We start from the raw sequence: 43996 nt of genomic DNA, 5'->3' as shown, positions 1-43996 counted from the left end.
GCGGCGCCCGCGTCGGTTTGTGACTCCAGGTGGGCCGCACTGGCGCTGGCGGGCGCAGCACCGGCCCGCTCCGGCCCGTCCCATACCGGGCCCCGGGGCCGGCATGGGCCGGCCCGGGGCAGCGGGTCGAGGAGAGGGGCAGCGGGGATTAGCCCATCTCCTCCAGCGCCTTGCCCTTGGTCTCCTTCACGAACTTGAGCACGAAGGGGATCGAGAGCACGGCGAAGCAGGTGTAGATGATGTAGGTGCCCGAGAGGTTCCAGTCGGCGAGGCTCGGGAAGCTCGCGGTGATCGCCCAGTTGGCGATCCACTGCGCGGAGGCGGCGACGCCGAGAGCGGCGGCACGGATCCGGTTCGGGAACATCTCGCCGAGGAAGACCCAGACCACCACACCCCACGAGAGTGCGAAGAAGAGCACGAAGACGTGGGCGGCGATCAGGGCGACGGTGCCCTGGGTGGTCGGCAGCTTGCCGTCGACCAGATCCGCGGAGAAGGCCCATGCCTCGAAGGCCAGGGCGACTGCCATACCGACGGACCCGACGAGCGCGAGCGGCCTGCGGCCCACGCGGTCCACCAGGATCATGGCGATCACGGTGCCGATGATGTTGATGATCGACGTGGTGAACGAGTAGAAGAACGAGTCGGTCGGGTCGATGCCGACGGACTGCCAGAGCGTCGCCGAGTAGTAGAAGGCGACGTTGATGCCGACGAGCTGCTGGAAGACCGACAGGCCGATACCGACCCAGACGATCGGCAGGAAGCCGAAGCGGCTGCCGAGCAGGTCGCTGAACTTGGACTTGTGCTCACGGCGCATGGCCGTCTCGATCTCGTCGACGCGGGCGTCGAGGTCGACGCTCTTGCCCTCCACCTCTTCGAGGATCTTCCGGGCGCGGTCCCTCTTGCCGACGGAGATCAGGAAGCGCGGGGACTCGGGGATCACGAAGGACAGGAGCCCGTACAGGATGGCGGGCAGAACCATCACGCCGAGCATCCACTGCCAGGCCTCGAAGCCGGCGATCTCGCCCCGCTGGTCGCCGTCGGCGATCTGCAGGATGCCGTAGTTGACCAGCTGCGAGATGGCGATGCCGACGACGATGGCGGCCTGCTGGAAGGACCCGAGGCGGCCTCGGTAGGCGGGCGGCGAGACCTCGGCGATGTACGCCGGGCCGATGACCGAGGCCATACCGATCGCGAAGCCGCCGATGATCCGCCACATGGCGAGGTCCCAGAGGGCGAACGGCAGCGCGGATCCGACGGCGCTGATGGTGAAGAGCACCGAGGCGATCTGCATACAGCGGATGCGGCCGATCCGGTCGGCGATACGTCCCGCCGTAGCCGCGCCGATGGCACAGCCGATCAGGGCGATGGCGATGACCTGCGCCAGCGTCCCTGACCCGATGTCATAGCGGTCACGGATGGCCTCGACCGCACCGTTGATCACGGAGCTGTCGTAGCCGAAGAGGAAGCCGCCCATCGCTGCGGCAGCCGTGATGAAGATGACATGGCCGAGATGGTCCGGGTGGGCCCCTCGGGCTCCGGACTCGGGTCCGTGCGCTGTGCTGGTCACATGAACTCCTGGTACCTGGCCGCGACGTCAGGTGTGGGGGGTGAGCCCTCCCAGTGGCGCACAACTTCCAGTCGACCACCACTTGAAGGTAAAAACAACATTGCCGAGGTTATGTGTTCAAGTTTCGAAGTCAAGACTTGGGCGAGGGTGAAGCAGCTCCTCACAAGTACCCAGGAACACCCAAAAGGTGCGTTGAAGTGTTGAAGATTCGGTAAAGACGGTGTGACTACCCGTCAGCCGATGTCCGGGGGCCTCGGCTGAGCCGCTGGCTGATCACCTTGGAGACACCGTCGCCCTGCATCGAGACGCCGTACAGTGCGTCGGCGACCTCCATCGTCCGCTTCTGGTGCGTGATCACGATGAGCTGGGAGCTTTCCTGGAGCTCCACCATGATCCGGATCAGACGCTGGAGATTGGTGTCGTCGAGCGCCGCCTCGACCTCGTCCATCACGTAGAACGGGCTCGGCCTGGCCTTGAAGATGGAGACCAGCAGGGCAACGGCCGTAAGGGATCGCTCGCCGCCCGACAGCAGCGAGAGCCGCTTGACCTTCTTGCCCGGCGGCCTCGCCTCGACGTCGAGACCGGTCGTCAGCATGTTGTCCGGGTCGGTGAGGACGAGACGGCCCTCACCGCCCGGGAACAGCCGGGAGAACACGCCCTCGAACTCGCGGGCGGTGTCGCGGAACGCCTCGGTGAAGACCTGCTCGACCCGTTCGTCGACCTCCTTGATCACCTGCATCAGGTCGGCCCGGGTCTTCTTCAGGTCCTCGAGCTGCTCGGAGAGGAACTTGTGCCGTTCCTCCAGGGCCGAGAACTCCTCGAGGGCGAGCGGATTCACCTTCCCGAGTTGCTGATACGCCCGTTCGGCCGCCTTCAGCCTCTTCTCCTGCTCGGCCCTGACGAACGGCTTCGGCTGGTTGCGAGGATGCTCCGGGTCCGCCGGGAGTTCCTCGCCCTCCGCGGCGGGGGACGGCTGCACCAGCTGTTCCGGCCCGTACTCGGCGGCCAGACCGGCCGGCTCGACGCCGAACTCCTCCAGCGCCCTGGCCTCCACCTGCTCCATGCGCAGCCGCTTCTCGGCCCCGAGCACCTCGCCTCGGTGCACCGAGTCGGTGAGCCGGTCGAGTTCGCCCTTGAGGTCACGGCCCCGGCCGCGTTCGGCCGCCAGGTCCCGCTCGCGCTCGGCCTTCGCCGCCTCGGCCCGGGTCCGCTCCTCCTCCGCCCGGACGACCGAGACCTCGACATGGGCGAGCAGTTGCCGGGCTCCCGAGGCCACGGCGGTGGCCACGGCGGCCTCGTGGCGCAGCCGGGCGCGGCGCTGCTCGGCGCGGGTGCGTGCCTCCCGCTCGGCACGGGCCCCGCGGTCGAGGGCGTCGGCCCGCCCGGCCAGCGCCTTGACCCTTTCCTCGTGGGTACGGGCCTGGAGACGGGCCTCCATCTCGGTCTGGCGCGCGTTGGCGCCGTCGGCGGCCAGCCTGTCCCGTACGGAACTGTCGGGCTCCTCCTCCACGGGGGTCTCCTCCGCGACCAGCAGGCGCTCCGCCAGCTCCTCGGCCTCCGCGGTGGCCCGCTCCAGCGCCTCCTGCGCCCGGGAGGCGGAAGCCGTCATCCGCTCGGCCTCTCCGGCCGCGCCACGGGCCTGCCCGGCCAGCCGCCCGAGCTGCTGCGCCACCCCGGACTTCTCCCGCTCGGCGGCCCGGCGCCTCTCCCCCAGTTCCTCCACCATGGCCGCGCTCCCGCCGCGGCGTCCGGCGGCCGCGCCCTGGGCCGAGGCGAGTTGCTCACAGCGCACGGCGAGCTCGGCCAGCTCACCGGCCGCCTCGTCGACGGAGGCCTGGACCTCCAGCAGACTGGGTGCCCCGGCGGATCCGCCGTGCGCGAAGTGCGCGCCCAGCACATCGCCCTCCGTGGTGACGGCGGTCAGCCCCGGATGGGCGGCGACCAGTTCCTCGGCGTCCTCCAGGGTGCCGACGACGACCATGTCCCGCACCAGTCTCCGCACGGCGGCCGTCAGTTCGGCAGGGCCCTGGAGCAGTCCGGCGACGGTGGGCGCGGCGCACTCCGCGGTGGCGGCGTCGGCGACGAACCGGCCCGCGGAGGTGCCGTGGACCGCGCCGGCGGCCCCGGCACCGTGCTCGGCGGCGGGTGCCCCGGCTCCGTGCTCCGCGCTGCGGGCGCCCGGGGCGGATGAGCTGACGGCCGTGGGGCCGTGATCCGCCCCGGATGCCTGCCCGGGTACCTGGGCAGCAGGGGAACCGACGGTCCCGGCCGGTTGTTCCGTGCCCTGCGCGGGTACCTGACCGGACCCCGCGCCGCCCGGCACCAGCGCCGCGCGTCCCGCGTCCTGTTTGCGCAGCAGACGGATCGCGTCCGCCGCCGTGGCCGGATCCCTCACCGCGACGGCGTCTGCTGCCGCTCCGAGCGCCGCGGCCACCGCGACCTCGTACCCCGGAGCCACCGTGACCAGCTCCGCGACCGGCCCGAGCAACCCGGAGAGCCGGTCGCCCGCGCCGAGCAGGACGCCGGTGCCGTCCTTGCGCCGCAGCCCCAGCGACAGCGCCTCGTGCCGGGCGGAGACCGCGGCTCGGCTGCGTTCTGCCGCGGTGACCGCATCGCGGGCCGCGGTCAGGGCGGTCTCCGCCGCGACGAGCTCCAGCTTGGCGGCCTCGTGCTGCTCGGCCAGCTCGGCGTCGCCCGCGTCCAGACCTTCGACCTCCGCCTTGAGCTGCTCGTACTCCTCGTGCGCCGCGACCGCCCGCTCCTGCGCCTCGTCCCGCGAAGCGGCCAGTCGGTCGATCTCGGCCTGCGCCGAAGCGGCACGGCCGCGAGCCGCGTTGACCTGCCCCCTGAGCCGGGCGAGCCCTTCGCGCCGGTCGGCGATGGCGCGGGCCGCGTCCCTGAGCCTGCGCTCCTCGGCGGCCAACTCCCGCTCCAGTTCGGCCCGGTGCGCGGTGGTGTCCTCCAGGGCGTGCTCCGCCGCCTCGAGTGCCGCCTCCAGCTCCGCCTCCTGCTCGCGGATCCGGGCGGCCTCACGCTCCATGTCCTCCGGGTCCCGCCCGCGCCGCTCCTCCTCCGGCGCGGCCGTGGCGCTCTTCACCCGGGCCTCGGCCAGTGAGATCGAGCCCCGCACCCGTTCGGCCAGCTGGGAGAGTTCGTACCAGGTCTGCTGGGCCCGCTGCAGCCGCGGGGCCAGCCGGCGCACCTCGTCCTCCAGGTCCGCCTCGCGGGCAAGCGCCGCCCTGAGCTCGGCCTCCGCGGCTTCCCTGCGCTGCTTGAGGGCGGCCTCGTCGGCGATCTCGCCGCGCAGCGCCTCCCGGAGCCGCACGAGGTCGTCGGCCAGGAGCCGCAGCCGGGCGTCCCGCAGGTCGGCCTGGATGACGGCGGCGCGGCGGGCCACCGCGGCCTGCCGGCCCAGCGGTTTGAGCTGGCGCCGGAGTTCGTCGGTGAGGTCCTGGACGCGGGCGAGGTTGGCACCCATCGCCTCCAGCTTCCTGAGCGCCTTCTCCTTGCGCTTGCGGTGCTTGAGGACACCCGCGGCCTCTTCGATGAAGGCGCGGCGCCCCGTCGGATCGGCGTGCAGGACCGAGTCGAGCCGGCCCTGGCCCACGATGACGTGCATCTCCCGTCCGATACCGGAGTCCGAGAGGAGTTCCTGGATATCGAGCAGACGGCAGGTGTCCCCGTTGATCTGGTATTCGCTGCCGCCATTGCGGAACATGATCCGGGTAATGGTCACTTCGGCGTACTCGATGGGCAGCGCGCCATCGGAATTGTCGATGGTCAGCGACACCTCCGCGCGGCCCAGCGGCGGCCTTCCCGTGGTGCCGGCGAAGATCACGTCTTCCATCTTGCCGCCGCGCAGGGATTTGGCCCCCTGCTCGCCCATGACCCAGGAGAGCGCGTCCACCACATTGGATTTGCCCGAACCGTTGGGACCGACGACACAGGTGATCCCCGGTTCGAACCGCAGGGTGGTGGCGGAGGCGAACGATTTGAAACCACGGAGGGTCAGGGCCTTGAGGTGCACGCCGCCGGACTCTACCTTTCACTCTCGGTTTCACCGCTGAAGGTGCAGGGCACATCAGACGGTAAGCCAAGAGCGAAAGGCCGGCGACGGCCCCAGGGGGGAAAGAAAAAAGGGACGCCGGAGCGTCCCTTGTCATTCCTGCACGGTGCTGCTGTGCAGTCCCACGAGCACAGCCTTGCGTGACGGATCGCGAGCGGACCGGATCACGTGCAATTCCAGGTGTCCAGGACGACGATCCGTGACGAAGACTTCGATGGTTGATCCCGAGCGGCTGGCGTGTGGCCCGACCGGCCCCGGCAGGGCCTTGGGGTCAGGTCAGCGCGGGCTCCGCCTGGGGTACGTCGATGTCGATGCTGTCGAGCAGCGACTCCTGGTGCTGGGCGGCGGCGTTGAGCGCGTCGTTCTCGTCCTGGATCCGTGTGAGCTCGGATTCCAGGTCCTGGACACGCTTCTGAAGCCGTCGCATCTCGGCGAGGAGTCGCGGGTCGGAACCGCCGACGTAACCGAGAAGCGCCTTTGCCATGATGAATGGTCCTCCACACTGAGTGACCGACCGATGCGGTGTGGGTCGTGGTCGTGAGGGAATCGCACCCGCGGTGCTCGGCAGTGCTCTCTTTCCACTGCTGTTCTGCTGTTTCCAGCCCTGCCGAACAGCTACGGTGCGCGGGGTTTTCAGCGTCTCACCAAAAAGTTTGACGGTCAACACGATCACACGCCTACGGGCCGGGTGACCCGGGGGTGCGCGGCCCGACGATCATGCGGCGCGACTCTCCTGCGGGTTCCCGAAGGACGTGGAGATCTTCGTCAATCCCGCAGCCTGGCACGGTGCGCGTCTCTTGGCAACCACGTACTCGGCCTGCCTGTTTCGCAGGTCATTTCGGGTGCGCGGCCCTCGGCCACCCGGTGGGTCACCGCTCGCCGTCCTCGCGCACACAGCGGTTTCGGACCGTGTTTCCCGGCCGCGGTCAGCGGATCGCGAATCCTTCATATCCCCCGCGGGGCGTGTCCCAGATCTCAGTGACGCCTTCCACGCGTCCGGGTGTGTCGTCGGAGCCGAGCCAGTCGAGCAGGCGGTGGCAATTGTCACGCGGCCCCTCGGCCACCACCTGCACCCGGCCGTCGTCGAGATTGAGTGCGAAGCCGGTGAGTTTTCCGATCTCCAAAGCGTTTTCCCTGGTGAACCAGCGGAACCCTACTTGCTGTACTCGGCCGCGTACCCATACGACAAGTCGTGCATCTTCGTTCATGCCCGAACGCTAACCGGCCAATTACTCAAGCAGCACGCCGCCCCAATCAGCCATGGCGTATGGTCCCCTCGCAATAGCTTCACTCGTACGGGTGAGTTTGATCTTGAATACGGTGACGTCGCAACGACGCCCGGAGCACGAGGAAGGCACAGCGCATGGGACGGCATCGACGCGCAGGCGCGGCCCCCGCCGCTGAGCAGCACGCGGCGGACCCGGAGGGCGTGCACCACGGTGCACGCCGGAAGAAGCGGGCCGGCATGCCCGTGCGCGCCGGGCTCCTCGGAGTGTCCGCGGCCGTGGCCGTCGGAGCCGTCGCCGTCGCCTCCGGTCTTCTTCCGGGCGGTGGTGGCTACGACGTGAGCGGCGGCGGGGCCACGGGCCAGGTCCACGCCGGTGGTGCTCCCGACCTGCTGACCCAGGGCGAGTCGTCCGCAAAGCCCACCGGACGCACCTCGGCCTCCGCGTCGGCCGAGGCCGACCGGGGCGCCGGCCGTTCCGCCGCACCGTCGAAGTCCCCCTCGGCCTCCCCGACCGAGAAGCCGAGCGCCGAGCCGTCGGCCACGGCCTCGAAGAAGGCGACGAAGACGCCGGAGCGGACGAAGGCACCGGGCGCGGAGCCGAGGAGGACCAAGTCGGCCGGGCCCGCGTCGAAGACCCCTGCCGCGCCGAAGCCGTCGTCGGCTTCGCCGAGCAGCAAGGCCCCCGCCCCGGCGAGCCCCTCCACGCAGACCGCCGTGCTCAGCCTGGTCAACCAGGAGCGTGCGAAGGTCGGCTGCAGCCCGGTCACCACTAGCGCCTCGCTGACCGCTCTCGCCCAGGACTTCAGTGAGGACATGGCCGCCCGGGACTTCTTCGGCCACACCGACCCGGACGGGGCGACCCCCTGGGACCGTGCCGCCGAGGCCGGCGTGCAGGGTCTGGGCGGCGAGAACATCGCCCGCGGCCAGGCCGATGCCCAGGCCGTGATGGACGCCTGGATGAACAGCGACGGGCACCGCGCGAACATCCTCAACTGCGACTACAAGACGCTCGGTGTCGGAGTTCACCTCGGTTCCGGCGGCCCCTGGTGGACCCAGGACTTCGGCTTCTGACGCATCCGGCGGCCGGCCGCCGGACGTACCGAGGGCTAGGCCGAGCCAACCGAGCACGGTCCACCACCGCATCTCCGCCTGTGCAGCGCTCACCAGGAGTGAGCGCTGCACAGGCGTAAGCTGGCGGTCATGGCTGAGGCAGCGGCGGAATCCGTACCCGACGGCGGCGATCCGCCGTTCGACGTCTTCTCACGGCAGTGCTTGTCGCGCGGGACGCTGGAGCACGTCACGGGCCGCTGGGGCGGCCTGACCCTGGGCGCGCTGCACGAGAGCGGCGCGCGCTTCAACGAGCTGCGCCGCCGGGTCGACGGCGTCAGCGAGAAGATGCTCTCCCGGACACTGCACGCGCTGGAGCGGGACGGGCTCGTCCACCGCGAGGCCCGCCTGACCAATCCGCCGCGCGTCGACTACGACCTGACGCCCCTCGGCCGCGAGGTCGCAGGACGGCTGGTGGACCTCATCCAGCTCGTCGAAGGCCGGATGCCCGAGGTCGTCGAGGCCCGGAGCCGGTACGACGCGGCACACCGGCCCTGAGCGGGAAGCGTCAGGAGATCCGCGGCGGGCGCTGGCACCGCGGGCAGAAGTAGCTGGAGCGGTTCATCCACGGGCGCCGGCGCATGGGCGTACCGCAGCGGCGGCAGGGCTCGTCCTCGCGTCCGTACGCGTCCAGCGACCGGTCGAAGTAGCCGGACTCCCCGTTCACGTTGACGTACAGGCTGTCGAAGCTGGTTCCGCCCTGGTCGAGGGCCTCCCGCATCACGTCCCGGATGTGGCCGAGCAGCTCCGCCGTCCTCGGGCGGGTCAGCGTGGCGGTCGGCCGCTCGAAGTGCAGTCTGCTGCGCCACAGCGCCTCGTCCGCGTAGATGTTGCCGACGCCGCTGATCAGGGACTGGTCGAGCAGGGCACGTTTGACCGTCGTACGGCGCAGGCGCAGCGCCAGGTGGAAGGCGCTGTCGTCGAAGGCCGGGTCCAGAGGGTCACGCGCGATGTGCGCGATGACGTCGGGCAGCCCCTCGGGGGTGTTGTCGTGCAGCGAGAGCCCGCCGAAGGTGCGCTGGTCGACGAAGCGCAGCTCGGTGCGGAGGGCGTCGCCGAAGCGGATCCTGATCCGCAGATGCTTCTCGTCGGCCGCCTCCTCGGGCTGGACGAGCAGCTGCCCGCTCATGCCGAGGTGCCCGAGGAGCGAGGACTCCGCATCGTCGAGCGGCACCCAGAGGTACTTGCCACGGCGCATCGCCGTGCCGAAACGCACGCCGCGGAGCCGGGCCGCGAAATCCGCGCCACCCGCGAGGTGCCGGCGCACCGCTCGCGGATGCAGGACCTCGACGGCCTCCACGGTGCGCCCGGCGGTCCAGCGCTCCAGACCGCGCCGCACGACTTCGACCTCGGGCAGTTCGGGCACGGCGGGCACTCCTTCGAGGGGAACGGGACAGCGGAAACCCCCCGGTGCGCGGAGGCACCGAGGGGTTTCCGGATCACTCAGGCCGGAGCGGCGTCCGAGTGCGGCGACGGTTCGGCAGGGGTGTCGGCGGCCCCTCCGTCGGCGGCGGCCTCGGCCACCGCCTCCCGTGCTTCCGCGGCGGCGCTGATCTCGCGCCAGGCGGACTCCGCCGCCTGCTGCTCCGCTTCCTTCTTGCTACGGCCGGTGCCGGTGCCGTACGAGACACCACCGACGCGAGCAGCAGCAGTAAAGGTCTTCTCGTGATCGGGGCCGGTCTCCGTGACGAGGTACTCGGGAACTCCGAGGCTCTCGCTCGCGGTGAGCTCCTGGAGACTGGTCTTCCAGTCCAGGCCGGCTCCGAGGTTGGAGGACCTGTCGATCAGCGGGTCGAAGAGCCGGTGAACCAGCTCCGAGGCCGCGCTGAGGCCCTGGTCGAGATAGACGGCGCCGAGCACCGCTTCAAGGGTGTCGGCGAGGATGGAAGCCTTGTCCCGGCCACCCGTGCCCTCTTCACCGCGGCCGAGCCGGATGAAGGAGCCGAGTTCGAGGCCGCGGCCCACTTCCGCAAGTGCACGCGAGTTGACCACCGCGGCCCGCAACTTGGCCAGCTGGCCTTCGGGCAGGTCGGGGTGGGTGCGGTACAGCGTGTCCGTGACCACCAGTCCGAGCACGGAATCCCCGAGGAATTCCAGCCGCTCGTTGGTGGGCAGACCGCCGTTCTCGTACGCGTACGAACGGTGGGTCAGCGCACGCACCAGAAGGGCGGACTCGAGGTGATACCCGAGCCGCCCTTCCAGAAGCGTGTGGGACGAGGCTGTGTTGATGTTGTCTGCCTGCTTCTTGGCGCTGGACAACTCAGACATCGGGCCTCTCACCAGCCGCTCAGACCTCGAGGACCTGGCGCTTGTTGTAGGTGCCGCAGCTCGGGCACGCAATGTGCTGGAGCTTCGGCTCCTGGCAACGCTCGCACGAAACCAGGGTGGGGACCGCAGCCTTCCACTGCGACCGGCGGTGGCGCGTGTTGCTGCGCGACATCTTCCGCTTCGGAACAGCCACGGCTACTTCTCCTGCTTCTCGTCGACGCCAGGTTCGGCGCCGCCCATGTTGTCCTTCTCGCCGTCCTGAACGGTCTCGGCGAGTCCTTGCAGTGCCGCCCAACGTATGTCGGCGACGTCGTGGTGGTGGTCCGGATTCTCGTCCAGCCTGATTCCGCACTCGGAACACAGACCGGCACAGGTCTCCTTGCACACCGGCTGCAGCGGCAGTGCGAGCACCACCGCGTCACGCAGCACAGGCTCGAGGTCGAACGAGTCGTCCTCGAGAAAGAACCTGTCCTCGTCGTCCTCGGCGTCGTCGACCGGGTCCGCGGTCCTGCTGCGGTTCCGGTCGTCGGCGTCAGGGTACGAGAACATCTCCTGGAAGTCCGCTTCGACCTCGATGGCCAGCGGCTCCAGACACCTTACGCACTCCCCCTCGGCCGTCGCACGGGCGGTGCCTGTGACGAGCACCCCTTCCATGACCGATTCGAGGCGGACGTCCAGCGCCAGGGGCGCGTTCTCCGGCACACCGACGACACCGTCGATGCCGAGGTCCTTCGGTGCTTCCGCCGTGCGGGTCAGCCGCTTCATGGCACCAGGACGCCGACCCAGCTCGCGCGTATCGAACACGAGAGGGCTGCGGTGGTCGAGGTGGCCGTTCAGGGCTTTTCCTGCTTTCGAAATCATGTGCGTGGTGCGGCTTCGGGTGGGCCGTCCCCGGTCCTGGTGGAGAGAGGGCAGCCGGGATCGCGGACATACACGCGACCGAAGAGTAAGGATACTGGACGTACCGCCCAGCTCCCAATCCGGTACGGACCGCTCCGGTCAGCGGCCCTGTTCGTAGCGGCGCAGCTGTTCCAGGTCGATCATGCTGGTGTCGAAGAGGCTGGTCTCGTCGAGCGCGCTCTCACCCTGCTGTGCCGGGACCTGGCCCGGCTGCGGCCAGCCGTACTCCTGCTGGTTCTGCTGCTGGTTCTGCTGCTGGTTCGGGTCGTACGCCTGCTGCTGGTAGGCATACGGATCGGGCTGCTGCTGGTAGGCGGCGTAGGAACCGTCCTGGAGCTGCTGGTCCTGGTAGCCGTACGTCTGCGCGTACTGCGGCTCGGCCTGGGCCGGGAAGCCGGGCTGCGCGGGGTCCGGGTAGCCGGCCGCCGGTGCGTAGTCCGGCTGTGCGGGCTCGGTGTACGCGTGCTGCTGGGCAGCCTGCCGAGGCTCGGGGGTGGCGAGCTCGGCCAGACCGGCCCAGTGGTCCTCGTCGCTGGTGTGCTGACCGCCGCCCGCGGCGTCCTGGGCCGCCATGTGCGCGCCGAGGTCGTCGGTGGCGACCCGGCCGTGCAGCTTCTGGCGGCCCCGGCCGACGGCCTCCAGGGTCTTGGCCAGCACGGCCTCGAAGGCGCCGAGCTTGGTGTCCACGTAGTCGTCGGCGCGCCTGCGGAGCGTCTCCGGGTCGGCGCTGCGCTCGGGTGCCTCGGCGAAGTCGGGGTCCTGGTAGCCCTGCTCGTCGATGCCCTCGCCGCGGCCCAGGAGCTTCTCGCGGCCCCGGTCCACGGAGCCGATGGTCTTGGTGAGGACGACCTCGAAGTTGGCGAGCTTGCTGTCGACGTACTCGTCCGCCTCGCCGCGGACCTCGTCGGCCTCCCTGCGGGCGTCGGACAGGATCCGGTCCGCCTCGGCCTGGGAGCGCTGGGCGACCTCGGTGCCGGAGATGAGGGAGCCGCGCTCCGCGCGTGCCGACTCGACGATCCGCTCCGCCTCCTGCCGGGCCTGCTCGACGAGCTGCTCACGGCCGCCGATCAGCTCCTCGGCGTGGGCGAGCGAGCCGGGCAGGGCCTCGCGCACCTCTTCGAGCATCGCGAGCAGTTCGGCCCGGTTGACCACACAGGACGCCGACATGGGCATGGACCGGGCGTTCCCGACCGTTTCGACGATCTCGTCGAGCTTCTTCTGCACGTCCACCGTGTGCTCGCCACTCTCTGCTGCTGTTGGAGACGGACGGGACGACTGTAAGGCCAGTCGGCTCCCGTCCGACACCTGGTGACGGACGGTCAGCGCCTCACTTCTGGCCGAGACGCTCCACGAGGGCGTCGTGGACCGTCGGCGGCAGCAGGTGCGCCACGTCACCGCCCCAGGTCGCGACCTCCTTGACCAGGGAGGACGACAGGAAGCTGTAGGTCGGGTTCGTCGGCACGAAGAGCGTCTCGACCCCGGAGAGGCCGTTGTTCATCTGGGCCATCTGCAGCTCGTAGTCGAAGTCGCTGACGGCTCGCAGGCCCTTCACGATCGCCGGGATGTCGCGCTGCTTGCAGAAGTCGACGAGCAGGCCGTGGAAGGACTCGACCTCGACGTTGCCGAAGTCGGCGGTGACCTCACGGATCATCCCGATCCGCTCGTCGACCGTGAAAAGACCCTTCTTGGACTGGTTGATCATCACGGCGACGTGCACGACGTCGTACAGCTTCGAAGCTCGTCCGATGATGTCGAGATGTCCGTTGGTGATGGGGTCGAACGACCCCGGACAGACGGCGCGGCGCAACGTGATTCCCTCGCTCTCCGGTGCGGTCATCGTGCGTCTTGGCACGTAGAGGCGGCGCGACCGTACCAGAACGTGGCCTCGCCGTAGCGGCGCGCCCGCTGTGGTTCGAATCCGTCCGGCCAGCTGAATTCGCCGCCCCTGGTGCTCCGCTCCACCGTGACGAGAGCATCGCCCGTGAGCCACCCCTGAGCACGGAGTGTGAGGAGTATCTCCCCAAGATCGCCGTCGGTCACGGCGTACGGCGGGTCGAGGAAAACCACGTCGTACGGGTCGGAGGGTGCCGGTCCCGTCACGATCTGTTCGGCTTTGCCCACGCGGAATTCGGCGCCGGGCAGACCGAGGGTCCGGATGTTGTCGCGGACGGTACGGGCGGCCTTGGCGTCGGCCTCCACGAGCAGGGCGTGGGCCGCTCCGCGGGAGAGTGCCTCCAGACCCACCGCGCCGGAGCCCGCGTACAGGTCGGCGACACGGATGCCGTCGAGCGTGCCCAGGAGCGCTTCCCAGGTGGAGAACAGGGCCTCGCGCGCACGGTCGGAGGTGGGGCGGGTGCCGGTGCCGGGCGGGACGGCCAGGCGGCGTCCGCCGGCCGAGCCGGCGATCACGCGGGTCATGGGCTTTTCGTTCCTCGGGTCGCGGGCGGCACACCGGGCGGAACGTGTGCCGTGCTCCCCACGATATGGCGTCACCGGTGATCCGCCCGGTCACCCCTTGTCGAGGTACTCCTCCCGGTCCTTGTCGAGCAGGGCGTCCAGCGCGGTGCGCAGCTCCGGCAGCCGCTCGAGCCCGGGGTCGTCGGCGACGACGCGCACGGCCTCCTCGCGGGCCGCCGCGATGACCTCCTCGTCGTCGATGACGCTGAGCACGCGCAGGGAGGAGCGGACACCGGACTGGGCCTGGCCGAGGACATCGCCCTCCCGACGCTGTTCGAGGTCGATGCGGGACAGCTCGAAGCCGTCGAGGGTGGCCGCGACGGCGGAGAGTCTGGCCCGGGCGGGGCTCGCCTCGTGGGCCTCGCTGACGAGCAGGCAGAGGCCGGGGGCGCTGCCGCGGCCGACCCTGCCGCGGAGCTGGTGCAGCTGAGACACCCCGAAGCGGTCGGCGTCCATGATCACCATCGCGGTGGCGTTGGGGACGTTCACCCCGACCTCGATGACGGTGGTGGCGACCAGGACGTCGGCCTGACCGGCGGCGAACCGGCGCATGACGTCGTCCTTGTCGTCGGGGTGCATCCGCCCGTGCAGCACCTCGATGCGGAGGCCGGTGAGCGCGCCCTTGCGGAGCTGATCGGCGATCTCCAGCACGGCGAGCGGCGGGCGCTTCTCCGCGTCGTCCTCGGGGGCGGCCTGCTTCTTCGCCGCCTTCCCCTTCTTCTCGCCCTCCTCGTCGGCGTCGTCCCCGATGCGGGGGCAGACCACGTAGGCCTGGTGGCCGTTCTCCACCTCCTCGCGTACGCGTTCCCAGGCACGGCTGAGGAAGTGGGGCTTGTCCTTGGCGGGTACGACATGGCTGGCGATGGGCGACCGGCCGGCCGGGAGCTGGTCCAGGACGGAGGTCTCCAGGTCCCCGAAGACGGTCATCGCGACCGTACGGGGAATGGGTGTGGCCGTCATGACCAGCAGGTGCGGCGGCTGCTTCCCCTTGGAACGCAGGGCGTCGCGCTGTTCCACGCCGAAGCGGTGCTGTTCGTCGACGACGACCAGGCCGAGATCGTGGAACTGCACCTTGTCCTCGATCAGCGCGTGGGTGCCGATGACGATCCCGGCCTCCCCCGTGACGAGGTCGAGCAGCGCCTTCCGGCGGGCCGCGACGCCCATGGAGCCGGTGAGCAGGACGACCTTCGTGCCCAGGTCGGAGCCTCCGAGCATTCCTCCCTCGGCGAGCTCGCCCATCATCTCGGTGATCGACCGGTGGTGCTGCTGGGCCAGCACCTCGGTGGGCGCGAGCATCGCCGCCTGGCCACCCGCGTCGACGACCCTGAGCATGGCCCGCAGCGCGACGAGCGTCTTGCCGGACCCGACCTCGCCCTGGAGCAGCCGGTGCATGGGGTGTTCCGTCGCGAGGGCGCCGAAGATCTCCTCGGTGACCTTCTGCTGGCCCTCGGTGAGGGTGAAGGGAAGTGTGGCGTCGAAGGCGTCGAGCAGCCCCTCGGGGACGGGCCCTCGTGCGGCTGCGGGGAGTTGGGTGTCGGCGTACCGGCGGCGGGCGAGCGCGACCTGGAGGACGAAGGCCTCGTCCCAGCGCAGTCTGTCCCGGGCGGAGGCGATGTCCGCCTTGGTCTGCGGACGGTGGATCCGGAGCAGCGCCTCGGGCAGGGGGACGAAGCCACGCCCTTCGCGCAGCGCGGGAGGCAGCGGGTCCACCGCCTCCTGCGCGCTGGGCAGGACCGTGTCGACGGCCTTGGCGATCCGCCAGGAGTCGAGCTGCTTGCAGGCCGGGTAGATCGGCAGCAGCTGCCCCGCGAAGGCGTCGACGGCGTCGGTCGCCTCGCTCTCGTCCTGCGCGTCGAGGAGTTGGTACGTGGGATGGGCGAGCTGCATCTTCCGGTTGAACACGGAGGCCTTGCCCGCGAACATCGCCCGCCGCCCCGGAAGCAGTTCCTTGTGCGGCTTGTGGACGCCGTGGCCGAAGAAGACCAGCTGGAGCCTGCCGCTCCCGTCGGTGAGGGTGACCTCCAGCCGTTTGCCCCGGCCGTTGTTGAACATGATGATCCGCGCGTCGGCGACCTGTGCCACGACCGTCACGTGCTCGTCCAGCGGGAGCTCGGTGAGCGCCGTGAGACGGCCCCGCTCCTCGTAGCGCCGCGGGTAGTGGTGCAGCAGATCACCGACCGTGTGCAGGTCGAGGTGTTCGGCCATCACCTTCGCGGTGGCTCCGCCGAGCAGCTTCTTCAGGGGTTCATCGAAAGCGGACACGTGGTCCATTGCACACCACGCCACTGACAGACGTCGCAGGACGCAGCGCGGCGACGTGTCACTCGACGCCGATCAGCAGGGGGGCCGCCTGGTGACCACCCCGGTAGACGACCGTGTCGACGGCGAGGTAACCCTCGCGGACGTGCGCGCCCAGCTCGTCGGCCAGGGCGTCGGGTACGTCCTCCCCGAGGATCAGGGTGACGAGTTCGCCGCCCGCCGACAGCATGCGGTCCAGGACCGTGCGGGCCGTGCCGGGGACGTCCTCACCGATGACGGCGACGTCCCCGTCGATCAGGCCGAGGATGTCGCCGGCCTGGCAGATGCCCGCCATGGTCCACGACTGCCTCTCGGCGACCGCCAGTTCGGCGTACCGGGTGGCGCCGGCCGCCGATGTCATCGCGACGACGTCCTCGTCGAAGGTGCGGCCGGGTTCGTGGACCGCGAGCGCGGCGATGCCCTGGACCGCGGCACGGGTGGGGACCAGGGCGACGCGGATGCCTTCGGTCCTGGCCTGCTCGGCTGCCGCGGCGGCGGTGTGGCGCAACTGGGCGTCGTTGGGCAGCAGGACCACTTCGCGGGCGTGGGCCCGGCGGATGGCGTCGACGAGTTCGCCGCTGGCGGGCGGCTCCCCGGGGCGGGCCAGCACGGTGGTCGCCCCGGCCTCGGCGCACAGTCCCGAGAGTCCGTCGCCGGGAACCACCACGACGACCGCGCGCTGGACGGGTTCCCGGTGGGCCGAGCCCCGGTCGGCGGCGAAGTGGGTGATCCGGATCCGGTAGGGCCGGCCGGCCTCGACCCCGGCCTCGACGGCCGCACCCGCGTCGTCGACGTGGACGTGGACGTTCCACAGGCCGTCGCCGCCGACCACGACGAGGGACTCCCCCAGGGCGTCCAGGCGGCTGCGCAGCCGGGCGACCGCCTCGTCGGAGGCTTCCAGCAGATAGATGACCTCGAAGGCCGGGCCGCCGTCCGGATCCGCGTCCGCGCAGTCGCCGGTCAGGGGCAGGAGGTCGGGGGCGGGCAGGACGGCACGCTCCCGCGCCTGTCCGCCGACCGCTTCCAGCAGCGCCCCGAGCACGGTCACCAGGCCCTGCCCGCCGGCGTCCACGACGCCCGCCCGCCCGAGGACGGCGAGCTGGCCGGGGGTGGCGGCCAGGGCTGCCCGCGCCCCCTCGTACGCCACCTCGACCACGTCCTTGAGGCGGGCGCCGCCGTCCGTGGCCCCGGCCGCCTCGGCGGCGGCGGTGGCGACTGTGAGCACCGTGCCCTCGACGGGGTGGGCGACGGCCAGCCGAGCCGCGGCGGCCGCCTCCGCCAGCGCGGCCCGCAGGTGATGCGCGTCACCCGACTCGGACAGCACCGAGGCCATGCCGCGCAGCAACTGGGCCAGGATGGTGCCGGAGTTGCCTCGCGCGCCGATCAGCGCGCCGTGCGCCATGGCCCGTACGGCGTCGGCGGGATCGGGCGTGGTGGAGCCGGTCTCATGGGCGGCGAAGACCGCTTCGACGGCTGCGGCCGCCGACTCGACGGTGAGGTACAGGTTGGTTCCGGTGTCCCCGTCCGCGACCGGGTAGACGTTGATGGCGTCGATGGCCTCTCGCTCCCTGCCGAGGGCCTCCAGGGCCAGTGAGCACCAGGTGCGCACCGCGACGGCGTCGAGATCGTCGGGGGACTGCGGCACCGGTGGTCCTCCTTGGGGACGGCCGTGGGGGGCTGGCTGCACCGCAGGGTAGCCCTCGTGCGCGGACCCGGTGGGCGGAGGTGCGGGGCGGAGTGCCCGGGGTGCCGTGGTAGTTTCGTATCTCCGACGCAGCCGTTGTATGCTGCTTCGGTTGCCCGACGAGAGTCGGGACATTCCTCCGGTACCGCCACTTCAGTAAAATGATTCCGGCGCGCCGGAATTCACTGTAAGTGCATCTGAAGTTTTGGAGTGACCCGTGGCTGCCAACTGCGACGTTTGCGGCAAGGGGCCGAGCTTCGGCAACAGCATTTCGCACTCGCACCGCCGTACGTCCCGTCGCTGGAATCCCAACATCCAGCGCGTGCGTGCCGTGGTCGGGCGGACGCCGAAGCGGCTCAACGTCTGCACCTCGTGCATCAAGGCCGGCAAGGTCGCGCGCTGACGTCCCCGTCGTAGCGCAGCCTTCCGGTTGCCCAAAAAGCCGGTCCACCTCGGTGGACCGGCTTTTTGCTGTGCTTCACCGGGCAGCGCGGAAGAGCCAGCCGTGGTCGACGGGGCCGATGCCGCCTCCCAGCGCGAAGCCGGCGCGGATCGCGCCGGTGACGTACTCCTTCGCGCCCCGCACCGCGGTGGGGACGTCCTGGCCGCGGGCGAGTCCGCACGCTATGGCGGAGGCCAGGGTGCAGCCGGTGCCGTGGGTGTGCCGGTTGTCGTGCCGCGGTGCGCGCAGCCAGTGCTCCTCGCGGCCGTCGGTCACGAGGTCCACGGCATCGCCGGGGAGATGCCCGCCCTTGATCACCACCCAGCGCGGTCCGTGGCCGAGGATCTCGGCGGCGGCCCGGCGCATCCCCTCCTCGTCGGTGACGGTGACCCCCGTGAGCTGGGTCACTTCGTCGAGGTTCGGGGTGGCGACCGTGGCGACGGGCAGCAGCTTCGTGCGTACGGAGTCGAGGGCCTCGGTGGCCAGCAGCGCGTCCCCGTGCTTGGAGACCCCGACGGGGTCGACGACGACGGGTACGCCGGTCCCCGCGAGGAGTTCCGCGACGGCGTCGACGAGCGCGGCCGATGACAGCATGCCGGTCTTCACCGCCTGGACGCCGATGTCGTCCACGACGCTGCGGTACTGGGCGCGTACGGCGTCCACCGGAAGCTCCCAGGCGCCCTGCACGCCCAGCGAGTTCTGGGCCGTCACCGCGGTGAGCACGCTCATCCCGTGGACGCCGAGGGCCAGCATCGTCTTCAGGTCGGCCTGGATGCCCGCACCGCCGCCGGAGTCGGAGCCGGCGACGGTGAGGACACGGGGCGGTATCGGGGCAGGTGCGGTCATGCCCCGGAATCTACTGGGCGTCCTCGATGGATCCGAAATGGTCCCAGCCGCCCTTGCTCGTCCAGGGCGCCCCGTCGACGGTGACCTGGGGCAGCGCCGACGGGTTGAGGACCTCTCCGATGACCTTCCAGCGGGCGGGGAGCTTGGCGTCGGACGGGAACGTCGCCACGATCGCGTGGTCCTCTCCCCCGGTCAGCACCCACTGCAGCGGGTCGACCCCGACGGCCTGCCCGATGTCGGACATCTGCGAGGGGATGTCGATGAGCCCGGACCGCAGGTCGATGCGGACCTTGCTGGCCTCGGCGATGTGCCCGAGGTCGGCCACGAGCCCGTCGCTGACGTCGGTCATGGCCGTGGCGCCGAGCCCGGCCGCCGCGGGGCCGGCGTGGTACGGCGGTTCGGGGCGCCGGTGGGCCTCGACGAAGGCACGCGGTGAGCGGAACCCCCGGGAGAGTACGGCGAATCCGGCGGCGGACCAGCCGAGCCAGCCGGTGACGGCCACGATGTCGCCGGGCCGTGCGCCGCCGCGGGTGACGGGTTCGTGGTTGCGCAGGTCGCCGAGTGCGGTGATCGCGACGGTGATGGTGTCGCCGCCGACGACGTCACCGCCGACCACCGCCGCGCCGGCGACCTGGCATTCGTCGCGCAGCCCGTCCATCAGTTCGGCGGCCCAGGTGACCGGGAGGTCGGCCGGGACCACGAGGCCGAGGAGCAGCGCGGTGGGGACGGCGCCCATGGCCGCGATGTCGGCGAGGTTCTGGGCGGCGGCCTTGCGGCCGACGTCGTACGCCGTCGACCAGTCGCGGCGGAAGTGCCGCCCTTCGAGCAGGATGTCCGTACTGGCCACGACCCTGCGGTCGGGAGCGGCGACGACCGCGGCGTCGTCGCCGGGTCCCAGCCGTACCGCCGGAGTGGTGGTGAGCCGGGACGTGAGCTCTCTGATGAGCCCGAACTCCCCCAACTCGCCCACGGTTCCCTTCACCGAGTCTCACCTCTCATCTATCGCACCGGACACCTGTCCGGGCTGCTTCAGCGGCCGGAGGTCCGGACCGTGGGCGCACGGCCCACGGGAGCCGGTGGCCCTGGGACGTGCAGACATCACCGTCCCCCTTCCGCACCGGCGGGCTTGCGGTCGCGAGCCCGAACTGCTGTCGGTACCGTCGAGGGATACGTCAACTTGTGTGGTGCGTACGCCACGCTGGGGGCGTCAACCGGCCCGTAGGTCTCCCCGCGGCCCGCGGCAACGCGATAACGTGGCGTCCCTTTCCCCCACATGATCCTCGTGGCCGCCCTGGAGGTTCCGTGGTACAGGCGTACATCCTTATCCAGACCGAGGTGGGCAAGGCGTCGATCGTCGCCGAGACCATCGCCAAGCTTCCGGGAGTGATCCAGGCAGAGGACGTCACAGGCCCCTACGACGTGGTGGTGCGCGCGCAGGCCGACTCGGTCGACGCGCTCGGCCGCATGGTGGTCGCCAAGGTCCAGCAGGTGGACGGCATCACGCGTACGCTGACCTGCCCGGTCGTCCACCTCTGACCCCTGTCTACGCTGGTCCGGTGACTCACACCCGCCGCCGGTCCCCCCGATCCCGTGCTCTCGCCCCGTCCGCCGCCCTGGTCGTCCTGGCCGTGGCGGGCTGCTCCTCCGGCGGTGCCCAGCCCTCGGTGGCGGTTCCCACACCGCCGTCGGAGGCCGCCGGGTACTGCGGGGAACTGCACAAGGAGCTGCCGGAGACCGTCGCCGGGCTGGAACGGAGTGATCCCTCACCGGACTCGGACCTGACCGCCGGTTGGGGGGACGGGGCGATCGTACTGCGCTGCGGCGTCCCCCGGCCCGCGAAGATGGACGATTCCCAGTCCAAGGCCGTCGACGCGGACGGCGTCAACTGGCTGCTGGAGCAGCGCGATGACGCCGGACCGCGCTTCACGACCACGTACCGCAAGGCGTACGTCGAAGTGACGCTCGGGATCGAGTACGCCCATGACATCACCCCGTTGTCCGCGTTCGCCGTACCCGTGAGGAAGACGGTCCCCGACAGTCTCTGAGGGTGCCTCTCGCACGAGGCGGCCCTCGGAGGGTCAGCGCAGACCGGTGGAGCGGTTCAGAGCGGCCGCGATCAGCCGGTCGACCAGCTCCGGGTACTCCACGCCGCTCGCCTGCCACATGCGGGGGAACATCGAGATCGGGGTGAAGCCCGGCATGGTGTTGATCTCGTTGATGACGAACGAGCCGTCCTCGGTGAGGAAGAAGTCGGCGCGCACCAGTCCCTCGCAGGCGGCCGCCTCGAAGGCCTCCACGGCGAGCCGCCGCACCTCGGCGGTCTGCTCCTCGGTGAGCGGTGCGGGAACCAGTCCCGCCGCCGAGTCGATGTACTTGGCCTCGAAGTCGTAGAAGTCGTGCGCGGTGACGGGCGGGATCTCCGCGGGCACGCTGGCACGCGGTCCGTCCTCGAACTCCAGCACACCGCACTCGATCTCCCTGCCGCGCAGCAGGGATTCCACGAGGAACTTGGGGTCGTGCCGGCGGGCCTCGTCGATCGCCTCGTCGAGCCCGGCCGCGTCGTCGACCTTGGTGATGCCCATGGAGGAGCCGCCGCGGGCGGGCTTGACGAAGAGCGGCCAGCCGTTCTCGGCCGCGAACTCCATGATGCGCTTGCGGGCGGCGGGGCGGTCGGACTCCCACTCCCGGGGGCGGATGACCTCGTACGGCCCGACCGGCAGCCCGAAGGAGGTGAACACCCGCTTCATGTACTCCTTGTCCTGGCCGACGGCCGAGGACAGGACACCCGCGCCGACATAGGGCACGCCGGAGAGTTCCAGAAGCCCCTGGAGCGTGCCGTCCTCGCCGTAGGGGCCGTGCAGCACGGGGAAGACGACGTCGACCTCGCCCAGGACCGTGGGCACCGAACCGGGCTCACCCACGACGACGTCGCGGTTGCCGGGGTCGACGGACAGAGTGACCGTGCCCTGCCCGGACTCGGCCAGCTGGTCCACGTCGGGCACCTGCCGGTCCGCGATGGCCATCCGGGCCGGATCGTCGGACGTGAGGGCCCAGCGTCCGTCCCTGGTGATACCGATCGGCAGGACGTCGTACTTCGTCCGGTCGATGGCGCTCATGATGGCACCGGCCGTGACGACCGAGATGCCGTGTTCGGAGCTCCGGCCGCCGAACACGACGGCCACGCGCGGCTTGCGGCCCTGCTCGGAGCTCAGGGGGCTCTCAGTGCTCTGGGGGAGGTTCTGGCTGCTCATATCGCGTTGAGCGTACCTGCTGGTAAGACTCGAGTCAGCGTCGCTCGGGCTTGGCACTGCGCGACATCAGCTCCTTGACCGCGACCACCGGCGGCTTGCCCTCGTGGACGATGCCGACGACGGTTTCGGTGATCGGCATGTCGACCCCGTGCCTGCGCGCCAGATCGAGGACGGATTCACAGGACTTGACGCCCTCGGCGGTCTGCCGCGTGACGGCGACGGTCTCCTGGAGCGTCATCCCGCGCCCGAGGTTGGTACCGAAGGTGTGGTTGCGCGACAGCGGGGACGAGCAGGTCGCCACCAGGTCGCCGAGACCGGCGAGTCCGGAGAAGGTCAACGGGTCGGCGCCCATGGCGACGCCCAGACGGGTGGTCTCGGCGAGGCCGCGGGTGATGAGCGAGCCCTTGGTGTTGTCACCGAGGCCCATGCCGTCGGCGATGCCCACGGCGAGGCCGATGACGTTCTTGACGGCGCCGCCGAGTTCGCAGCCGACCACGTCGGTGTTGGTGTAGGGCCGGAAGTACGGGGTGTGGCAGGCGGCCTGGAGGCGCTGGGCCACGGACTCGTCCGAGCAGGCCACGACGGCCGCGGCGGGGCGCCGCTCGGCGATCTCCTTGGCCAGGTTGGGACCGGTGACGACGGCGATGCGGTCCGCGGTGACCCCGGTGACGTCCTCGATGACCTCGCTCATCCGCTTGGCCGTGCCGAGTTCGACGCCCTTCATCAGGGAGACGAGGACGGTGCGGGACTCCAGGTGCGGTGCCCAGTCGGCGAGGTTGGCGCGCAGTGTCTGCGAAGGCACGGCCAGGACCGCGAAGTCGGCGCCGCGCAGCGCCTCGGCTGCGTCGGTGGTGGCCCGGACCGAGGCGGGGAGCTCAATTCCCGGCAGGTAGTCCGGGTTGGTACGGGTCGTGTTGACGGCCTCGGCGACCTCGGCACGGCGGCCCCAGAGGGTGACCTCGCAGCCGGCGTCGGCGAGGACCATGGCGAAGGCCGTACCCCATGAGCCGGTTCCGAAGACGGCCGCCTTTGCGGGGTGCGTCACGTCGATCCCTTTCCCTCTGCCTTGCGCCGCTGTTCAGCGCGGGCCTTACGGTGATCGTAGAGCTCGGCGGGGGCCTTCTCGCCGCGCACCTCCTCGAGCTGGCCGGTGATCGCGGCCATGATGGTCTCGGTCGCCTCGCGGAGGATCTCGGGCGTCGGTTCGAGGCCGTAGTAGCGGGAGAGGTCGACCGGCGGTCCGGCCTGGACCCGCAGCGTCTTGCGGGGGAACAGCCGGAGCTTGTTCTCCCGGGCGTAGGGCGGCATCGCGAGGTTGGCGCCCCACTGGGCGACGGGGATGACCGGCGCCTTGGTCATCAACGCGACCCGGGCGGCACCGGTCTTGCCGGCCATCGGCCACATTCCGGGGTCGCGGGTGAGCGTGCCTTCCGGGTAGAAGGCGACGCACTCGCCCCGCTCGATGGCGTCGACGGCGGCCCGGAAGGCGTCGAGCGCGTTGGTCGTCTCTCGGTATACGGGGATCTGACCCGTGCCGCGCAGGATCATTCCGACGAAGGGCGTCCGGAACAGTCCGGCCTTGGCGAGCAGCCGGGGCACGCGTCCGGTGTTGTACTGGAAATGCCCGTACGACAGCGGGTCCAGATACGAGTTGTGATTCACCGCGGTGATGAATCCACCATCGGCCGGAATGTGTTCCATTCCCCGCCAGTCCCGCTTGAACAGAACCACCAGGGGCGGTTTCGCGATGGCCGCCGCCAGGCGGTACCAGAAGCCGATTCTGCGGCGGGACACTCGGACGCCTTCCTCTAGGAACTGAGCTGTTGCGCGGCTCGCGGCGGTACCTGCCTCACCCCGGGCCCCTGCTGTGTGGAGAACACCGTACGCCTCACCCGTGGGGGCGGACCTCCGGGTTGTCGTACCGGCAGGCGAGAATATGGGCTGATGCGTACCGAGGGGGAGATCGCCACGAACACCGACCCGACCGGCCGCTGGTCCCTGGTCGTCCCGCTGAAACCGCTCGCACACGCCAAGAGCAGGCTCGGCCGCGCGGTGGGCGGGGATCTGCGTCCGCGGCTGGCCCTGGCGTTCGCGCAGGACACCGTGTCCGCGGCGCTGGCCTGCCGGGCGGTGGGCGATGTGGTGGTCGTCACGGACGACGCGGTGGCCGCGGCGGCGCTGGCCGCGCTCGGCGCGCGGGCGGTGCCCGACACCCCGGCCGCCGGGCTCAACGCGGCGCTGGAGCACGGTGCACGGTCGGTGCGGGCGCGTCGCGGGGGCTCCGCGGTGGCCGTGCTCAACGCGGACCTGCCCGCGCTGCGTCCGGACGAACTGACGCGGGTGCTCGAATTCTCCGCCGCATTTCCTCGCGCATTTGTCAGTGATGCGCAGGGAATCGGCACCACATTTCTTTCCGCGGCGCCCGGAGTGGAATTGCGGCCGGCCTTCGGCGGGGCGTCACGCTCGCGGCATCTGGCGTCGGGGGCCGTGGAGGTCGTGCTGCCGGGGCTCGAGTCCGTCCGCAGGGACGTGGACACGGGCGACGATCTGAGGGCGGCGCTGGCACTGGGCGTGGGACGGTTCACCACGGGGCTGGCGGCCCCGGTGGCGCCTGCCGCGGACCTATAGGCTGCGGTTCATGCAGGCGACCTCGTTCACGTACGACCCCGAGACCCGTACCGGCAGCGTGCTCCTCGACGACGGCACCCCGGTGGACTTCGACGCGGCGGCGTTCGACGCGGGCGGGCTGCGGCTGCTGCGGCCGGGGCAGCGGGTGCGGATCGAGACCGAGGGCGAGGGCGCCTCGTCGCGGATCACCCTGGTGACGCTGCAGACCCTCTGAGAGGGGTCTGAACAGCCCGCGGGCCGGGCTCCCCGAGGGGAGCCCGGCCCGGCGCGTAGGAGAACGAGCGGTGCCCGGTCTCACTTCTTGCGTGCGGTGACCTTCTTGGCTGTGGTCTTGCGTGCCGTGGTCTTCTTCGCGGGCGCCTTCTTCGCCGTGGTCTTCTTGGCGGGCGCCGTCTTGGCGGCGACGGTCTTCTTCGTGGCCGTCTTCTTCGCCGGGGTCGCCTTCTTCGCCGCCGCCGTGGTCTTCTTCGCCGCGGTAGTGGTCTTCTTGGCGGTGGTCTTCTTGGCCGGTGCCGTCTTCTTCGCGGCCGCCGTGGCCTTGCGTGCCGTGGCCTTCTTGGCGGTGGCCTTCTTCGCGGCCGCCTTCGCCGTCGTACGGGTGGAAGAACCGCCCGAGAGGCTGCCCTTGGGGGCCTTCTTCACGGCCACGTCGTTCTTGGGGAGCTTCTTGGAGCCGCTGACCAGGTCCTTGAAGCCCTGTCCCGCGCGGAAGCGGGGGACGGAGGTCTTCTTGACCCGTACGCGCTCGCCCGTCTGCGGGTTGCGGGCGTAGCGGGCGGGGCGGTCGACCTTCTCGAACGAGCCGAAGCCGGTGACCGAGACACGGTCTCCCGCGACGACCGCACGGACGATCGCGTCGAGGACCACGTCGACGGCGTCCGCGGCCTGCTGACGGCCTCCGACCTTGTCGGCAATCGCTTCTACGAGCTGCGCCTTGTTCACGTCTTCCCCTTCGGAGACATTGCCCGAACGAAACTGTTCAGGCTTTTTCGCACGTTAGGCAGATATATACCGCAAATCAAACACGAAACGGGCTAATCACCCTAGTGCCGCAACGAAGTCGACCGCTGCGCTGTCCGCAGAGTCAGTCACCTTCGGGGAATCGGCCCTCATCGAGGTCCTTCATCAACCGGTCCAGACGCCTTGCCGCGCCTGGGAGATCGTGCTTAGCCGCGGCCGTGACGACCAGCAGCTTCCGGGACAGCGCCATCCGTACGCCCTCCGGGACTTGCAGTGAGCGCACCTTTGCGTGCGCTTCTTTCAGTCGGTCGGCGACTTGGCCATAGAGCTCGAGTTGGCTGTCGCGTTCCATGCACCGATTGTGCCATCTGGGGCGAGTTGTCGCCCGAGGGGGTCTCAACAAGCGACTGCGCCCCCTGCCTTCCGGCAGGGGGCGCAGTTCGGGAAAAGCGCTGCTCAGGCATCAATCGTACGCGGCTTGTGGGACGGCCTGGCCGCCTCATAAGTCGCAATGTCCGCTTCGTTCTGAAGAGTGAGGCTGATGTCGTCGAGCCCGTTCAGCAGTCGCCAGCGGGCGTTCTCGTCGAGCTCGAAGTCGGCCGTGAAGCCGTCGCCAAGGACCTGCCGCTTCTCCAGGTCGACGGTGACCTCGGCCGTCGGGTCGGCCTCGGTCAGCTCCCACAGCCTGTCGACGACCTGCTGGTCGAGGACGACGGTCAGCAGACCGTTCTTCAGCGAGTTGCCACGGAAGATGTCAGCGAAACGGGAGGAGATGACTGCCTTGAAGCCGTAGTTCTGCAAGGCCCAGACCGCGTGCTCACGCGAGGATCCCGTGCCGAAGTCGGGGCCGGCGACCAGCACCGAGGCACCCTTGCGCTCGGGGCGGTTGAGGACGAAGTCCCCGTCCTTGCGCCACGCCTCGAAGAGGCCGTCCTCGAAGCCGTCGCGGGTGACCTTCTTCAGCCAGTGCGCGGGAATGATTTGGTCGGTGTCGACGTTGCTGCGGCGCAGCGGGACGGCCCGGCCGGTGTGTGCGGTGAATGCTTCCATGGCTCTCAGACTCCGGCGGGCGTACGGACGTCGGACAGATCGGCGGGCGAGGCCAGGTGGCCCAGCACGGCGGTGGCGGCGGCGACCTGCGGGGAGACCAGGTGGGTGCGGCCGCCCTTGCCCTGCCTGCCCTCGAAGTTCCGGTTCGAGGTGGAGGCGGAGCGCTCGCCGGGGGCCAGCTGGTCGGGGTTCATGCCGAGACACATCGAGCAGCCTGCGTGCCGCCATTCGGCGCCGGCGGCGGTGAAGACCTTGTCGAGCCCCTCCTCGACCGCCTGCAGGGCGACCCGGACGGAACCGGGGACGACCAGCATCCGTACACCGTCGGCGACTTTACGGCCGTCCATGATGGAGGCCACGTTACGCAGGTCCTCGATGCGCCCGTTGGTGCAGGACCCTACGAACACCGTGTCCACGTCGATCTCGCGCAGCGGCTGACCGGCGGTCAACCCCATGTATTCCAGGGCCTTTTCGGCGGCGTGGCGCTCCGAGGCGTCCTCGTACGAAGCGGGGTCGGGGACGTTCGCCGACAGGGGTGCTCCCTGACCGGGGTTGGTGCCCCAGGTGACGAACGGCGCGAGTGCGGCGCCGTCGATGACGACCTCGGCGTCGAAGACGGCGTCGTCGTCGGTGCGCAGCGTCTTCCAGTACTCCACCGCGGCGTCCCAGTCCTCACCCTCGGGGGCGTGGTCACGGCCCCGCAGGTAGGCGAAGGTGGTCTCGTCGGGGGCGATCATGCCCGCACGGGCGCCGGCCTCGATCGACATGTTGCAGATGGTCATCCGGGCCTCCATCGAGAGCTTCTCGATGGCGGAGCCGCGGTATTCGAGGATGTAGCCCTGGCCGCCGCCGGTGCCGATCCGGGCGATGATGGCCAGGATCAGGTCCTTGGCGGTGACACTGTCGGGGAGTTCGCCCTCGACGGTGATCGCCATGGTGCGCGGGCGGGCCAGCGGCAGCGTCTGGGTGGCCAGGACGTGCTCGACCTGGCTCGTGCCGATACCGAAGGCCAGCGCTCCGAACGCGCCGTGGGTGGAGGTGTGCGAGTCGCCGCAGACGACCGTGGTCCCGGGCTGCGTCAGGCCGAGCTGCGGGCCGACCACGTGCACGACGCCTTGCTCGACGTCACCCAGCGGGTGCAGCCGGACACCGAACTCCGCGCAGTTCTTGCGCAGGGTCTCCAGCTGGGCACGGGAGACCGGGTCGGCGATCGGCTTGTCGATGTCGAGGGTCGGGGTGTTGTGGTCCTCGGTGGCGATGGTGAGGTCGAGGCGCCGCACCGGCCGGCCGGCCTGGCGCAGGCCGTCGAACGCCTGCGGGCTGGTCACCTCGTGCAGCAGGTGCAGATCGATGAAGAGGAGGTCGGGCTCGCCATCGGCGCGCCAGTGGGGGCTCCCCTGGTCGAGCGTGGTCGAGAGCTTGGGGATGACGTGGTCGTCCCAGACCTTCTCCGCGAGTGTCCTACCCATCGCTTTCCCTCCGGCCGGCGTCTTCGCCGGCCCAACTAGAGATTGGGGTGCCTCCGTCCGGACCCCCGAGCGGGGCGGTGGCTGCGGGCCGTTGTACGACCGCATGTACAGGTTCGCAACTTCCAGGGAAAATTGAACTTGCGTTTCACAGAGTGAGACGCGAGTATCGTCGTATGGACAACTCTAGTGGCGTCGGCGTTCTCGACAAGGCAGCTCTGGTATTGAGCGCCCTGGAGTCCGGTCCGGCCACCCTCGCCGGGCTGGTCGCGGCGACAGGGCTCGCACGGCCCACGGCACACCGACTGGCCGTGGCACTCGAACACCACCGCATGGTGGCGAGGGACATGCAGGGCCGTTTCATTCTCGGCCCCCGGCTGTCGGAACTCGCGGCCGCGGCCGGCGAGGACCGCCTCCTCGCGACGGCCGGACCCGTACTCACACATCTCCGTGACATCACCGGCGAGAGCGCCCAGCTCTACCGGCGGCAGGGCGACATGCGGATCTGCGTGGCGGCGGCGGAGCGGCTCTCCGGTCTGCGGGACACCGTGCCGGTCGGCTCCACACTCACCATGAAGGCGGGCTCGTCCGCACAGATCCTGATGGCGTGGGAGGAACCTGAGCGTCTGCACCGGGGCCTGCAGGGCGCCCGGTTCACGGCGACGGCCCTCTCCGGCGTACGGCGTCGGGGCTGGGCACAGTCGATCGGTGAGCGCGAGCCGGGTGTGGCCTCGGTCTCGGCCCCGGTCCGCGGCCCCTCGAACCGGGTGGTCGCCGCGGTGTCGGTCTCCGGCCCGATCGAGCGGCTCACCCGTCATCCCGGACGGATGCACGCCCAGGCGATCATCGACTCGGCGGCACGTCTGAGCGAGGCGCTGCGCCGCACGGGCTGACTCCTCACGCTTCCCCTCCCCTGGCCGCCCCAGCGTCGTGGCGGCCCAATTCACCTGCCGAACCCACGAGATGGGCGCCTTCCTCTCCGCAGGCGGACACCGACGGGCCCATTCACCACGCATACGCAGAAGGCCCTCCACCGAAGTGAAGGGCCTTCTGTACTTGCCGTTTGTACCCCCGACCGGATTCGAACCGGCGCTACTGCCGTGAGAGGGCAGCGTGCTAGGCCGCTACACAACGGGGGCTTGTTACTTCGGTCTTGCGCTGGGCTACCAGGACTCGAACCTAGAATGACGGTACCAGAAACCGTAGTGTTGCCAATTACACCATAGCCCATGGTGTGACAAGTACCCCCGACCGGATTCGAACCGGCGCTACTGCCGTGAGAGGGCAGCGTGCTAGGCCGCTACACAACGGGGGCCCTAGCGATCCTGCATCGAAAACGTGGGTGCGACCCAGGTGTTCTCGCGGGAAGGATCTGTACCCCCGACCGGATTCGAACCGGCGCTACTGCCGTGAGAGGGCAGCGTGCTAGGCCGCTACACAACGGGGGCGTGGTTACTGCTGACTTGCGCTGGGCTACCAGGACTCGAACCTAGAATGACGGTACCAGAAACCGTAGTGTTGCCAATTACACCATAGCCCACTGAAACGCAACCCCTCGGGGTTCTGTTTCTGTCTGCGCTGCCTGTTCGGATTTTTCGTCCCGCTCGGGCGGCGCAGGAAGAACATTACCTGAAGGTGTCCGGCGCTCCAAAACGGGTATCGCCCGCCAGCAGGCCGGGGAGCTCGTCCAGCCCCGTGATCCGTACGAGTTCGGGACGCCCGCCCTGTCCGTCGCGGTCCAGCCAGATCCCCGTCAGACCGGCGGCCACCGCGCCGCCCGCGTCGATGTCGGGTTCGTTGCCGACGTACGCCACGTGGTGCGGTTCGAGCTCCAGCACCTCGCAGGCGGCGTGGAACGCCCCCGCGTCCGGCTTGGAGACTCCCAGCTCCACGGCGCACACCACTGCCTCGAAGCGGTCCCGGATACCGAGGGCGCGCAGCTTCCGGTCCTGGTTGTGGATGCTGGAGTTGGACAGGACGGCGTGGCGGAAGCTTCCCGCCAGTCGGTCGAGAACGGGCACGGTGTCCGGGAAGAGCGCCCACGCGGCCTCGTAGTGGGCCGCGTGCCGGCCGAACCAGTCATCGGCCTCGGCATCGCTGAGCGGCCGCGCGAGAAAGGTGCGTACGCGTTCCCGCCGCTGCCCCTGGAAGTCCGTCTCCCCGGCCGCGAAACGCGCCCACTGCACGTCCGTGACGGCCTTCCACGCGTCGAGGGCGCGCTCCAGAGTGAGGTATCCCTCGGGAAAGCCCTCGTTCTCCAGGTGCTTGCGCATACCGGTGCGGTCCGCCCCGGAGTAGTCGAAGATCGTGTCGTCGATGTCCCAGAGAACCGCTCGGATCGGCATGCCCGCCAGATTACCGGCACGGCCGCCGTATGCCGACGGGGTGGCCGCCCCGGCTCGGGCGGCCACCCCGTCACGGGCATCCAGTCGCTACGCGGCGAGCTTCGCCAGCGCGGCGTCGATGCGGGCGATCGTCTTCTCGCGGCCCAGGATCTCCAGGGACTCGAAGAGCGGCAGACCGACCGTGCGGCCGGTGACGGCGACGCGGACCGGGGCCTGCGCCTTGCCGAGCTTCAGGCCGTGCTTCTCGCCGGCGGTGAGGACGGCCGTCTTGAGTGCCTCGGCGTTCCACTCGGCGGCCGTCAGCTCGGCGCGGGCCGTGACCAGCAGGGCGTCGGAGCCCTCCTTCATGGCCTTGGCCCAGGACGCCTCGTCCTCGACGGGCTCGTCCAGGAAGAGGAAGTCGACGTTGGCCGTGATGTCCGAGAGGACCGTCACCCGGGTCTGGGCGTGCGGGGCGATCTCGGCGAACTGCTCGGCGTCGAAGGCCTCGGGCGCCCAGGGGGCGAAGGGGGCCTTCAGCCAGGGGCCGCAGGCCTCGGTGAAGGTCTTCACGTCGAGCATGCGCAGGTGCTCGGCGTTGATGTGCTCGGCCTTCTTCAGGTCGAAGCGCGCCGGGTTGGCGTTGACGTCGGCGATGTCGAACGCGGCCACCAACTCGTCGCGGCCGAAGATGTCGCGGTCCTCGGCGATCGACCAGCCCAGCAGCGAGAGGTAGTTGAGCAGTCCCTCGGGAAGGAAGCCGCGCTCGCGGTAGAGGTTGAGCGAGGCCTGCGGGTCCCTCTTGGACAGCTTCTTGTTGCCCTCCCCCATGACGTACGGGAGGTGACCGAAGGCCGGGGTGTCCTTGGCGATGCCCAGCTCGATGAGCGCCCGGTAGAGGGCGATCTGGCGCGGGGTGGAGGAGAGCAGGTCTTCGCCGCGCAGGACGTGGGTGATCTCCATCAGGGCGTCGTCGACCGGGTTGACGAGGGTGTAGAGGGGAGCACCGTTGGCGCGGACGATGCCGTAGTCCGGGACGTTCTCCGGCTGGACCGTGATGTCGCCGCGGACCAGGTCGGTGAAGGTGATCGCCTCGTCGGGCATCCGGAAGCGGACGATCGAGGTACGGCCCTCGGCCTCGTACGCCGCCTTCTGCTCGTCGTTCAGGTCGCGGCAGTGGCCGTCGTAGCCCGACGGCTTGCCGGCCGCGCGGGCGGCGTCGCGACGGGCGTCGAGCTCCTCGGTGGTGCAGTAGCAGGGGTACGCGTGCCCGGCGTCCAGGAGCTTGGCGGCAACGTCTTTGTAGAGGTCCATCCGCTGCGACTGGCGGTACGGCTCGTGCGGGCCGCCGATCTCGGGGCCCTCGTCCCAGTCGAGGCCGAGCCAGCGCATCGAGTCGAGCAGCTGCCCGTAGGACTCCTCGGAGTCACGGGCCGCGTCGGTGTCCTCGATACGGAAGACCAGGGTGCCCTGATGGTGCCGGGCGAAGGCCCAGTTGAACAGGGCCGTCCGGACCAGGCCCACGTGGGGGTTACCGGTCGGGGAGGGACAGAAACGTACACGGACAGGGGGGTTAGCCACGCTTGATCACCTTGTTGGTGAGAGTGCCGATGCCTTCGATGGTGACGGCGACCTCGTCGCCGACGTGCAGGGGCCCGACCCCTGCGGGGGTCCCGGTGAGGATCACGTCGCCCGGGAGCAGCGTCATGGCTTCCGTGATGTGGACGACCAGGTCCTCGACGGAGCGGACCATGTCGCTCGTCCGGCCGAGCTGACGCTGTTCGCCGTTGACCGTGGCCTGGATGGCCAGGTCACCGGGGTCGACGTCGGTCTCCACCCAGGGGCCGAGCGGGCACGAGGTGTCGAAGCCCTTCGCCCGGGCCCACTGGCTCTCGCGCCGCTGGACGTCGCGTGCCGTGACGTCGTTGGCACAGGTGTAGCCGAAGATGACGTCCTTGACACGCTCACGCGGAACCTCGCGGCACATGCGGCCGATCACCACGGCCAGCTCGGCCTCGTGGTGGAGCTCCTCGGAGAAGGAGGGGTACTCGATGGAGTCACCCGCACCGATCACCGAGGTGGTCGGCTTGAAGAAGGCGACGGGCACATCGGGGACCTCGTTGCCCATCTCGGCGGCGTGTTCCGCGTAGTTGCGGCCGATGGCCACGACCTTGTTGGGGAGCACGGGCGGCAGCAGCCGGACCTTCTTCAGCGGGACCTTGGTCCCGGAGAGCTCGAAGTCGGTGTACGGGATGCCCTTGATGATGTCGAGGACGAGGCTGTCGGGGCTGTCGCCCTCGACCGCGCCGAAGGCGACATTGCCGTCGATGGAGAACCTGGCGATGCGCACGGGATGCTGTCGCCCCTCACTTGCTGGCTGGCTGAAGACTGACGCTCCAGGCTATCGCTCCACCGGACGGGGCGGGGCGAGGGCGCGGGTGAGGGGCCCGCGGACGCGTCGTGGCCGGTACGGCCGCTACTCCGCCGCCGTGACCGGGGCGACCATGAGGATGGTGCGGCGCGGGTTGGCCGTCTGGGTGGGCAGGTCGACGGTGTGCTCCCGCTGCTCCGGCTTCCGCAGCGCTTCGGCGTCCTCGAGGTGCGCCAGCGTCGTACGCCGGGGGTTGGCGATGTTGCGGAAAATCATCGTCGTCTTCATCTGCCGTGTGGACCCTTGTCGCTGGGGCGCCGCCCGGGGGGGGCGCCGGTTTTCGGATTCTCTATCCCTGTAAGGCGCCAGGCTAAACATCCGATTCCCCGCCACGGCCGGGATGAGACGGCGATCATCGTGTGAGTTTGCTCACGAACTTGCCGACAAAGCGCACATTAAGGGCAGTTGACCTTCGGATACAAACCAGACATTACGTCACTGAATCTGCTATTCCGCTCCCGATCATGGCGACTGGGACACCCGCCACCCCCGAGGACCCCACCCCTAATTACCCGTTTTGACCATGAACACGCTATACGCCTTGTCACTCGGTCATCACACCGTGTCATCCAGGTCACAGCCCGGTACGGGGGCCTTGTTGGAGATCCTTCACTGTGCTGGAATTCCACGCACCGCCGCGGGTTTCAGGCCCAGTGCGCAGGGGCGCAACGCAGCGCCGAGTGGTGGCGGGAGGGGGAAGTACGCCGGTCACTCACGACCACCTTGGGGCGCGTCCAGCGCCCCACGACGCCGACACCGTTCAGCCGCGCCACGCGCGGAGGGACGCCTGGTCCAGAGGTTGCGACGCTAGTGCAGGGACGTTTCAAGAGGGATGGCGCGGGGTCGCCCCAGCCCCGCCAGGGCCGAGGGGAAACCCCGGCTGAGCAGGAGCCGCGCGGCGGGAACGACCGCGGTTCCTCGCCCCAGCACGCCCAGAATCCCGCCGCCGGTGACCGCGCACAGCGCTCCGGCACGACGAGCGGCACAGCGGGCGACAGCGGCGCGGACGCCGCCGCTGCTCCCAAGCCGGCAGGTCTCCCCTCCGCCGGCTCCCGCGCAGCCCTGCGCAACTGGCGCATCAGCACGCGTCTGGTCTCCCTGCTCGCCCTCCCCGTGGTCGCGGCGACCACCCTGGGCGGACTGCGCATCAACGAGTCCATGAACGACATGGACCAGCTGGAGCACATGCAGCTGCTCACGAAGATGACCAAGCAGGCGACCGCGCTCGCCAACGCACTCCAGGAGGAGCGCGACAAGTCGGCCGGCCCGCTGTCCAACGGCGTGAAGGCCACCGACTACAAGGTCACCCAGCCCCGTGAGCGCACCGACCGCGCCAAGGCCGCCTTCTTCGAGGCCACGGACGAGATCGGCAACACCCCCGGCGACGCCGCGCTGGACAGCATCCACGCGAGCGTCAGCCAGATCGGCACGCAGCTGGGCAACATCACCAGCATCCGCAAGGACGCGTACGCCGGCGACAGCCCGAGTCTCAACACGGTCGACCAGTACAGCCAGCTGATCACCTCGCTGCTGAGCCTGTCGCAGGACATGGCGCAGGCGACCAGCAACCCTGAAATGATCAAGCGCACCCGCGCGCTGGCCGCCTTCTCCTCCTCGAAGGAGTACGCCTCCGTCGAGCGGGCCATCATCGCCGCGGCACTGCCCGGCGGTGACAGCGACAAGACGCACCTGAACGACAACGACCAGGCGTTCGGCCGCAACGCGCTCAACAAGGCCAGCACGACCCTCAAGACCTTCGAGACGACCTACGAGTCCACCGGCAAGAGCTCCGCCGAGCTCCTTGCGCCGCTGGACAACGGGAATCCCGAGATCACCGCCGCCGACATGTACGCGAAGAAGGTGCTCGACAGCCCTCTGGGCATGGAGGGCAGCGGCAAGACGCGTACGTACATGGACTGGTACGACCAGAGCTCCAACAAGATCCAGGCCATGAAGACCATCGAGGAGACACTCCTCGGTGAGATGGAGAGCAAGGCCCGCGAGCTCCGCGAGGAGTCGCAGCGCGACGCGATCCTCAACGGTGCGATCATCCTCATCGTCCTCGGTGTGTCGCTGGTCGGCGCCTTCGTCGTGGCGCGGTCCATGATCCGCTCCCTGCGGCGGCTCCAGGACACCGCGACCCGGGTCGCCCAGGACCGGCTGCCCGAGCTCGTCAGGCAGCTCTCCGAGACGGACCCGCAGGACGTCGACACCTCCGTCGAGTCCGTCGGTGTGCACTCCCGGGACGAGATCGGCCAGGTGGCCGCGGCCTTCGACGACGTGCACCGCGAGGCGGTCCGGCTGGCCGCCGAGCAGGCGCTGCTGCGAGGGAACGTCAACGCGATGTTCACCAACCTCTCGCGCCGCAGCCAGGGGCTCATCCAGCGCCAGCTCTCGCTCATCTCCGAACTGGAGTCCCGCGAGGCCGACCCGGACCAGCTGTCCTCGCTCTTCAAGCTCGACCACCTCGCGACCCGTATGCGCCGTAACGGCGAGAACCTCCTCGTCCTCGCGGGCGAGGAGCCCGGCCGCCGGTGGACGCGGCCCGTGCCGCTGGTCGACGTGCTCCGTGCCGCCGCGTCCGAGGTGGAGCAGTACGAGCGCATCGAACTGTCCGCGGTGCCCGCCACCGAGGTCGCCGGCCGCGTCGTCAACGACCTCGTGCACCTCCTCGCCGAGCTGCTGGAGAACGCCACGTCGTTCTCCTCGCCGCAGACGAAGGTCCGGGTCACCGGTCACGCACTGCCCGACGGCCGTGTGCTCGTCGAGATCCACGACACCGGCATCGGCCTCTCCCCCGAGGACCTGGCAGCGATCAACGAGCGGCTCGCCTCGCCGCCCACCGTGGACGTCTCGGTGTCCCGCCGCATGGGTCTGTTCGTGGTCGGCCGGCTGTCCCTGCGTCACGGCATCCGCATCCAGCTGCGCCCCTCCGACTCCGGCGGTACGACCGCGCTGGTCATGCTGCCCATGGAGGTCGCGCAGGGCGGCAAGCTGCCGCCCAAGCCGGGACAGCAGGGCAAGGGACAGCAGGGCGGCGCCCCGGGCGGGCTCCTCGCCGGCGCCGGTTCCCCCGCCGCGGGCGGTCTGGCCGGCCCCGCGTCCGCTCCCGCCAAGGGCGTCGGGGCACCAGCCCCGCGCGGCCAGGTCGGTGCGGGCTCGGCCCCCCGGGCCGCGCTGCCCTCGCGCGACGGCGGACAGCGTCCGCCGCAGCAGGGCTCCGGACCGCTGGGCAACAGCCAGCAGAATCCCGGACTGCCGGGCCGGGGCCGACCCGAGACCCGTCAGGGCGGCGGCCTCGCCGGTGCCTTCGCCGGTGGTGCCCGTCCGGGCGCACGCCCCCCGCAGGGCCCCCCGGCCGGTGCGGACTCGGGCCGCCCCAACCTCTTCGGCCACTCCGGCCCGCCCGCGCGACCGAACCCGCAGCCCCAGCAGAACCAGCTCGGTCAGGGCGGCCCGCAGCAGCCCGGCGGCCCCGGCCGTCAGCTTCCGCCCTCCGGCGGACCTCGGGCCGAACTGCCCGGCGGCAACCCCCAGCCCCAGCGTCCGCAGGGCACGAGCTGGGGAGTCGAGGAGCAGGGTGCGCCCCGGCGCTCGCAGCCGGACTCACCGCGTGGTCACGAGGAGCACGACGCAGGCCGGTTCGCCCGGCCGGGCACCTCCGGTCCGAACGACCCGTTCAGCCCGCCGAACCAGCGTCCGCCGATGAACGACCGTCAGGGCCCCGGCGCCACAGCCGAGTTCGCCCGTCCGGACTTCTCGGCACCGCAGGCACCGCAGGCGTATCAGGCACCGCAGCCCATGGACCCGGCGAGCACCGCACAGTTCGCCCGGCCCGACTTCAACGCCCCGATGCCGCAGGACCAGGGCTTCGGCGCCCAAGGCCCGCACGCGCCCGCGCCGCGCCGTCCCGACAGCTCCGACTTCGGCGCACCGCTTCCGCCCGTGCCCCCCGTCGGCGGGCTGCCACGTCGCTCGGACAGCCCCGACTTCGGCGCACCGCTTCCGCCTGCGCCCCCGGCGGGTGAGCTGCCGCGCCGCCCCGCCCTGCCGCAGCAGCCCGACGGGCTGCCGCCGGCCGGTCCCGGTGACGGGCGTACGCCGCTGTACGACACGCTGGAGACGAACTGGTTCCACGGCCCGCAGCAGGGCGGCCAGCAGCCGCCCGCCGCCGAGCCGCAGGCACCGTTCCCCTCCCCGCACGCCGACACCCCGCCTCCGCCCATGCCGCGGCGTGGTGCGGCCGACACCGGCGCCACCAGTTCGTGGCGCGCTTCGCCCAACGACGAACTCGTGCGGCAGGCGGAGCGGGTCAAGAAGCCCGCCGCCGGCGGGATCACCACCTCCGGACTGCCCCGCCGTGTCCCACGTGCCAATTTGGTACCGGGCACTGCTCAGCAGCAGAATCATCAGTCCGGACCTCAGGTCTCGCGTGCGCCGGATGACGTACGCGGCCGTCTGACCAATCTCCGCCGGGGCATCCAGCAGGGACGACAGGCCAACACCGGCCCGTCTACCGATAGTTTCCAACTCGGCCCCACTCACCAGCAGGAGCGTTAGTTGAGCCCCATGAGTCAGGCCGCGCAGAATCTGAACTGGCTGATCACCAACTTCGTGGACAACACCCCAGGGGTGTCCCACACGGTGGTGGTCTCCGCGGATGGCCTGCTGCTGGCGATGTCCGAAGGTTTCCCGCGCGATCGCGCCGATCAGCTGGCGGCTGTCGCCTCCGGTCTGACGTCGCTGACCGCGGGTGCCTCCCGGATCTTCGAAGGCGGCGCCGTGAGCCAGACGGTCGTGGAGATGGAGAGAGGTTTCCTCTTCCTCATGTCCATCTCGGACGGGTCTTCGCTCGCCGTCCTCGCCCACCCGGACGCGGACATCGGTCTGGTCGGGTACGAGATGGCGCTGCTCGTCGACCGCGCCGGGACCGTACTCACCCCGGATCTCCGAGCCGAACTACAAGGAAGTCTGCTGCACTGACCGGCCATGCGGCAGCCACCTGACACGATCCCCCCAGGTACTACTCAAAACCCTCACCCGTCCGGCCGACACAGCCCCTCACCGGCCACCTTCAGACGGCAAGCCGACACCCTGCTGTCACGCCCGGAGGATTTATGACCCCGCCACCCGCCTCACCTGATCCGTACGGCGCACTGCACCACGCGTCGTACGACGGTGAAGGCGACCAGCCGCTGGTCCGTCCCTACGCCATGACGGGCGGCCGGACCCGGCCGCGCTATCAGCTCGCGATAGAGGCACTGGTCAGCACCACAGCGGACCCCGCACACCTGGGGACCCTGCTCCCCGAGCACCAGCGGATCTGCCACCTGTGCCGCGAGGTCAAGTCGGTGGCCGAGGTCTCGGCCCTGCTGTCCATGCCCCTGGGCGTGGCGCGGATCCTCGTGGCGGACCTGGCGGAAGCCGGCATGGTGGCCATCCACCAGCCGGGCAACGGAGAGGCCGGCGGCGCGCCGGATGTGACACTGCTCGAAAGGGTGCTCAGTGGACTTCGCAAGCTCTAGCGGCAATACGACGGCTCGCTCCACCACCTCGGCGAAGATCGTGGTGGCAGGGGGCTTCGGCGTGGGCAAGACCACGTTCGTCGGTGCCGTTTCGGAGATCAATCCGCTGCGCACCGAAGCCGTGATGACGTCCGCGTCCGCGGGCATCGACGACCTGACCCACACCGGGGACAAGACCACGACCACCGTGGCCATGGACTTCGGACGCATCACCCTGGACCAGGACCTGATCCTCTACCTGTTCGGCACCCCCGGACAGGACCGCTTCTGGTTCATGTGGGACGACCTGGTCCGCGGCGCCATCGGCGCCGTCGTCCTCGTCGACACCCGCCGCCTCGCCGACTGCTTCCCCGCGGTCGACTACTTCGAGAACAGCGGCCTCCCCTTCGTCATCGCCCTCAACGGCTTCGACGGACACCAGCCCTACACTCCCGACGAAGTACGCGAGGCACTCCAGATCGGCCCCGACACCCCGATCCTCATCACGGACGCCCGGCACCGTGCGGACGCCAAGAGCGCACTGATCACACTGGTCGAGCACGCACTGATGGCCCGGCTGAAGTAGCCGTAAGTCGGAAGTGATCTACGGAAGTTGCTGTAGTCGGGCGGGGGCGGCCTGTGTCCTTTGACACGATCCGCCCCCGCCTTCATAACATTTCGACAGAGAATCAGGGGTCGATCGACACCCGGCGCACACGACCGGTACCGCTGCGCTCATACGAGCCTCGCCTTTTGACGGGGCTCGCTCTTTATGCCCGTTTTATCTTCAAGCGGCCTCAGCCGGAATCACGCATTCCGACTGTTTGGAACGCGGCCGGTCCGCGTGCTGCAATGCCTCGAACTACCCAGTAGTACGGGCCCTGAACGATAATCCGGCACAACGTAGGTGCCGACGCCGAGAGGTTGTTGGTCGAGTGAGGCGAAGCAACGAGGGCTCCGCGGCGCAGCCGGAGCGGGGTAACTTCACGCCTCCGCAGCGCGCAGCGGTGTCCCCGCCTGCGGACACGTCGTCCGAAGCGGAACCGGCGGGTGGCAGCACCAACCGGCTGTCACCCCGCAACTGGCGGGTGCCCACCCGGCTGAACGCCATCCTCCTGATCCCGGCGCTCGTCGGTCTGATCATGGGCGGCTTCCAGGTGAAGGGTTCGGTCGACACCTGGAACGAGGCCCAGGACGCCGAGAAGACGGCCCTGGTCGTCCGCGCGGCCGCGGAGTACGGACAGGCGCTGCTGAACGAGCGTGACCTCACCGCTCAGCCCCTGCTCTCCAACAAGCGCACCGCCGCCGAGGTGGAGAAGGTCCGCGCCACCACGGACAGCGCCGCGTCGAAGTTTGACGACGCCGTGCAGAACATGCCGGACAAGGCGGGTCTCCATCGGCGTCTGAAGCTGTTCAAGGTGGAGGAGCCGCTCCTTCCCGAGCTGCGCAAGGCCGCCTACGCCGAGGCGATGGACCCGGTGAAGACGGAAGAGGGCTACACCAAGGTCCAGCACTCGCTGATGGAGTTCTCCAACGAGCTCGGCCTCGGGACGGGCAACATCACCAGCTACGGCCGGACCGTGTACGCGATCGAGCTGGCCAAGGCCGCCGAATCGCTTCAGCGCTCGATCGGCATGCACCTGCTGGTGCGTCCGAGCCAGGAGGAGCGCAACTTCAACGGCCAGGTCACGGCGTTCAGCTCCTACAACTACCTCGAGCAGATCGCCCTCGGTGAGTTCGTCTCCGGCGGCACGGAGGCCGACGCGGCCCGGCTCAAGGAAGTCATGGCGGGGAAGGCCGCCGAGGGGGCCAAGCAGATGAAGGCCGCCGCGGCGCAGGCCAAGGCAGCCGGCAAGCCCTTCGTGGCGCCGCCGAGCATCGACGGTTCGGTCTTCGACGGCATGGCCCAGCAGATCGGCCAGGGCAAGCAGCCGGCCGAGCTGAAGGCCAAGGGGATCACCCCCGAGACCTGGATGGCCGCGTCCACCGCGAAGTTCGACGGCTACACGACGGTCGAGAACGAGCTCGTCGACAAGGCCGTGGCCGAGGCGGCGGAGATCTCGACCGACGCGCGTAACGACGCCGTCATCAACGCCGCGATCGTGCTCGTCGCGCTGCTGGCCGCCTTCATCATCGCCGGTCTCATGGCCCGCCAGATGAGCCGCTCGATGCGGCAGCTGCGCACGGCCGCGTTCGGTATCGCCGAGCAGCGGCTGCCGATGCTGGTCGACCAGCTGTCGCGGACCGAGCCGGGCCGGGTGGACACCCGTGTGCAGCCGATCCCGATCAACAGCCAGGACGAGATCGGCGAGGTCGCCCGCGCCTTCGACCAGGTGCACCGCGAGGCCGTCCGGCTCGCCTCCGAGCAGGCCATGCTGCGGGGCAACGTCAACGCGATCTTCACCAATCTGTCGCGCCGCAACCAGTCGCTCATCGAGGGCCAGCTGACCCTCATCACCGACCTGGAGAACAACGAGGCCGACCCGGACCAGCTGGAGAGCCTCTTCAAGCTGGACCACCTGGCCACGCGTATGCGCCGTAACGGCGAGAACCTCCTCGTCCTCGCGGGCGAGGAGCCCGGCCGGCGGTGGAACCAGCCGGTGCCGCTGGTCGACGTCCTGCGGGCCGCCTCGTCCGAGGTGGAGTCCTACGAGCGCGTCGAACTCACCGGTGTGCCGGAGAGCGAGATCCACGGCCAGGCGGTGACCGACCTCGTGCACCTGCTGGCCGAGCTGCTGGAGAACGCCACCACGTTCTCCTCTCCGCAGACGAAGGTCCGGGTCACCGCGACCCGGCTGCCCGACGGCCGCGTCATGGTCGAGATCCACGACAAGGGGATCGGCCTCACCGCCGAGGACTTCGCGGACATCAACCACAAGCTGGCCAATCCCCCGACCGTGGACGCCGCGGTGTCCCAGCGGATGGGTCTCTTCGTGGTCGGCCGGCTGGCCGACAGGCACGGGATCCGCGTCCAGCTGCGCCCTTCGGGCGAGCAGGCGGGGACCACGTCGCTGGTCATGCTGCCGGACGCCATCACCCACGGTGGCGGCGGTGGCGAGTCGGCCCAGGAGAGCGACTTCACCGTCTCCTCGATCATGCCCGAACAGCAGCAGCAGTCCTTCGACCCGATGCCTCAGCCCCTCCCGATGCGTACGGCGGCGGAGCTCGGCTTCGACGACTCGCGCTACGAGACGCCGGCCGCGGACTCCCCGCAGCTGGACCCGGTCAACCGTTCGCTGATGCGTGAGGAGCGGCGGGCCGCGCTGGAGGCACAGACGGGCGGCGGGCATCCGCCGTTCCAGGCGGACGGCGCGGGGCAGCAGCAGGGCTTCCCCCAGCACCCCCAGCACCCCCAGCAGCAGTTCACGCCGGAGCAGTACGGCCAGGAGCAGCAGTACGCCCCCGGGCAGTACACCCAGGGGCAGCAGGAGTACGCGCAGCCCGGTTACGAGGGCGGCTACGACCCGTACGCGGGGAACGGCTACCAGGACCCGCAGCAGCAGAACTCCTATGCGGAGTCCTCGTACGCCGCTCCGGACGGCCGGCAGGAGCAGCACGCCGACCAGTTCGCTCCGCAGGACGGCGTTTCCCACCAGGGCGAATGGGCGGATCAGGGTTCCTACCAGGGGACCTTCGAGCCGCTGGCGCAGCCCGAAGCGGAATCGCTGCCGAGCACTCCCGCGGAGACCGGGGAGCGCGTAGGCTTCGACCGCCCGGGGGCCACCCCGAACCCGGGTCCGGACCTGACCGAGGCGGGCCTCCCGCGCCGGGGTGCCGGCCAGCAGCACTGGCAGCCCACCGGCCGCGGAAACGATCAGCCTGCCCCGCCGGAACAGCGGCAGCGGCCGCAGCCGGAACAGCCGAAGGCGACGGAACCCACCGACGGGGAAGGCCCCGACGACTGGCGCTCGGCGAACGACGAGCGCTGGGTGCGGGCCGAGAAGCTCCGGGATCCGAAGGCCGGCGGAATCACCCCCTCCGGACTCCCCCGGCGTGTGCCCAAGGCCAACCTGGTCGAGGGCACGGCGGAGCAGACCCAGCAGGGCGGCCCACAGGTCTCCCGCGCTCCCGAGGACGTACGGGGCAGGTTGAGCAACCTTCGCCGTGGTGTCCTGCGGGGACGTACCGCGGGCACGGACACGAGTAATACCTACAACCAGGAGCGTTAGTGTGAGCCCGATGAGCCAGGCGGCGCAGAATCTGAACTGGTTGATCACCAACTTCGTGGACAACACCCCTGGGGTGTCGCACACGGTGGTGGTCTCCGCCGACGGACTCCTGCTGGCGATGTCCGAAGGTTTCCCACGGGACCGCGCCGATCAGCTGGCGGCTGTCGCCTCCGGTCTGACGTCGCTGACCGCGGGTGCCTCCCGGATCTTCGAGGGCGGCGCCGTGAATCAGACCGTTGTGGAGATGGAGCGAGGATTCCTCTTCATCATGTCCATCTCTGACGGATCCTCACTCGCCGTCCTCTCCCACCCGGATGCCGACATCGGTCTGGTTGGGTACGAAATGGCGCTTCTCGTGGACCGTGCAGGAAGTGTCCTCACCCCGGATCTCCGCGCCGAACTCCAGGGAAGTCTTCTTAACTAATAGACAGACAGTGCGTTTCTCGCCACCGCGCCATAAGGTGCGGTGGCGCGGCACCACTGGGATGGCGACCGGCAGGCGGAGGAGGAAACGTGGCAGCACCCACAGGCGGACACCCGTACGAGGGTGGTCAGCGGGTTCCGGGTGAGCAGGGCGACAACAACCGTTTCGGCAACCCCTCCATGCCCGGCAGACAGGGCGCGCAAGAGCCGTACCAGCCCTACCAGCCGTACCAGCAGCCCTACCAGCAGCCCCAGCAGGGTTCGCAGGGCGGCGACTGGCAGCAGCAGTCCCAGCAGCCCGGTTCCGGGTGGCAGCAGCAGTACCAGCAGCAGCCGCCGCGGGGTTACGAGACGCCGCCGTCGCGCATCCAGCCGGTCCAGCGGCAGGCCCCGGAGCCTCCGATGCCCGCTGCGCACAACCCGCTGGTCCGTCCGTACGCCATGACCGGCGGCCGGACACGGCCGCGTTACCAGCTCGCCATCGAGGCGCTGGTCAGCACCACGGCCGATCCGGCCCGGCTGCAAGGGCAGTTGCCCGAGCACCAGCGGATCTGCCGGCTCTGCATCGAGATCAAGTCGGTGGCCGAGGTGTCGGCCCTCCTCTCGATCCCGCTCGGCGTTGCCCGGATCCTCGTCGCCGACCTGGCCGAGGCCGGACTCGTCGCTATCCATCAGCCCGGCGGCGACGAGACCGCCGGCGGCCAACCAGATGTGACACTGCTCGAAAGGGTGCTCAGTGGACTTCGCAAGCTCTAGCGGCGGAGCGGCCCGCTCCACTACCTCGGCGAAGATCGTGGTGGCAGGGGGCTTCGGCGTGGGTAAGACCACGTTTGTCGGTGCCGTTTCGGAGATCAATCCGCTGCGCACCGAAGCCGTGATGACGTCCGCGTCCGCGGGCATCGACGACCTGACCCACACCGGGGACAA

Annotated in this window: 41 protein-coding genes, 5 tRNA genes and 1 pseudogene; 16 read left to right on the top strand and 31 right to left on the bottom strand. The window is 70.0% G+C overall.

Annotated features, from left to right (window positions below; translation table 11 throughout):
* Window positions 1–148: 148 nt before the first annotated feature.
* The 4 genes from ABZ441_RS30905 to ABZ441_RS30890 all read right to left on the bottom strand — a co-directional run bounded on the left by ABZ441_RS30905 (window position 149) and on the right by ABZ441_RS30890 (window position 6841).
* Entirely contained in the window at window positions 149–1567 is a 1419-nt protein-coding gene (locus ABZ441_RS30905) for a sugar porter family MFS transporter (protein WP_358980216.1), read from the bottom strand.
* 226 nt (window positions 1568–1793) lie between these two features.
* Window positions 1794–5594 carry an AAA family ATPase gene (locus ABZ441_RS30900; RefSeq protein WP_358980213.1) on the bottom strand — a complete coding sequence of 1267 codons (3801 nt, stop codon included), beginning with the start codon at window positions 5592–5594 and terminating at the stop codon, window positions 1794–1796.
* A 310-nt stretch (window positions 5595–5904) separates the two neighbouring features.
* Window positions 5905–6117 (bottom strand): hypothetical protein, encoded by a 213-nt coding sequence (locus ABZ441_RS30895; RefSeq protein ID WP_031100593.1) that lies wholly within the window; start codon window positions 6115–6117, stop codon window positions 5905–5907.
* Window positions 6118–6559: 442 nt separating this feature from the next.
* Entirely contained in the window at window positions 6560–6841 is a 282-nt protein-coding gene (locus tag ABZ441_RS30890) for an acylphosphatase (RefSeq protein ID WP_358980210.1), read from the bottom strand.
* Window positions 6842–6996: 155 nt separating this feature from the next.
* Here ABZ441_RS30890 and ABZ441_RS30885 point away from each other — a divergent pair, with 155 nt between their 5' ends.
* Both ABZ441_RS30885 and ABZ441_RS30880 read left to right on the top strand, forming a co-directional pair.
* Window positions 6997–7932 carry a CAP domain-containing protein gene (locus ABZ441_RS30885; RefSeq protein WP_358980208.1) on the top strand — a complete coding sequence of 312 codons (936 nt, stop codon included), beginning with the start codon at window positions 6997–6999 and terminating at the stop codon, window positions 7930–7932.
* A gap of 129 nt (window positions 7933–8061) precedes the next feature.
* Complete coding sequence (locus tag ABZ441_RS30880; RefSeq protein WP_358980206.1) at window positions 8062–8466, top strand: helix-turn-helix domain-containing protein; 405 nt, start codon at window positions 8062–8064, stop codon at window positions 8464–8466.
* A gap of 10 nt (window positions 8467–8476) precedes the next feature.
* Here ABZ441_RS30880 and mutM read toward each other — a convergent pair whose 3' ends face one another.
* From mutM to ABZ441_RS30835, 9 genes are all read right to left on the bottom strand, one after another.
* A complete protein-coding gene (gene mutM / locus ABZ441_RS30875; RefSeq protein ID WP_358980204.1) occupies window positions 8477–9334 on the bottom strand; it encodes a bifunctional DNA-formamidopyrimidine glycosylase/DNA-(apurinic or apyrimidinic site) lyase in 858 nt (285 codons plus the stop codon).
* 77 nt (window positions 9335–9411) lie between these two features.
* Entirely contained in the window at window positions 9412–10236 is an 825-nt protein-coding gene (gene rnc / locus ABZ441_RS30870) for a ribonuclease III (RefSeq protein ID WP_358980202.1), read from the bottom strand.
* A 19-nt stretch (window positions 10237–10255) separates the two neighbouring features.
* Window positions 10256–10429 (bottom strand): 50S ribosomal protein L32, encoded by a 174-nt coding sequence (gene rpmF / locus ABZ441_RS30865; RefSeq protein WP_003965982.1) that lies wholly within the window; start codon window positions 10427–10429, stop codon window positions 10256–10258.
* A gap of 2 nt (window positions 10430–10431) precedes the next feature.
* The gene (locus ABZ441_RS30860; RefSeq protein WP_358980199.1) at window positions 10432–11097 is read right to left on the bottom strand and encodes a DUF177 domain-containing protein; all 666 of its coding nucleotides are present in this window, start codon (window positions 11095–11097) and stop codon (window positions 10432–10434) included.
* A gap of 138 nt (window positions 11098–11235) precedes the next feature.
* Entirely contained in the window at window positions 11236–12366 is a 1131-nt protein-coding gene (locus tag ABZ441_RS30855; protein ID WP_358980197.1) for a cell division initiation protein, read from the bottom strand.
* A 97-nt stretch (window positions 12367–12463) separates the two neighbouring features.
* Window positions 12464–12943, bottom strand: coding sequence for a pantetheine-phosphate adenylyltransferase (gene coaD, locus ABZ441_RS30850; protein ID WP_358980218.1), 480 nt, complete (start codon window positions 12941–12943; stop codon window positions 12464–12466).
* A 26-nt stretch (window positions 12944–12969) separates the two neighbouring features.
* A complete protein-coding gene (gene rsmD, locus ABZ441_RS30845; protein WP_358980195.1) occupies window positions 12970–13554 on the bottom strand; it encodes a 16S rRNA (guanine(966)-N(2))-methyltransferase RsmD in 585 nt (194 codons plus the stop codon).
* Between the two features lie 90 nt (window positions 13555–13644).
* Window positions 13645–15864 carry an ATP-dependent DNA helicase RecG gene (gene recG, locus ABZ441_RS30840; RefSeq protein ID WP_358980193.1) on the bottom strand — a complete coding sequence of 740 codons (2220 nt, stop codon included), beginning with the start codon at window positions 15862–15864 and terminating at the stop codon, window positions 13645–13647.
* 49 nt (window positions 15865–15913) lie between these two features.
* A complete protein-coding gene (locus tag ABZ441_RS30835; RefSeq protein WP_358980191.1) occupies window positions 15914–17536 on the bottom strand; it encodes a DAK2 domain-containing protein in 1623 nt (540 codons plus the stop codon).
* A 256-nt stretch (window positions 17537–17792) separates the two neighbouring features.
* On the opposite strand from ABZ441_RS30835, the gene rpmB reads away from it, so the two are divergent.
* Complete coding sequence (gene rpmB, locus ABZ441_RS30830; RefSeq protein ID WP_003965989.1) at window positions 17793–17978, top strand: 50S ribosomal protein L28; 186 nt, start codon at window positions 17793–17795, stop codon at window positions 17976–17978.
* Window positions 17979–18053: 75 nt separating this feature from the next.
* Here the strand turns inward: rpmB and thiD are convergent, their stop codons facing one another.
* Together thiD and ABZ441_RS30820 are read right to left on the bottom strand one after the other, a co-directional pair.
* Window positions 18054–18863, bottom strand: coding sequence for a bifunctional hydroxymethylpyrimidine kinase/phosphomethylpyrimidine kinase (gene thiD / locus ABZ441_RS30825; RefSeq protein ID WP_358980188.1), 810 nt, complete (start codon window positions 18861–18863; stop codon window positions 18054–18056).
* Between the two features lie 10 nt (window positions 18864–18873).
* Window positions 18874–19845, bottom strand: coding sequence for a thiamine-phosphate kinase (locus ABZ441_RS30820; protein WP_358980185.1), 972 nt, complete (start codon window positions 19843–19845; stop codon window positions 18874–18876).
* 320 nt (window positions 19846–20165) lie between these two features.
* Between ABZ441_RS30820 and ABZ441_RS30815 the strand changes: the two genes are divergently transcribed.
* Complete coding sequence (locus tag ABZ441_RS30815; RefSeq protein WP_358980183.1) at window positions 20166–20399, top strand: Lrp/AsnC ligand binding domain-containing protein; 234 nt, start codon at window positions 20166–20168, stop codon at window positions 20397–20399.
* A 20-nt stretch (window positions 20400–20419) separates the two neighbouring features.
* Window positions 20420–20908 (top strand): DUF3515 domain-containing protein, encoded by a 489-nt coding sequence (locus ABZ441_RS30810; protein ID WP_358980181.1) that lies wholly within the window; start codon window positions 20420–20422, stop codon window positions 20906–20908.
* A 33-nt stretch (window positions 20909–20941) separates the two neighbouring features.
* Here the strand turns inward: ABZ441_RS30810 and ABZ441_RS30805 are convergent, their stop codons facing one another.
* The 3 genes from ABZ441_RS30805 to ABZ441_RS30795 are packed head-to-tail and all read right to left on the bottom strand — an operon-like array spanning window position 20942 to window position 23908.
* Window positions 20942–22114 carry a D-alanine--D-alanine ligase family protein gene (locus ABZ441_RS30805; RefSeq protein ID WP_358980179.1) on the bottom strand — a complete coding sequence of 391 codons (1173 nt, stop codon included), beginning with the start codon at window positions 22112–22114 and terminating at the stop codon, window positions 20942–20944.
* 34 nt (window positions 22115–22148) lie between these two features.
* Entirely contained in the window at window positions 22149–23159 is a 1011-nt protein-coding gene (locus tag ABZ441_RS30800) for an NAD(P)H-dependent glycerol-3-phosphate dehydrogenase (RefSeq protein ID WP_358980177.1), read from the bottom strand.
* The gene (locus ABZ441_RS30795; RefSeq protein WP_205022627.1) at window positions 23156–23908 is read right to left on the bottom strand and encodes a lysophospholipid acyltransferase family protein; all 753 of its coding nucleotides are present in this window, start codon (window positions 23906–23908) and stop codon (window positions 23156–23158) included. Before ABZ441_RS30795 ends, ABZ441_RS30800 begins: the two co-directional genes overlap by 4 nt.
* Window positions 23909–24058: 150 nt before the next feature.
* Between ABZ441_RS30795 and cofC the strand changes: the two genes are divergently transcribed.
* Together cofC and ABZ441_RS30785 are read left to right on the top strand one after the other, a co-directional pair.
* Window positions 24059–24742, top strand: coding sequence for a 2-phospho-L-lactate guanylyltransferase (cofC, locus tag ABZ441_RS30790; RefSeq protein WP_358980169.1), 684 nt, complete (start codon window positions 24059–24061; stop codon window positions 24740–24742).
* A 10-nt stretch (window positions 24743–24752) separates the two neighbouring features.
* Window positions 24753–24956 carry a hypothetical protein gene (locus tag ABZ441_RS30785; RefSeq protein WP_358980167.1) on the top strand — a complete coding sequence of 68 codons (204 nt, stop codon included), beginning with the start codon at window positions 24753–24755 and terminating at the stop codon, window positions 24954–24956.
* Window positions 24957–25036: 80 nt separating this feature from the next.
* Here the strand turns inward: ABZ441_RS30785 and ABZ441_RS30780 are convergent, their stop codons facing one another.
* The 4 genes from ABZ441_RS30780 to leuC form a co-directional block, all read right to left on the bottom strand.
* Window positions 25037–25684, bottom strand: a complete 648-nt coding sequence (locus ABZ441_RS30780) for an HU family DNA-binding protein (RefSeq protein WP_358980165.1) — start codon at window positions 25682–25684, stop codon at window positions 25037–25039.
* Between the two features lie 142 nt (window positions 25685–25826).
* Window positions 25827–26054, bottom strand: coding sequence for a hypothetical protein (locus tag ABZ441_RS30775; protein WP_205022623.1), 228 nt, complete (start codon window positions 26052–26054; stop codon window positions 25827–25829).
* A gap of 104 nt (window positions 26055–26158) precedes the next feature.
* Window positions 26159–26752: a 3-isopropylmalate dehydratase small subunit gene (gene leuD / locus ABZ441_RS30770; protein WP_358980163.1), complete on the bottom strand. Its 594-nt coding sequence runs from the start codon at window positions 26750–26752 to the stop codon at window positions 26159–26161.
* Window positions 26753–26757: 5 nt separating this feature from the next.
* Window positions 26758–28221: a 3-isopropylmalate dehydratase large subunit gene (gene leuC / locus ABZ441_RS30765; protein WP_358980161.1), complete on the bottom strand. Its 1464-nt coding sequence runs from the start codon at window positions 28219–28221 to the stop codon at window positions 26758–26760.
* A 173-nt stretch (window positions 28222–28394) separates the two neighbouring features.
* Between leuC and ndgR the strand changes: the two genes are divergently transcribed.
* Window positions 28395–29111 carry an IclR family transcriptional regulator NdgR gene (gene ndgR, locus ABZ441_RS30760; RefSeq protein ID WP_024490257.1) on the top strand — a complete coding sequence of 239 codons (717 nt, stop codon included), beginning with the start codon at window positions 28395–28397 and terminating at the stop codon, window positions 29109–29111.
* Window positions 29112–29284: 173 nt separating this feature from the next.
* On the opposite strand, the gene ABZ441_RS30755 is transcribed toward ndgR, so the two are convergent.
* The 9 genes from ABZ441_RS30755 to ABZ441_RS30715 all read right to left on the bottom strand — a co-directional run bounded on the left by ABZ441_RS30755 (window position 29285) and on the right by ABZ441_RS30715 (window position 33201).
* A tRNA-Glu gene (locus ABZ441_RS30755) sits at window positions 29285–29357 on the bottom strand.
* Between the two features lie 19 nt (window positions 29358–29376).
* Window positions 29377–29448: transfer RNA gene (locus tag ABZ441_RS30750), tRNA-Gln, on the bottom strand.
* A gap of 12 nt (window positions 29449–29460) precedes the next feature.
* Window positions 29461–29533, bottom strand: a tRNA-Glu gene (locus tag ABZ441_RS30745).
* Window positions 29534–29593: 60 nt separating this feature from the next.
* Window positions 29594–29666 (bottom strand) — tRNA-Glu (locus ABZ441_RS30740).
* A 20-nt stretch (window positions 29667–29686) separates the two neighbouring features.
* Window positions 29687–29758: transfer RNA gene (locus ABZ441_RS30735), tRNA-Gln, on the bottom strand.
* Between the two features lie 85 nt (window positions 29759–29843).
* Window positions 29844–30563 carry an HAD family hydrolase gene (locus ABZ441_RS30730; RefSeq protein WP_358980158.1) on the bottom strand — a complete coding sequence of 240 codons (720 nt, stop codon included), beginning with the start codon at window positions 30561–30563 and terminating at the stop codon, window positions 29844–29846.
* A gap of 87 nt (window positions 30564–30650) precedes the next feature.
* A complete protein-coding gene (gltX, locus tag ABZ441_RS30725; RefSeq protein WP_358980156.1) occupies window positions 30651–32123 on the bottom strand; it encodes a glutamate--tRNA ligase in 1473 nt (490 codons plus the stop codon).
* Window positions 32116–32892, bottom strand: coding sequence for a fumarylacetoacetate hydrolase family protein (locus ABZ441_RS30720; RefSeq protein WP_014153853.1), 777 nt, complete (start codon window positions 32890–32892; stop codon window positions 32116–32118). Before ABZ441_RS30720 ends, gltX begins: the two co-directional genes overlap by 8 nt.
* A gap of 126 nt (window positions 32893–33018) precedes the next feature.
* Window positions 33019–33201, bottom strand: coding sequence for a hypothetical protein (locus ABZ441_RS30715; protein WP_358980153.1), 183 nt, complete (start codon window positions 33199–33201; stop codon window positions 33019–33021).
* Window positions 33202–33783: 582 nt separating this feature from the next.
* On the opposite strand from ABZ441_RS30715, the gene ABZ441_RS30710 reads away from it, so the two are divergent.
* From ABZ441_RS30710 to ABZ441_RS30675, 8 genes and pseudogenes are all read left to right on the top strand, one after another.
* Window positions 33784–37533, top strand: a complete 3750-nt coding sequence (locus ABZ441_RS30710; protein WP_358980151.1) for a nitrate- and nitrite sensing domain-containing protein — start codon at window positions 33784–33786, stop codon at window positions 37531–37533.
* Complete coding sequence (locus ABZ441_RS30705; RefSeq protein WP_003966009.1) at window positions 37534–37956, top strand: roadblock/LC7 domain-containing protein; 423 nt, start codon at window positions 37534–37536, stop codon at window positions 37954–37956. It begins immediately after the preceding gene.
* A gap of 134 nt (window positions 37957–38090) precedes the next feature.
* Window positions 38091–38498 carry a DUF742 domain-containing protein gene (locus tag ABZ441_RS30700; RefSeq protein ID WP_003966010.1) on the top strand — a complete coding sequence of 136 codons (408 nt, stop codon included), beginning with the start codon at window positions 38091–38093 and terminating at the stop codon, window positions 38496–38498.
* Entirely contained in the window at window positions 38479–39063 is a 585-nt protein-coding gene (locus ABZ441_RS30695) for an ATP/GTP-binding protein (RefSeq protein ID WP_358980149.1), read from the top strand. The genes ABZ441_RS30700 and ABZ441_RS30695 overlap by 20 nt, the downstream gene beginning before the upstream one ends.
* A gap of 349 nt (window positions 39064–39412) precedes the next feature.
* The gene (locus tag ABZ441_RS30690) at window positions 39413–42646 is read left to right on the top strand and encodes a nitrate- and nitrite sensing domain-containing protein (protein ID WP_358980147.1); all 3234 of its coding nucleotides are present in this window, start codon (window positions 39413–39415) and stop codon (window positions 42644–42646) included.
* Between the two features lie 10 nt (window positions 42647–42656).
* Window positions 42657–43070: a roadblock/LC7 domain-containing protein gene (locus ABZ441_RS30685; RefSeq protein ID WP_124272100.1), complete on the top strand. Its 414-nt coding sequence runs from the start codon at window positions 42657–42659 to the stop codon at window positions 43068–43070.
* 89 nt (window positions 43071–43159) lie between these two features.
* On the top strand, window positions 43160–43825 hold the full coding sequence (locus ABZ441_RS30680) for a DUF742 domain-containing protein (protein ID WP_358980144.1): 666 nt from the start codon (window positions 43160–43162) through the stop codon (window positions 43823–43825).
* Window positions 43806–43996: pseudogene (locus ABZ441_RS30675) on the top strand (ATP/GTP-binding protein); the annotation flags it as partial. The gene ABZ441_RS30680 and the pseudogene ABZ441_RS30675, both read left to right, overlap by 20 nt.

Source organism: Streptomyces sp. NPDC005752, from assembly GCF_040630715.1.
Classification (GTDB): Bacteria; Actinomycetota; Actinomycetes; order Streptomycetales; family Streptomycetaceae; genus Streptomyces.
Note: the sequence above shows the minus strand (reverse complement) of the source record. Positions and strands in the feature narration are given on the sequence as shown.

Excerpts from the sequence above, each read along its gene's own strand:
- ABZ441_RS30895 (WP_031100593.1), bottom strand. The coding sequence starts at position 6,117 with ATGGCAAAGGCGCTTCTCGGTTACGTCGGCGGTTCCGACCCGCGACTC.
- ABZ441_RS30890 (WP_358980210.1), bottom strand. The coding sequence starts at position 6,841 with ATGAACGAAGATGCACGACTTGTCGTATGGGTACGCGGCCGAGTACAG.
- ABZ441_RS30885 (WP_358980208.1), top strand. The coding sequence starts at position 6,997 with ATGGGACGGCATCGACGCGCAGGCGCGGCCCCCGCCGCTGAGCAGCAC.
- ABZ441_RS30880 (WP_358980206.1), top strand. The coding sequence starts at position 8,062 with ATGGCTGAGGCAGCGGCGGAATCCGTACCCGACGGCGGCGATCCGCCG.
- rnc (WP_358980202.1), bottom strand. The coding sequence starts at position 10,236 with ATGTCTGAGTTGTCCAGCGCCAAGAAGCAGGCAGACAACATCAACACA.
- ABZ441_RS30860 (WP_358980199.1), bottom strand. The coding sequence starts at position 11,097 with ATGATTTCGAAAGCAGGAAAAGCCCTGAACGGCCACCTCGACCACCGC.
- rsmD (WP_358980195.1), bottom strand. The coding sequence starts at position 13,554 with ATGACCCGCGTGATCGCCGGCTCGGCCGGCGGACGCCGCCTGGCCGTC.
- recG (WP_358980193.1), bottom strand. The coding sequence starts at position 15,864 with ATGGACCACGTGTCCGCTTTCGATGAACCCCTGAAGAAGCTGCTCGGC.
- thiD (WP_358980188.1), bottom strand. The coding sequence starts at position 18,863 with ATGACCGCACCTGCCCCGATACCGCCCCGTGTCCTCACCGTCGCCGGC.
- ABZ441_RS30805 (WP_358980179.1), bottom strand. The coding sequence starts at position 22,114 with ATGAGCAGCCAGAACCTCCCCCAGAGCACTGAGAGCCCCCTGAGCTCC.
- cofC (WP_358980169.1), top strand. The coding sequence starts at position 24,059 with ATGCGTACCGAGGGGGAGATCGCCACGAACACCGACCCGACCGGCCGC.
- ABZ441_RS30785 (WP_358980167.1), top strand. The coding sequence starts at position 24,753 with ATGCAGGCGACCTCGTTCACGTACGACCCCGAGACCCGTACCGGCAGC.
- ABZ441_RS30775 (WP_205022623.1), bottom strand. The coding sequence starts at position 26,054 with ATGGAACGCGACAGCCAACTCGAGCTCTATGGCCAAGTCGCCGACCGA.
- leuD (WP_358980163.1), bottom strand. The coding sequence starts at position 26,752 with ATGGAAGCATTCACCGCACACACCGGCCGGGCCGTCCCGCTGCGCCGC.
- leuC (WP_358980161.1), bottom strand. The coding sequence starts at position 28,221 with ATGGGTAGGACACTCGCGGAGAAGGTCTGGGACGACCACGTCATCCCC.
- ndgR (WP_024490257.1), top strand. The coding sequence starts at position 28,395 with ATGGACAACTCTAGTGGCGTCGGCGTTCTCGACAAGGCAGCTCTGGTA.
- ABZ441_RS30730 (WP_358980158.1), bottom strand. The coding sequence starts at position 30,563 with ATGCCGATCCGAGCGGTTCTCTGGGACATCGACGACACGATCTTCGAC.
- ABZ441_RS30715 (WP_358980153.1), bottom strand. The coding sequence starts at position 33,201 with ATGAAGACGACGATGATTTTCCGCAACATCGCCAACCCCCGGCGTACG.
- ABZ441_RS30700 (WP_003966010.1), top strand. The coding sequence starts at position 38,091 with ATGACCCCGCCACCCGCCTCACCTGATCCGTACGGCGCACTGCACCAC.
- ABZ441_RS30685 (WP_124272100.1), top strand. The coding sequence starts at position 42,657 with ATGAGCCAGGCGGCGCAGAATCTGAACTGGTTGATCACCAACTTCGTG.